The sequence below is a fragment of the Bradyrhizobium sp. Cp5.3 genome, from assembly GCF_000426265.1.
Lineage (GTDB): Bacteria > Pseudomonadota > Alphaproteobacteria > Rhizobiales > Xanthobacteraceae > Bradyrhizobium > Bradyrhizobium neotropicale.
Genome location: NZ_AUFA01000010.1, coordinates 55,390 through 109,979, shown reverse-complemented (window position 1 = coordinate 109,979; position 54,590 = coordinate 55,390). Strand labels below are relative to the sequence as shown.

At 64.9% G+C, this 54,590-nt stretch carries 56 protein-coding genes and 1 pseudogene (2 of these 57 only partly in view); 28 read left to right on the top strand and 29 right to left on the bottom strand.

Annotation, left to right across the window (positions count from 1 at the left end; genetic code table 11):
• A protein-coding gene (locus K289_RS0116320) for an SRPBCC domain-containing protein (RefSeq protein ID WP_027552511.1) crosses the window boundary here: on the bottom strand, positions 1–346 show its 5' portion. 116 nt of this gene lie to the left of the window's left edge; 346 of the gene's 462 nt are visible here — the first part of the coding sequence; its start codon is at positions 344–346; its stop codon lies off the left edge, out of view.
• Positions 343–678: a helix-turn-helix transcriptional regulator gene (locus tag K289_RS0116315; protein ID WP_027552510.1), complete on the bottom strand. Its 336-nt coding sequence runs from the start codon at positions 676–678 to the stop codon at positions 343–345. The genes K289_RS0116320 and K289_RS0116315 overlap by 4 nt, the downstream gene beginning before the upstream one ends.
• A 110-nt stretch (positions 679–788) precedes the next feature.
• On the opposite strand from K289_RS0116315, the gene K289_RS44510 reads away from it, so the two are divergent.
• The 10 genes from K289_RS44510 (at position 789) to K289_RS0116265 (ending at position 10,138) form a co-directional block, all read left to right on the top strand.
• Complete coding sequence (locus tag K289_RS44510; protein ID WP_027552509.1) at positions 789–1,490, top strand: TetR/AcrR family transcriptional regulator; 702 nt, start codon at positions 789–791, stop codon at positions 1,488–1,490.
• Positions 1,487–2,275 (top strand): HlyD family secretion protein, encoded by a 789-nt coding sequence (locus K289_RS0116305; protein ID WP_035684888.1) that lies wholly within the window; start codon positions 1,487–1,489, stop codon positions 2,273–2,275. The genes K289_RS44510 and K289_RS0116305 overlap by 4 nt, the downstream gene beginning before the upstream one ends.
• Positions 2,272–3,210, top strand: a complete 939-nt coding sequence (locus tag K289_RS0116300; RefSeq protein ID WP_027552507.1) for an ABC transporter ATP-binding protein — start codon at positions 2,272–2,274, stop codon at positions 3,208–3,210. The genes K289_RS0116305 and K289_RS0116300 overlap by 4 nt, the downstream gene beginning before the upstream one ends.
• Positions 3,207–4,370, top strand: coding sequence for an ABC transporter permease (locus K289_RS0116295; RefSeq protein ID WP_027552506.1), 1,164 nt, complete (start codon positions 3,207–3,209; stop codon positions 4,368–4,370). The genes K289_RS0116300 and K289_RS0116295 overlap by 4 nt, the downstream gene beginning before the upstream one ends.
• A 29-nt stretch (positions 4,371–4,399) precedes the next feature.
• Positions 4,400–5,707 carry an adenylate/guanylate cyclase domain-containing protein gene (locus K289_RS0116290; RefSeq protein ID WP_027552505.1) on the top strand — a complete coding sequence of 436 codons (1,308 nt, stop codon included), beginning with the start codon at positions 4,400–4,402 and terminating at the stop codon, positions 5,705–5,707.
• Positions 5,708–5,838: 131 nt separating this feature from the next.
• A complete protein-coding gene (locus K289_RS0116285) occupies positions 5,839–6,036 on the top strand; it encodes a hypothetical protein (RefSeq protein ID WP_027552504.1) in 198 nt (65 codons plus the stop codon).
• A gap of 127 nt (positions 6,037–6,163) precedes the next feature.
• Positions 6,164–6,895: a GntR family transcriptional regulator gene (locus K289_RS0116280; RefSeq protein ID WP_027552503.1), complete on the top strand. Its 732-nt coding sequence runs from the start codon at positions 6,164–6,166 to the stop codon at positions 6,893–6,895.
• A gap of 49 nt (positions 6,896–6,944) precedes the next feature.
• Positions 6,945–8,186 (top strand): MFS transporter, encoded by a 1,242-nt coding sequence (locus tag K289_RS0116275; RefSeq protein WP_027552502.1) that lies wholly within the window; start codon positions 6,945–6,947, stop codon positions 8,184–8,186.
• 16 nt (positions 8,187–8,202) lie between these two features.
• Positions 8,203–9,102: an amidohydrolase gene (locus tag K289_RS0116270; RefSeq protein WP_027552501.1), complete on the top strand. Its 900-nt coding sequence runs from the start codon at positions 8,203–8,205 to the stop codon at positions 9,100–9,102.
• A gap of 121 nt (positions 9,103–9,223) precedes the next feature.
• A complete protein-coding gene (locus K289_RS0116265; RefSeq protein ID WP_027552500.1) occupies positions 9,224–10,138 on the top strand; it encodes a PhzF family phenazine biosynthesis protein in 915 nt (304 codons plus the stop codon).
• A gap of 113 nt (positions 10,139–10,251) precedes the next feature.
• Here the strand turns inward: K289_RS0116265 and K289_RS0116260 are convergent, their stop codons facing one another.
• Positions 10,252–10,713 carry a DUF488 family protein gene (locus tag K289_RS0116260; RefSeq protein WP_027552499.1) on the bottom strand — a complete coding sequence of 154 codons (462 nt, stop codon included), beginning with the start codon at positions 10,711–10,713 and terminating at the stop codon, positions 10,252–10,254.
• Positions 10,714–10,722: 9 nt separating this feature from the next.
• Positions 10,723–11,559 carry a DUF72 domain-containing protein gene (locus K289_RS0116255; RefSeq protein ID WP_145927748.1) on the bottom strand — a complete coding sequence of 279 codons (837 nt, stop codon included), beginning with the start codon at positions 11,557–11,559 and terminating at the stop codon, positions 10,723–10,725.
• A gap of 103 nt (positions 11,560–11,662) precedes the next feature.
• On the opposite strand from K289_RS0116255, the gene K289_RS0116250 reads away from it, so the two are divergent.
• From K289_RS0116250 to K289_RS0116235, 4 genes are all read left to right on the top strand, one after another.
• A complete protein-coding gene (locus K289_RS0116250) occupies positions 11,663–12,040 on the top strand; it encodes a hypothetical protein (protein ID WP_027552497.1) in 378 nt (125 codons plus the stop codon).
• Positions 12,041–12,129: 89 nt separating this feature from the next.
• Positions 12,130–12,333, top strand: coding sequence for a hypothetical protein (locus tag K289_RS0116245; protein ID WP_027552496.1), 204 nt, complete (start codon positions 12,130–12,132; stop codon positions 12,331–12,333).
• A 240-nt stretch (positions 12,334–12,573) separates the two neighbouring features.
• A complete protein-coding gene (locus K289_RS0116240; RefSeq protein WP_027552495.1) occupies positions 12,574–13,719 on the top strand; it encodes a glycosyltransferase family 2 protein in 1,146 nt (381 codons plus the stop codon).
• 17 nt (positions 13,720–13,736) lie between these two features.
• Positions 13,737–15,239, top strand: a complete 1,503-nt coding sequence (locus tag K289_RS0116235) for a glycosyltransferase family 39 protein (protein ID WP_027552494.1) — start codon at positions 13,737–13,739, stop codon at positions 15,237–15,239.
• A gap of 12 nt (positions 15,240–15,251) precedes the next feature.
• Here K289_RS0116235 and K289_RS0116230 read toward each other — a convergent pair whose 3' ends face one another.
• The gene (locus K289_RS0116230; RefSeq protein ID WP_027552493.1) at positions 15,252–17,141 is read right to left on the bottom strand and encodes a CHASE2 domain-containing protein; all 1,890 of its coding nucleotides are present in this window, start codon (positions 17,139–17,141) and stop codon (positions 15,252–15,254) included.
• 63 nt (positions 17,142–17,204) lie between these two features.
• Positions 17,205–17,741 (bottom strand): FecR domain-containing protein, encoded by a 537-nt coding sequence (locus K289_RS0116225; protein WP_027552492.1) that lies wholly within the window; start codon positions 17,739–17,741, stop codon positions 17,205–17,207.
• A gap of 645 nt (positions 17,742–18,386) precedes the next feature.
• Here K289_RS0116225 and K289_RS0116220 point away from each other — a divergent pair.
• Entirely contained in the window at positions 18,387–19,472 is a 1,086-nt protein-coding gene (locus K289_RS0116220; protein WP_027552491.1) for a DUF2778 domain-containing protein, read from the top strand.
• Positions 19,473–19,479: 7 nt separating this feature from the next.
• On the opposite strand, the gene K289_RS0116215 is transcribed toward K289_RS0116220, so the two are convergent.
• Both K289_RS0116215 and K289_RS0116210 read right to left on the bottom strand, forming a co-directional pair.
• Positions 19,480–20,109: a glutathione binding-like protein gene (locus tag K289_RS0116215; RefSeq protein ID WP_027552490.1), complete on the bottom strand. Its 630-nt coding sequence runs from the start codon at positions 20,107–20,109 to the stop codon at positions 19,480–19,482.
• Between the two features lie 11 nt (positions 20,110–20,120).
• The gene (locus K289_RS0116210) at positions 20,121–20,714 is read right to left on the bottom strand and encodes a cysteine hydrolase family protein (RefSeq protein WP_027552489.1); all 594 of its coding nucleotides are present in this window, start codon (positions 20,712–20,714) and stop codon (positions 20,121–20,123) included.
• A gap of 125 nt (positions 20,715–20,839) precedes the next feature.
• Between K289_RS0116210 and K289_RS0116205 the strand changes: the two genes are divergently transcribed.
• Together K289_RS0116205 and lepB are read left to right on the top strand one after the other, a co-directional pair.
• Entirely contained in the window at positions 20,840–21,682 is an 843-nt protein-coding gene (locus tag K289_RS0116205) for a LysR family transcriptional regulator (RefSeq protein WP_027552488.1), read from the top strand.
• 103 nt (positions 21,683–21,785) lie between these two features.
• The gene (gene lepB / locus K289_RS0116200) at positions 21,786–22,532 is read left to right on the top strand and encodes a signal peptidase I (protein WP_027552487.1); all 747 of its coding nucleotides are present in this window, start codon (positions 21,786–21,788) and stop codon (positions 22,530–22,532) included.
• A 72-nt stretch (positions 22,533–22,604) separates the two neighbouring features.
• Here the strand turns inward: lepB and K289_RS0116195 are convergent, their stop codons facing one another.
• The 3 genes from K289_RS0116195 to K289_RS0116185 form a co-directional block, all read right to left on the bottom strand.
• Positions 22,605–22,892: a GIY-YIG nuclease family protein gene (locus K289_RS0116195; protein ID WP_027552486.1), complete on the bottom strand. Its 288-nt coding sequence runs from the start codon at positions 22,890–22,892 to the stop codon at positions 22,605–22,607.
• Between the two features lie 152 nt (positions 22,893–23,044).
• Positions 23,045–24,685, bottom strand: a complete 1,641-nt coding sequence (gene groL / locus K289_RS0116190; protein ID WP_027552485.1) for a chaperonin GroEL — start codon at positions 24,683–24,685, stop codon at positions 23,045–23,047.
• A 45-nt stretch (positions 24,686–24,730) separates the two neighbouring features.
• Entirely contained in the window at positions 24,731–25,045 is a 315-nt protein-coding gene (locus K289_RS0116185) for a co-chaperone GroES (RefSeq protein ID WP_027552484.1), read from the bottom strand.
• 365 nt (positions 25,046–25,410) lie between these two features.
• On the opposite strand from K289_RS0116185, the gene K289_RS0116180 reads away from it, so the two are divergent.
• A complete protein-coding gene (locus K289_RS0116180; RefSeq protein WP_027552483.1) occupies positions 25,411–25,698 on the top strand; it encodes an usg protein in 288 nt (95 codons plus the stop codon).
• Between the two features lie 173 nt (positions 25,699–25,871).
• The gene (locus K289_RS0116175; protein WP_027552482.1) at positions 25,872–26,420 is read left to right on the top strand and encodes a cupin domain-containing protein; all 549 of its coding nucleotides are present in this window, start codon (positions 25,872–25,874) and stop codon (positions 26,418–26,420) included.
• Positions 26,421–26,632: 212 nt separating this feature from the next.
• On the opposite strand, the pseudogene K289_RS53080 reads toward K289_RS0116175, so the two are convergent.
• Positions 26,633–26,734, bottom strand: a pseudogene (locus tag K289_RS53080) (nucleoside transporter C-terminal domain-containing protein); the annotation flags it as partial.
• A 167-nt stretch (positions 26,735–26,901) separates the two neighbouring features.
• On the opposite strand from K289_RS53080, the gene K289_RS0116170 reads away from it, so the two are divergent.
• Positions 26,902–28,119 carry a rhomboid family intramembrane serine protease gene (locus K289_RS0116170; protein WP_027552481.1) on the top strand — a complete coding sequence of 406 codons (1,218 nt, stop codon included), beginning with the start codon at positions 26,902–26,904 and terminating at the stop codon, positions 28,117–28,119.
• 194 nt (positions 28,120–28,313) lie between these two features.
• Here the strand turns inward: K289_RS0116170 and K289_RS0116165 are convergent, their stop codons facing one another.
• A complete protein-coding gene (locus K289_RS0116165; RefSeq protein WP_027552480.1) occupies positions 28,314–29,564 on the bottom strand; it encodes a NupC/NupG family nucleoside CNT transporter in 1,251 nt (416 codons plus the stop codon).
• Between the two features lie 175 nt (positions 29,565–29,739).
• Here K289_RS0116165 and K289_RS0116160 point away from each other — a divergent pair, with 175 nt between their 5' ends.
• Entirely contained in the window at positions 29,740–30,960 is a 1,221-nt protein-coding gene (locus K289_RS0116160) for an MFS transporter (protein ID WP_027552479.1), read from the top strand.
• A 261-nt stretch (positions 30,961–31,221) separates the two neighbouring features.
• On the opposite strand, the gene K289_RS0116155 is transcribed toward K289_RS0116160, so the two are convergent.
• From K289_RS0116155 to K289_RS0116135, 5 genes are all read right to left on the bottom strand, one after another.
• Positions 31,222–31,980, bottom strand: coding sequence for an SDR family oxidoreductase (locus tag K289_RS0116155; protein ID WP_027552478.1), 759 nt, complete (start codon positions 31,978–31,980; stop codon positions 31,222–31,224).
• Between the two features lie 26 nt (positions 31,981–32,006).
• Positions 32,007–32,765, bottom strand: coding sequence for a proteasome-type protease (locus K289_RS0116150; protein WP_027552477.1), 759 nt, complete (start codon positions 32,763–32,765; stop codon positions 32,007–32,009).
• Positions 32,766–32,970: 205 nt separating this feature from the next.
• The gene (locus tag K289_RS0116145) at positions 32,971–33,813 is read right to left on the bottom strand and encodes a transglutaminase family protein (protein ID WP_027552476.1); all 843 of its coding nucleotides are present in this window, start codon (positions 33,811–33,813) and stop codon (positions 32,971–32,973) included.
• A gap of 70 nt (positions 33,814–33,883) precedes the next feature.
• Positions 33,884–34,828 (bottom strand): alpha-E domain-containing protein, encoded by a 945-nt coding sequence (locus K289_RS0116140; protein ID WP_027552475.1) that lies wholly within the window; start codon positions 34,826–34,828, stop codon positions 33,884–33,886.
• Positions 34,829–34,832: 4 nt separating this feature from the next.
• Positions 34,833–36,251: a circularly permuted type 2 ATP-grasp protein gene (locus tag K289_RS0116135; RefSeq protein WP_027552474.1), complete on the bottom strand. Its 1,419-nt coding sequence runs from the start codon at positions 36,249–36,251 to the stop codon at positions 34,833–34,835.
• A 225-nt stretch (positions 36,252–36,476) separates the two neighbouring features.
• On the opposite strand from K289_RS0116135, the gene K289_RS0116130 reads away from it, so the two are divergent.
• From K289_RS0116130 to K289_RS44500, 3 genes are all read left to right on the top strand, one after another.
• Positions 36,477–37,214: a molybdopterin-binding protein gene (locus K289_RS0116130; protein ID WP_027552473.1), complete on the top strand. Its 738-nt coding sequence runs from the start codon at positions 36,477–36,479 to the stop codon at positions 37,212–37,214.
• 124 nt (positions 37,215–37,338) lie between these two features.
• Complete coding sequence (gene gpt, locus K289_RS0116125) at positions 37,339–37,854, top strand: xanthine phosphoribosyltransferase (protein ID WP_027552472.1); 516 nt, start codon at positions 37,339–37,341, stop codon at positions 37,852–37,854.
• A gap of 165 nt (positions 37,855–38,019) precedes the next feature.
• Positions 38,020–38,676, top strand: a complete 657-nt coding sequence (locus tag K289_RS44500) for a hypothetical protein (RefSeq protein ID WP_051310601.1) — start codon at positions 38,020–38,022, stop codon at positions 38,674–38,676.
• Between the two features lie 130 nt (positions 38,677–38,806).
• Here the strand turns inward: K289_RS44500 and K289_RS0116115 are convergent, their stop codons facing one another.
• Positions 38,807–39,040: a hypothetical protein gene (locus K289_RS0116115; protein WP_035684879.1), complete on the bottom strand. Its 234-nt coding sequence runs from the start codon at positions 39,038–39,040 to the stop codon at positions 38,807–38,809.
• On the bottom strand, positions 39,040–40,062 hold the full coding sequence (locus K289_RS0116110; protein WP_035684876.1) for a methionine synthase: 1,023 nt from the start codon (positions 40,060–40,062) through the stop codon (positions 39,040–39,042). Before K289_RS0116110 ends, K289_RS0116115 begins: the two co-directional genes overlap by 1 nt.
• 107 nt (positions 40,063–40,169) lie before the next feature.
• On the opposite strand from K289_RS0116110, the gene K289_RS0116105 reads away from it, so the two are divergent.
• The 3 genes from K289_RS0116105 (at position 40,170) to K289_RS0116095 (ending at position 42,596) form a co-directional block, all read left to right on the top strand.
• On the top strand, positions 40,170–40,871 hold the full coding sequence (locus K289_RS0116105) for a glutathione S-transferase N-terminal domain-containing protein (RefSeq protein ID WP_027552469.1): 702 nt from the start codon (positions 40,170–40,172) through the stop codon (positions 40,869–40,871).
• 139 nt (positions 40,872–41,010) lie between these two features.
• On the top strand, positions 41,011–41,619 hold the full coding sequence (locus tag K289_RS0116100) for a 2-hydroxychromene-2-carboxylate isomerase (protein ID WP_027552468.1): 609 nt from the start codon (positions 41,011–41,013) through the stop codon (positions 41,617–41,619).
• Positions 41,619–42,596 carry an NADPH:quinone oxidoreductase family protein gene (locus K289_RS0116095; protein WP_027552467.1) on the top strand — a complete coding sequence of 326 codons (978 nt, stop codon included), beginning with the start codon at positions 41,619–41,621 and terminating at the stop codon, positions 42,594–42,596. The genes K289_RS0116100 and K289_RS0116095 overlap by 1 nt, the downstream gene beginning before the upstream one ends.
• Positions 42,597–42,701: 105 nt before the next feature.
• Here K289_RS0116095 and K289_RS0116090 read toward each other — a convergent pair whose 3' ends face one another.
• The 9 genes from K289_RS0116090 to K289_RS0116050 form a co-directional block, all read right to left on the bottom strand.
• A complete protein-coding gene (locus K289_RS0116090) occupies positions 42,702–43,388 on the bottom strand; it encodes an alpha/beta fold hydrolase (protein WP_027552466.1) in 687 nt (228 codons plus the stop codon).
• Complete coding sequence (locus K289_RS0116085) at positions 43,385–44,275, bottom strand: crotonase/enoyl-CoA hydratase family protein (RefSeq protein ID WP_027552465.1); 891 nt, start codon at positions 44,273–44,275, stop codon at positions 43,385–43,387. Before K289_RS0116085 ends, K289_RS0116090 begins: the two co-directional genes overlap by 4 nt.
• 177 nt (positions 44,276–44,452) lie before the next feature.
• Complete coding sequence (locus K289_RS0116080; RefSeq protein ID WP_027552464.1) at positions 44,453–45,874, bottom strand: amidase; 1,422 nt, start codon at positions 45,872–45,874, stop codon at positions 44,453–44,455.
• Positions 45,867–47,039, bottom strand: coding sequence for a M20 aminoacylase family protein (locus K289_RS0116075; protein WP_027552463.1), 1,173 nt, complete (start codon positions 47,037–47,039; stop codon positions 45,867–45,869). The genes K289_RS0116080 and K289_RS0116075 overlap by 8 nt, the downstream gene beginning before the upstream one ends.
• A gap of 13 nt (positions 47,040–47,052) precedes the next feature.
• The gene (locus K289_RS0116070) at positions 47,053–48,558 is read right to left on the bottom strand and encodes a M81 family metallopeptidase (protein WP_027552462.1); all 1,506 of its coding nucleotides are present in this window, start codon (positions 48,556–48,558) and stop codon (positions 47,053–47,055) included.
• 292 nt (positions 48,559–48,850) lie between these two features.
• Complete coding sequence (locus K289_RS0116065; RefSeq protein WP_027552461.1) at positions 48,851–50,500, bottom strand: ABC transporter ATP-binding protein; 1,650 nt, start codon at positions 50,498–50,500, stop codon at positions 48,851–48,853.
• Positions 50,501–50,629: 129 nt separating this feature from the next.
• Positions 50,630–51,517 carry an ABC transporter permease gene (locus K289_RS0116060; protein ID WP_027552460.1) on the bottom strand — a complete coding sequence of 296 codons (888 nt, stop codon included), beginning with the start codon at positions 51,515–51,517 and terminating at the stop codon, positions 50,630–50,632.
• Between the two features lie 16 nt (positions 51,518–51,533).
• Positions 51,534–52,475 carry an ABC transporter permease gene (locus tag K289_RS0116055; protein ID WP_027552459.1) on the bottom strand — a complete coding sequence of 314 codons (942 nt, stop codon included), beginning with the start codon at positions 52,473–52,475 and terminating at the stop codon, positions 51,534–51,536.
• Between the two features lie 170 nt (positions 52,476–52,645).
• Positions 52,646–53,776 carry a M20/M25/M40 family metallo-hydrolase gene (locus K289_RS0116050; protein ID WP_027552458.1) on the bottom strand — a complete coding sequence of 377 codons (1,131 nt, stop codon included), beginning with the start codon at positions 53,774–53,776 and terminating at the stop codon, positions 52,646–52,648.
• A 264-nt stretch (positions 53,777–54,040) separates the two neighbouring features.
• Between K289_RS0116050 and K289_RS0116045 the strand changes: the two genes are divergently transcribed.
• Positions 54,041–54,590 carry the 5' end (the start) of an ABC transporter substrate-binding protein gene (locus K289_RS0116045; protein ID WP_027552457.1) on the top strand. Its footprint extends 1,058 nt past the window's final position, so only the first 550 of its 1,608 coding nucleotides appear in the window; its start codon is at positions 54,041–54,043; the stop codon falls past the right edge of the window.

Below are 54,590 nucleotides of genomic sequence, written 5' to 3'. Positions count from 1 at the left end.
TCCGCGTGCCGGCCTCGACCGGGGTGAGGGACCAGGTCACGACGGTGTCGAGCGGCGCGCCGTAGCCGGTGTTGCGCTCATCGCCGCCCTTCCAGGCGTAGACGAGGCGCCGGTTCCGCACGACCTCCAGAACCCGGCAGTGAATGACGCCGTCCCAGGCGCCACCGGGGGTGGTCTGGAATGTGAAGGTCGTGCCTTCGGTCGCTTCAAAGCCGGTTGGCGGCATCAGCCAGCGCCCGATCAGCTGTGCGCTGGTCAGCGCCTTCCAGACCGTCTCGGTGGCGTGGGGGAAGACCTCGTCGATGACGATGTCCTGTGTATTGGCTTTCAACTCGGCTGCACTCACGGATCGATCTCCTTCAAGAGGTCACGCAGGTTCTGGAAGCGCTCACGCCAGAAGACACCGTAATGATCCATCCAGGTGACCAACGGCTCGAGGCCTTCGGGGGAGGCGCGGTAATAGACGTTGCGGCCCTCGGCGCGCTCGGCGACGAGGCCGGCCTGCTTCAGCGACTTCAGGTGCTGCGAGATCGCGCCCTGGGTCACGCCGCTGCCGCGCGTCAGCTCGGCGACGCTGATCTCCTTGCTCTCGAACACACGCTCGAACACGGCGCGGCGGGTTGGGTCCGCCAGCGCGCGCATGACCGTCGTGATGGGGTTTGGGGCGGCTTCAGTCATGGCCAATAAATTAGTATTTGCTAATGCATTAGTCAATACTAATCCGTTCTGTTCGATCGTGGCTGTGCCTCTTTCTTGACAATGACTGACTGGTCAGTCAAAATATAGCAATGACGAAGAAGCCGATCGACATTTCCGCGCCGCCGGACATCCGCACGACCGCAAAGGGCCAGGCGCCCACAGCAGGCGGAGACGTCGTCGCGTCCGCCTCGAACCGCGCCGTGCGCGCAGCGGAGCGCCGTGCGGCGATCGTGGAGGCGGCGCTGGAGGAATTCATCGCGCGCGGCTTCGCCGCGACCCGGCTCGACGACATCGCGAAGCGCGCGGGCGTCGCCAAGGGCACGATCTACCTGCACTTCAAGGACAAGGAGTCGATGTTCGAGGAGCTGGTCCGCATCGTGATCGTGCCGGTGGTGGAGAAGCTCAACGCCCTGCCGCCGCCGACCGGTTCGGTGCGCGATCTCGTCGAGGCCTTTGCCAGCAACTTCCTCAAGGAGGTCGCCAACACGAGGCGCGGCGATCTCGTGCGCCTGATCGTGGCGGAGGGGCCGCGCTTTCCAGCCGTGGCCGATTTCTACTATCGCGAGGTCGTCTCGCGCGGGATCGCCGGCATGCGCGCGCTGATCGAGCTCGGCATCGCCCGCGGCGAGATCCAGCAGAAGAATCTCGCGCGCTTTCCCCAGATCCTGGTCGCGCCGGCGATGATCGCGGTGATCTGGCAGAGCCTGTTTGCGCGGCACGCGCCGCTCGACGCGCAGGAGATGCTGCGCGTCCATCTTGATTTGATTTTTGGCGAACGGAGGACGACATGAGGTCGTCGCAAGCAATTTTGAGAGTCGTATTGACCGTCGCGCTCGCAACCGGCCTCGCCGGCTGCATGGAGAAGCGCGATCCCGGTTTCCAGGGCTGGGTGGAGGCCGACATGATTTTCGTCAGCCCCGACGAGGCCGGTCGCGTGACGAAGCTCAACGTCCGCGAAGGCGACGAGGTCAAGGTCGGCGATCACCTCTATTCCGTCGACGACGATCTGCAACTCGCCGATCTCAACCAGACCAAGGCGACGCTGGCGAATGCGCGGCAGACCCATGATCGCGCGGAGTCGCTGAGAAAGACCGGCTCCGGCACGCAGGCGACGCTCGATTCCGCCGTCTCTGACCTGCGGGTCGCGGAGGCGCGAGTGGTGACGTCGGAGACTCGGCTGGCGCGGCGCAAGGGCTTCGCGCCGGTCGCCGGCACCATCCAGCAGATCTATTTCCGCGAAGGCGAGATGGTCGCGGCGCAGCGGCCGGTGCTCTCGATCATGCCGCCCGGCAACATGAAGCTGCGCTTCTTCGTGCCGGAGAGTGAGCTGCCGAAGCTCACGATCGGCGACCAGGTCCGCGTGTCCTGCGACAATTGCGCGGCCGATCTCACCGCAAAGATCTACTTCATCGCGACCTCGGCCGAATACACTCCGCCGGTGATCTACAGCCTCGATGAGCGCAACAAGCTCGTCTATTTGATCCAGGCGCGGCCCTCGCGGCCGGACGCCTTGCGCGTCGGACAGCCGATCAGCGTCTATCTCGATCCAAAAACTCCGGTGGCGGACAAGCGATGAACGGAACACCCGGCAACGGCATCGCGATCGACGTCAAGGGCCTGACGAAGTCGTTCGGCGGCCGCGAGGTCGTGCACGATCTGTCGATGCAGGTGAAGCGCGGCTCGATCTACGGCTTCCTCGGGCCGAACGGCTCGGGCAAGACCACGACCATCCGTATCCTCTGCGGCCTGCTCACGCCGGACAGCGGCGAGGGCACCTGCCTCGGCTACGACATCCGCCGCGATGCCGAGCGCATCAAGCGCCAGGTCGGCTACATGACCCAGCGCTTCAGCCTGTATCAGGATCTCTCGGTGCGCGAGAACCTGGAGTTCGTGGCGCGGCTCTACGGCCTGCGCGATGCCCGCGTCGCCGCGCGCGACATGATCAAGCGGCTCGGGCTTTCGGGCCGCGAGGAACAGCTCGCGGGCGAATTGTCCGGCGGCTGGAAGCAGCGGCTGGCGCTCGGCGCCTGCACCTTGCCCAATCCGCAGCTCCTGCTGCTGGACGAGCCGACCGCGGGCGTCGATCCCAAGGCGCGGCGCGACTTCTGGAACGAGATCCATGCGCTCGCCGCCGACGGTCTCACCGTGCTGGTCTCCACCCACTACATGGACGAGGCCGAACGCTGTCACGAGATCGCCTATATCGCCTACGGCCACCTGCTGGCGCACGGCACGGTCGACGAGGTGATCGCGAAATCTGCGCTGACCACCTACACCGTGACAGGCGAAGATCTGAACGGGCTTGCGGCCGAGCTCACCGGCAAGCCCGGCGTCGACATGGTGGCGCCGTTCGGCACCTCGCTGCACGTCTCGGGGCGCGATGTCGCGGCGCTGGAGGCGAGCATCGCGCCATGGCGCGACCGAAGCGGCCTGCATTGGCAGAAATCGTCGCCTTCGCTGGAGGACGTGTTCATCGAACTGATGGGCCGCTCAAAGGACAACTTCCAATGACCGCCATCGATCAGCCTTTCCCAACGCACGAGATCCGCGAGCGCTTCGGCTTCTGGAAGCGTTCCTATGCGATGCTGGTGAAGGAGTTCATCCAGCTCAGACGCGATCGCGTGTCCTTTGCGATGATCGTGATGCTGCCGGTGATGCAGCTCCTGCTGTTCGGCTACGCCATCAACACCACGCCGCACAATCTGCCGAGCGCAGTGCTGCTCCAGGAGGACAGCGATCTCGCCCGCTCGGTGCTGAAGGCGCTGGAGAACACGGCCTATTTCCGCTTCCTCTACGAAGTGCACGATGTCGATGATTTCGACAATCTCCTGAAATCCGGCAAGGTGCTGTTTGGCATCGAGATCCCGCGCGGCTTCGAGCGCGCGGTGCGGCGCGGCGACAAGCCGGCGCTGCTGGTCGCAGCCGACGCGACCGATCCGGTCGCGGCCAGCGCCGCGCTCGGCTCGCTCGGCATGGTGGTGCAGACCGCGCTCAAGCACGATCTCTATATCGGCGATCCCCCGGAGATGCCATTCGAGATCCGGGCGCACGCCCGCTACAATCCGGCGGCGTCCTCGAGCCTCAACATCGTGCCGGGTCTCGTCGGCACCATCCTGACCATGACGATGCTGATCTTCACCGCGCTCTCGGTCACCCGCGAGGTCGAGCGGGGCACGATGGAGAGCCTGCTCTCGATGCCGATCAGGCCGGTCGAGGTGATGTTCGGCAAGATCATTCCTTATGTGCTGGTCGGTTTCGTCCAGGCCTTCCTCATCATCGGCATCGGCGTCGGCCTGTTCGGCGTGCCCGTGCTCGGCAATCTGGTCCTGCTGGCGCTCTTGTCGACATTGTTCATCACCACCAACCTGTCGATCGGCTACACGATCTCGACGGTCGTGCAGAACCAGCTCCAGGCCATGCAGATGTCGATGATGTTCTTCCTGCCGAGCATCCTTTTGTCCGGCTTCATGTTCCCGTTCGCGGGCATGCCGGCCTGGGCGCAATATCTCGGCGAGGGCCTGCCGCTCACGCACTACCTGCGCATCGTCCGCGCCATCATGCTGAAGGGCGCGACCATGCAGAACCTGCGCTATGACGCGCTGGCGCTGGCCGTCCTGATGCTGGTCGCCATGACCATCGCCGTGACGCGCTTCCGCCGCACGCTGGATTGAGGCACAATACCCCGGAATCGAGGGGAGTGATGGTCAGCTTTGCCAGCAGAAAAAAGCGGCAGCACGCCGTTTTGTCTGAGGATGTCGAGCGCGAGTTGACGCGGGAAGTGCTGCGCACCGAGCTGTTGCGGGTGAGGGCGCTGATCATGACCGGATGCGTCATGATGGTCTTCCTCACCGCAATCTACCTGATCGACCCTGCCGTCGTGAACCGGGTCTGGCGCGGCACGGGCGGGCTGGTCGTGGAGTACGGCCTTGTGACCGGCTTCATCCTGCTCGAGATCTGGATCTATTCCCAGATCAGGCGGAACCTCAGGCTTAATCGCGATCTGCCGGTGGTCCGGCGCTACATCAGTGCGCTGATCGAGACGTCGCTGCCCACGGTCATCCTCATCCTGCAGATACGGACCATGGGTGCGAGCCAGGCGCTCGGCTTCGCCGTGCCGCTGATCTACTTCATCTTCGTCATCCTCTCGACCTTGCGGCTCGATTTCTGGCTGTCGACCTTCACCGGCTTCGTCGCCGCGGCGCAGCTGTTCGCCGTTGCGCTGATCTACGATCCTTCGAGCGGCATCGGCGAGCCGCAGACCTATTTTCACGCGGTGCGCAGCGTCATCATCCTGGTCTGCGGCGTGCTCGCAGGCTCCGTCGGCGCGCAGCTGAGGCGGCAATTTGCCGCGAGCATCGCGGCGGCCACCGCGCGCGACCGCGTGACCAACCTGTTCGGCCAGCACGTCTCGCCGCAGGTGGTGGAACGGCTGATGACGGTGGGGACGAGCGCGGCCGGCGACGTCCGCCGCGTCGCGGTGATGTTCGTCGACTTCCGCGGCTTCACCGCTGGCGCGCAGACGCGGACTCCGCAGGAGGTCGTCGACCGCCTCGACGGCGCCTTCGCCGTGCTGGTCGACATCCTTGACCGCAATGGCGGCATCGTGAACAAGTTTCTGGGCGACGGTTTTCTGGCGCTGTTCGGCGCGCCTCTGGAAGCCTCCGACGCCGCGCATCGCGCGGTCGCCGCAGGCCGCGAGATGCTGACCGCGATGGGCCACATCAACGCGGAAACGAGCTGGCCGCTCCGGATCGGCATCGGCATCCATTTCGGCGAGGTCGTCGCCGGCAATATCGGCTCGCCCCGGCGCAAGGAGTACACGGTGATCGGCGACACCGTGAATTTCGCCTCGCGGCTCGAGGCCTTGAACAAGGAGTTCGGCTCCCAGCTCCTGATCTCCGCGTCCGTGCGCGAGGCGCTTGGCGACGACGGCGAGGATGCGGTTGCGCTCGGCGAGGTCAATGTGCGCGGCTATGACCAACCGGTGGCGGTGTTTCAGCTCGGCTAGGGCTTTCGACCGCTTCAGACGCAGCTCGCGTTTCGTTGATGGCGCGTGATGAAATTTCTCGCGGTGCTTTCCGCTCCTGCACTCAGGAAGTCGAAACGTCTCGGCTTCCGTTTGTCACGCGGAGAAAACCAATGACCCGATTGACCTTTGTTTCGGCCGCCCTGATCGCCGCAGCCGTCTATCAAATTCAGACTGCAGCCGCCCGCGATGTCGCCACGCGGCGCAACGCACCCCAGGCCGCGGCGGATTGCGTGAGGGCTCCGGCAGTGGGCGCGTTTGCCTCTGCGCCATACAAGGAGCCGCCCTGCATGCCGAAGACGACGAACTGACGAGCAGACGGAGTCGGGTTGGAGAAGCCTCCGACCCGACCTCGCGGCTCGTGGTGGTCCAGCTCCTCCGTCTACGGTATTTTAGTAGTGCTTGACTCAGATTTCATCTAGTCATCTATATGACTATATGAATTCAGCGCCGCTCGACGACCGCTTGCCACGTTACCAGCGCCTGCGCGACGATCTCGCCGCGCGGATCAACCGCAATGAATGGCGGCCGGGCGAGCCGATTCCGTCGGAGGCCGAGCTTAGCGCGCATTACGGCGTCGCGATCGGCACCGTGCGCAAGGCGATCGACCAGCTTGTCAGCGACGGCGTGCTGGAGCGGCAGCAGGGCCGCGGCACCTTCGTGCGCCGCGCGCGCTTCAACTCCTCGCTGTTCCGCTTCTTCCGCTTCCAGTCCGAGAGTGGCGAGCGGCGCGTGCCGAAGAGCCGAATTCTCCGCCGCAAGAGCGTGCCGGCGACCTCGGCGGTCGCATCCGCGCTGCGCATTCCCGTCGGGGAGCCCGTGATCAGCCTGTCGCGCCTGCGGCTCATCGACGACGTGCCGCTGCTCGCCGAAGAGATCTGGCTGCCGCAATCGCGCTTCGCGCCAATCCTCAAGATCGACACCTCCGAGTTCGGCGACCTGCTTTACCCGCTCTATGAGGAGCGCTGCGGCGAGGTGGTGGTCTCGGCCGAGGAAGTCCTGACCGTCGAGACGGCCAACGAGATGCAGGCGCGGCTGTTGCGCCTTGAGCCTCACGCACCGCTGATCGTGATCGAGCGTCTCGCGCTCGACCTGGAACGGCGGCCGATCGAATGGCGCCGTTCGCGCGGGCCGGCCGACCGCTTCCGCTATCACGCAGAGATCCGGTGAGCGCGGCTTTCAACGACATCAAGCAATAACGAATACAGGGGCAGGAACAATGTCGAACTGGTACAGCGAATGCTCGCCGCTTGAGAAGCGGACCTTCTGGGCAAGTTTTGGCGGCTGGGCGCTGGACGCACTCGACGTCCAGATGTTCGGCCTTGCCATCCCCGCGCTGATCGCGGCTTTCGGCATCAGCAAGGCCGATGCCGGCCTGCTCGGCTCGATCACGCTGTTCTTCGGCGCGTTCGGCGGCTGGCTTGGCGGCGCGCTCGGCGATCGTTTCGGCCGCGTCAAGGCGCTTCAGATCACGGTCGCGACCTTTGCGCTGGCGACCTTCGCCTGCGCATTCGCGATGACTTACACCCAGCTTCTGGTGCTCAAGGCGATCCAGGGCCTCGGCTTCGGCGCCGAATGGGCCTGCGGCGCGGTGCTGATGGCCGAGATCATCCGTCCCGAACATCGCGGCAAGGCGCTTGGCTCGGTGCAGAGCGCCTGGGCGGTGGGCTGGGGCGCGGCCGTGCTGCTATCGGCGCTGGTCTTCACCTATGCGCCCGCCGATATCGCCTGGCGGCTCCTGTTCGCGCTGGGGCTGTTTCCCGCGCTCCTGATCATCTTCATCCGCCGCGGACTGAAGGAGCCGCCGCGCGCAGCCGCGAGCGAGAAGACGCCGTTCTTCGCGACGCTCTCCGGCATCTTCCATCGCGATGTGCTGCGCTCGACCCTGATCGGCGGTCTCTTCGGCATCGGCGCCCATGGCGGCTACGCGGCGCTGACCACCTTCCTGCCAACCTATCTGCGCGAAGTGCGGCACCTCTCGGTGCTGGGCTCCAGCGGCTATCTCGCCGTGATCATCATCGCCTTCTTCTGTGGCTGCCTGGCGAGCGGTATCGTCAGCGACCGCATCGGCCGCAGGGCCAATGTCGCGTTCTTCGCCAGCGCCTGCATCGCCACCGTGCTGGTGTATATCTTCGCGCCGCTGACCAATGGCCAGATGCTGGTGCTCGGATTTCCGCTCGGCTTCTTCTCCGCGGGAATCCCCGCGAGCATGGCGGCGCTGTTCAGCGAGCTCTATCCCGCAGGCGTGCGCGGCACCGGTGTCGGCTTCTGCTACAATTTCGGCCGCATCGTCTCCGCGGCATTTCCCTTCCTGGTCGGCTTCCTCAGCGATCACATCGGGCTCGGGCCGGCAATCGGCATCGACGCGGCGTTCGCCTATTCGCTGGTGCTGATCGCGGTGCTGCTGCTGCCCGAGACCCGCGGCAAGGTCTTTGAGCAGGCCGCCGCGACGCGCGCCTGAGGCAGGATGAGACGCGATGACCACGACATCTTGTCCGAGCGGCCTCACGCGCCGCCAGTTTGCTGCGGGCCTCGCATCGCTCGTCATGGCGAGCGCGACCAAAGCCAGGAGTGAGACGGCCTTGCCTGCGATCGATACTCACGCGCATGTCTTCCATCGCGGTCTCAAGCTCGCGCCGGGCCGGCGCTATGCGCCCGACTACGATGCGCCGCTGGCGCTCTATCTGGAGCAACTCGACCGCAACTGCATGACCAATGGCGTACTGGTGCAGCCGAGCTTTCTCGGCACCGACAATTCCTACCTGGTCGAGAGCCTGAAGGCGGCGACCGGCCGCCTGCGCGGCATCGCCGTCGTCGATACCAGAGCGTCCGCCGAGGAGCTCCGCGCGCTCGACCGTGCCGGAGTGGTCGGCATCCGCCTCAATCTCGTCGGTCAGCCCTTGCCCGATCTTGGCGCCGCTGATTGGAAGGCGCTGCTGGCAGAGGTGAAAGCCATGGGCTGGCAGGTCGAGGTCCAGCGCAACGCGTCCGACCTCGCGCGGCTCGCGCCGCAGCTTCTCGATCACGGCGTCAGCGTCGTGCTCGATCACTACGCGCTGCCAGATCCGAAGCTCGGCATTGCCGACCCCGGCTTTCAGTCGGTGCTGAAGTTCGGCGCGGCGCGCAACGTCTGGGTCAAGGTCTCGGCGCCGTATCGCAACGGCGCGGCGGGCGAGAGCTTTGCCAAGGCAGCCTATCCGCTGCTGCGCGAGGCCTATGGTGTCGATCGGCTGCTGTGGGGCAGCGACTGGCCGCACACGCAGTTCGAGGCGACGCAGACTTACGAGAGGAACCGGCGCTTTCTCGACGAGCTGATCCCTGACCGAAGCGAGCGCGTGCAGCTGCTCGCATCGCCCCAGCCGCTCTTTCGCTTCTGACGCGCTCAAATGGTGATTGCTCCGAATGCTCCGAGTTTTGGGGCATGACGGACGATGTCGCCGGCTTATACAATGCCCGCGATGCGGCAAGGCCGCCATGTGCGTGAAGAGGAAACGTAAGATGCAGCGGCGCTACATCACCGTCGACGTGTTCACCGACCGCGCCTTCGGCGGCAACCAGCTTGCCGTCGTGCTCGATGCCGGCGGGCTTTCGACCGCGCAGATGCAGGCGATCGCGACCGAGTTCAATTATTCCGAGACGACGTTCGTGCTGCCGCCGCGCGACAGCGCCAACGATGCCGAGGTGCGCATCTTCACGCCGGTCAGGGAGCTTCCGTTCGCAGGGCATCCGAATGTCGGCACGGCCTTCGTGCTGGCCACGATCGCAAAGGAACCGAAGCCGCGTCTCCTGTTCGAGGAGAAGGCAGGGCTTGTGCCGGTCGACATCCGGAGAGAGCAGGGCCGGGTGGTCAACGCTGAGCTCACCGCGCCGCAGCCGCTCTCGCGCCTTGCGCAACTGTCCGCCGCCGAGGTTGCACCCTGCCTGTCGCTCACTGCCGATGATATCAGGACCGATCGTCACGCGCCGCAGGTCGTCGGTGTCGGAACGCCGTTCGTGGTGGCCGAAGTGCGGTCGCGCCACGCCGTGCGCCGGGCCAAGCCCGACGCCGGGGCATTCGGCCGGGTGCTGCCGCGCGACGGCGCTTTCGCGATCTATTTCTACACGCGTGATGTCCCCGCGCCCGAGTCGCCGTGCGAATTGCAGGCGCGAATGTTCTTCCCGGGCGCGAGCGGCCTGATCGAGGATCCCGCCACCGGCAGCGCGACGGTCGCGGCGGCCGCGTTGTTCGCCGATCTCGATTCCCTGCTCGAGGGCGAATTGAGGCATACGATCGGCCAGGGTTTTGACATGGGCCGCCCGAGCATCCTGCTGACGCGCGTGCGCAAGCAGAATGGCAAGATCGTCTCCGCCCATGTCGGCGGCAGTTGCGTGCAGATGATGGAGGGGACGTTCCGGCTGGCGGGGGAGGGATGAGCCGTCATTCCGGCGCGCGCGACGTAGTCGCGAGCCCGGAATCCATCGGGCCGCAGACCCGGTGGATGAATGGATTCCGGGCTCGCGCTACGCGCGCCCCGGAATGACGCAGGTTACACCTGCCGCCCCGTCAGATTCTTCACCGCCACGCCATCGCGCTCCTCGATGATCTCCGCGATCATCTGGCGGTGGCAGTGGGTGTGGTCGCGTTCGTAGCAGAGCAGGCAGACGGGACCTGCTTTCTTCACGAGCGCGGAGAGCTCGTCGAGCTCCTCCTTGGCCTGCGGCGTCTTCAGGTGTTTTGAGTACACCCTTTCCAGCACGTCGTATTGCCCACTGCGCGCGGCGAGGCGGCCTTCCTTGGGTGTGCCGAGCGCGGCGAGGTGGACATAGGCGATGCCGCGCTCATCCAAGCCCGCGGCGAGCTGCTTCTTGGAGAAGCCCGGCCGGCGCGAAGACGTCACCGCGCGCACGTCGACCACGAGCTTGACTCCCGCCTGTTCCAGCTCGTCGAGCACGGCCTTCGGGGGCGTCTGCTCATAACCGATGGTGAAGAGCTTCTTCGCCTTTGCCATCAGGCAACCTCACGCCACCCGCGCGATCAGTTCCATGGCGCCGGCCGGCGCGCGCACCTTGCCTTCATGGATGACGTAGGCGAACACGTCGCGGGGCTCCTTCTTGGGCTTTGCCTTGTCAACCTTCGGCAAATCGTCGGGTTCAGTCCCTTCGGCCCAGGCTTGAAACCGCTTGCTCCAGGCATCGAGCTCCTTGGGTGGATAGCAGGTCTTGATCTCGTCATTGCCCTTCTGCAGCCGGGCATAGACGAAATCACCGGCGACGTCGGCGATCGCCGGATATTTGCCGTGCTCGGCAAACACCACCGGCGTCTCGAATTCGCGGATCAGCGCGACGAAATCCGGCGTGCAGAAACTGTCGTGGCGGACCTCCACCACATGGCGCAGCGCGCGGCCGTCGAGCTTGCGCGGCAACAGTTCGAGGAACTTGCCGAAATCGGCGCCGTCGAACTTCTTCGTCGGTGCGAATTGCCAGAGCACCGGTCCGAGATGGTCGCCGAGTTCCAGCACGCCGGAATCATAGAACCGCTTGATGGAATCGCCGGCCTCCGCCAGCACGCGGCGGTTGGTGGCGAAGCGCGGGCCCTTCACCGAGAACACAAAGCCTTCCGGTACCTCGCTCGCCCATTTGCGAAAGCTCTCCGGCTTCTGCGAGCCGTAATAGGTGCCGTTGATCTCGATCGAGGTCAGCTTCGAGGCGGCGTAGGACAGCTCCTTCGCCTGCGCGAGCTTCTCCGGGTAGAACACACCGCGCCATGGCTCGAAGGTCCAGCCGCCGATGCCGATGAAGATGTTGCCGGATTTTTTTGACGCGGTTTTTGCTTTGGCCACGGGGGAATCTCGCATCGACGAGGAGGGGAGGCCATCATCCTAGTCAAACGAGTTGTGATTGGCCAGTTCTCGCGTCCCGTCTAAGCTTTGCGCCGGATCTGCGAAAAAGGAGAACAAGATGCGGATGCTGATGGTGGGAGCGGCGCTCGTGATGATGACATCTGCTGCCATATCTACTGTTCTGGCGGATGACGATGATGCGCGCGGCGCGCAGAAGCTCGCCATTCAGGGCCGTGACGACTACTGGCATTGCCTGGCACGGGAATATTCGCGCGACAGCAATCAGGGACTGTCGGAGCAGGATTTCAGCCGCTCGGTCGCGGGCGCCTGTCCCTCGGAGCGGCAGTATTATCGTGTGGCGTTGCTCGATTTTTTGACCACGCAATATCCGAACATCGATTCCGGGGCCCATCTCGCCACTGCGAATAAGGCGGTCGAATCCGCGCAGAAGGACATCGTTACCGCCTTCGTCAAGCGCCGGCCGCCGCAGAAGTAGCTGCATGAACCATTGCGGTCCGGAGCCCTTCCGGCATCGCATTCATCCATGATATCACTGGGAACATTCTGGAGCGGGGATAGGGTCGCATGTCGTCTGAGTCGGTGGGTGGCATTTGTGGCGCGATCGTCGCGGCGATCGTGCTGGCGGGCGCCGTCGTCTTCGGGCCGATCGGCCAGTTCGGCAAGCCGCCCAAGCCCGCGAAGGCCGAGCCCGCTCCTGCGGCGGCGCCCGCGGTACCGGCCGCGCCTGCGCCGCGCGGCCCCGTGATCCGGGAAGTGCCCAACCAATAGTGGCATGAAAAGGGGATTCTAACCCCTTGCGAAGCCGCTTTGCCGTGCCCATTTACCGCATAACGGCGACGTTGAGCGAAGAGCTCCGGAGCTGGGACGACCTTGGAATAGCTTGGGCCTGCGCCGGATGTACGCGCGGTCCGCCGTTCCGGGGTCGTTGGCATTTTAGGGCCCCTTTTCGGCCGTTCCCCCGAGAACCCCGGCTTGGCAGCGCAGGACGTGGCGGATATACGCTCCGTCATGAATGAAGCGATCAGACCGGGCCCCGAAAGCCCGCCGCAGGGCCAACAGATGGGTTCGCGGTCGCCAGAGCTTTCGGTCGTCGTCCCGACTTTCAACGAACGCGCTAACGTCACGGTGCTGTACCGGCGGCTGGAGGCGACGCTTGCCGGCATCGCCTGGGAAGTCGTGTTCGTCGATGACAATTCTCCGGATGGCACCTGGGACGTCGTGCGCGCGCTGGCCCGGCGCGACAGCCGGGTGCGCTGCATCCGCCGCATCGGCCGCCGTGGCCTGTCCGGCGCCTGCATAGAGGGCATCCTGGCCTCCAGCGCGCCTTACGCGGCCGTGATCGACGCCGATCTCCAGCATGATGAGACGCAACTGCCGCGGATGCTGTCGCTGTTGATGAGCGGGCAAGCCGAGCTCGTCGTCGGCAGCCGCTACATCGAGGGCTACAAGAGCGAGGGTTTCAACAACCAGCGCGCCGGCGCCAGCGCGCTCGCCACCGAGGTGGCAAAGCAGGTGCTGCGGGTCGAGATCGCCGATCCCATGAGCGGCTTTTTCATGATTCGCCGTGACCGTTTCGAGGAACTGGCGCCAAAGCTTTCCGTGCACGGCTTCAAGATCCTGCTCGACGTCGTCGCGAGCGCGCACGGTACGTTGCGCGCGGTCGAAGTTCCCTACACGTTCGGCGCGCGGCAGCACGGCGAGAGCAAGCTTGATTCCATGGTCGCGCTGGACTTTATCGGCCTCGTGCTGGCAAAGCTGACCAACGACATCGTCTCGCTGCGCTTCATCCTGTTCGCGATGGTGGGCGGCATCGGCCTCGTCGTGCACCTCAGCACGCTGTTCCTCGCGCTCGAGCTGTTCAATGTTCCGTTCGCGGAGGCGCAGGCGGCAGGCGCGCTGGTCGCCATGACCAGCAATTTCATCCTCAACAACTTCCTCACCTATCGCGATCAGCGACTCAAAGGCTTTGCGATCGTGCGCGGCCTGATCGCCTTCTACATCGTCTGCAGCGTCGGCCTGCTCGCCAATGTCGGCGTCGCCTTCTCGGTCTACGACCAGGAGCCGATCTGGTGGCTGGCGGGCCTCGCCGGCGCGCTGATGGGCGTGGTGTGGAACTATGCGATGTCCGGACTGTTCGTCTGGCGCAAGAAGTAGCGCGCCAAGGATCTGGCATGGGCGGGGCTGACGCGCGGATCGTCCGTAACACGGCGTTGGTGATCGTCGCGCTGGTCGCGCTGCGGCTGGTGGCCGCCGCCTTCACACCGATCACCTTCGACGAAGCCTATTACTGGATGTGGTCGAAGAACCTTGCGGGAGGCTACTACGACCACCCGCCGATGGTCGCGTTCGTGATCCGCGCCGGCACCATGATCGCCGGCGATACCGAGCTCGGCGTGCGCTTGGTCTCGATCCTGCTCGCACTGCCGATGAGCTATGCAATCTACCGCTCGGCCGCGATCCTGTTCGGCGGGGCGCGTGTTGCCGCGACCAGCGTCATCCTGCTCAATGTGACCCTGATGGCCGCGGTCGGCACGATGATCGTCACGCCGGATGCGCCGCTGCTGGTTGCCTCGAGCTTCGTCCTGTTCTTCCTCGCAAAGGTGCTGGAGACCGGGCGCGGCGCCTGGTGGCTCGCGGTCGGCGCCGCCGTCGGCGCGGCGCTGCTGTCGAAATACACCGCGATGTTCTTCGGTCCGGCGATCCTGATCTGGCTTGCCGTCGTGCCGAAGCTCAGGCGCTGGTTTCTCTCGCCCTGGCCCTATCTCGGCGGTCTCGTCGCGTTCGCGCTGTTCCTGCCGGTGATCCTCTGGAATGCCGACCATCAATGGGTTTCGTTCGCAAAGCAGCTCGGCCGCGCCAGGATCGAGGACTTCCGCCCCGTCTTCATCGCCGAGCTGATCCCGACCCAGATCGCCTTCGCGACGCCGCTCGTCTTCATCCTCGGCGCGATGGGGCTGCACGCGCTGACCTGGCGCAGGGCCGGCGCGCTCGCCTCGCGCGTGCTGATCGAGACGATGTTCTGGACCATCGTCGCCTATTTCGTCTGGCATTCGCTGCATGCCCGCGTCGAGGCCAACTGGTTCGCGCCGGTCTATCCGCCCTTCGTGGTCGCGGCTGCGGCCGCGGCCAATCTCTCGCAGTGGAAACCGCGCGAGCGGCGGTTGGTGGATTTCTGCCTGCGTTGGGCCGCGCCCGTCGGCGTCGTGATGTTCGCCGCGCTCATCGTGCAGGCCAATACCGGTGTGCTGTCCGGCTACCGTCGCGATGCGACGGTGCGCAGCGTCGGCGTCGGCTGGCCCGAGCTTGCGGCGGAGATCGAAGCCGAGCGTGTCCGCAGTGGTGCGAGCTGCGTTCTCGCGCCGGACTACGGCACGACCGGCTGGCTCGCCTTCTATTTGCCGCCCGGCACCTGCGTGGTGCAGCAGAACCAGCGCATCCGCTGGATCAATATGCCCGAGCCTGATCCAAGGCTGCTCGCGGGCAAGCTGATCTATGTCGACGAGCTCCGCCCCTCCGGCCATCCCTTCCTCAACGACCTCTTTGCGCAGGTGACGCGCGTTGCGGAATTGCAGCGCAAGCGGGGGCCGCTTGTCATTGAGACCTACGGCATCGATTTGCTGGAAGGCGCCAAGGGCGATGTGCTGGACCGCTCGCCGCCGCCGGAAGCGCAGTAGCGATCCGCGGCCTCATCCCGCCGCGTCGGCCTTCGCCGCCGCCTGTCCCGGTTGTCTCTCATCGCGCCAGAACCAGACCGTGACCGTGCCGGAGCGGCCGCGAACCTGAGTGCGCAGCGGGCCTCTCAGCGTGCTGTCGGGATCGCCGAGGAAGTCGGCCGCATCCAGCAGCGTATCGCTGAGCGCGAGCCTTGCATCGTGCTGGGCGGCGACCTCCATCAGCCGGCTCGCGATGTTGACGGTGTCGCCGGTCGCGGTGATGTGCTGGTGGCTTCCGCCGAGGCGCGAGGCGACGATGGGGCCGAAATGCGCGCCGATCTTGAAGTCGAGCTGATCCCGGATCGAAGGCTGCAGCGATGCAATCCAGCCCTGAACGGCGCGATGCAGCTCGACTGCGCATTTCATCGCGCGCGCGGCATCATCCGGCATCGCGCGCGGCAGGCCGAACAGGATCATGGCGCCGTCGCCGAGAAAGCCGGTGATCATTCCGCCGGAGGAGACCGCGGATTTGTCGATCAGCGCGTGAAAGGCTTTGAGCAAGTCGCGAAGCGTATCCGGATCGATCCATTCGCTGAGCGAGGTGAAGCCGGAAAGATCAATGAAGACGACCGCGGCGTTCTGCCGGACCGGTTTTGCCAGGAAATCGGGATCGCGCGCCAGCCACTCCTGCACTGCCGGCGCCTGGAATTGCGCCAGTGATCGGCTCTTGGCGGCGAGATATTGCGTCCGGCGGCCTCCCGCCCACAATTGCACGCCGGCGAAGACCGCGACGGGCGGCACCGCTGCGGCAAGCGTGGTTGCGGCGTTGAGCCAGATGCCGTGCGTGAACGCGAACAGGTTCAGCGCCGCCCAGGCCATCATCACCGCGGCGGCTGCGACGAGCCCGAGCGCGCTTCGCCGCCAGGCGAGCAGGCCCACCAGCAGCATCGGCAGCAGGATCGCGGTGAGCGCGTCGGCGATATGAACCCTGCGATCGCGCACGATGCCGTCGCCGGCAACGAGATGGGTGATGGCGGTCGAGACCACTTCGACACCGGGCATCAGGGTATCGAACGGCGTCGGGAAGAAATCGCCGCCGCCGGCGACGGAGGCGCCGATCACGACGATCCGGTTCTCGATCGCTGCGCGGTCGAGCGTTCCGTCGAACACGGTCTGCGCGCTGACCGTGCGGATCGTACGGCGCGGACCGTAATAGGTGATCGGCAGCGCGAAGTCGGTGTCGGTCGGTACCGCGCGATCGCCGAGCATGAGATGGTCCGGTGCGATCGTCAGCGGCTTGTCGAGCGCCCGGCTCGCGACCCGCAGGGGAAACGACAATTCAACCTTGTCGTTCGTCTTGAACAGCATCGGGACCGAGAGCGGGGAGCCCGACTGTCCCGTCGCGACGTTCACGACGCCGACCTCGGCGCGATCGGCGAAGGCCGGTAGCGGCAGCAGGAAGCGTTCGGCCTGGGGCAGGGTGGCGAGCGGCCCGTCGCCGGTCGCCGCCACGGTGTCGATGGCGGCCGGAAAGATCGCCGCAGCGGCGAGGATCGCGGGACTGCTGGCGAGCGAATGCGCGAGCGTGGCATCGCCGAGTCCACCGCTGCGATCGACCAGCAGGAGGTCGACGGCAATGACCTTCGGCTTGAATTGCGCGACGGTGTCGACCACGCGCGCGAGATCGGCACGCGGCAGCGGGTAGCGGCCGCCGCGCTTCACGACGGCGTCGTCGATCGCAACGATGGTGACGAGATCGGGTGGACGCTGCACGCCGCGCGCCAGCGTGCGCAAATCCGTCAGCGTTGCCTCGAGACGATCCAGAAACCGCAGATGGCCGTTGGCATGAGCCGCATAGATGCTGGCGCCCCACAACGCGGTGAGGACGAGCGCAACCAGGATCTGAACGCGTCGGCTACTCATACGGCCGTTTGCAATCCGCTCTCTTGTCCAAAACTTATTGTCCGAGCCTTATTGTCCGAGCCTCTATTGTCCGAGCCTTGCCATCAAGGCGTCGATGCGCGGCTGGCCCCAGCGCTTGACCTCCAGCGTGCCGGCCGCTTCGACGTCGACGCCGTCACCCGGTCCGAGCACGACGGCGCGTCCGCGAGTCCTGCGGCCGACGCCGACACGTCCGTCGGCGACGAAGACGGACGTCTTGCCGTCGGCGGCATCGACGGCCCATCTGGTGCCGCGCACCGCCGCGATCGCCTGCGGTGTCAGCACCTTGAAGGGATTGCCGCCGGGCTTCTTGGGAACCTCGATGAGCAGGGCCTTGCTGCTCAATTCCACGGAATCAATATGTCCGTCGCGGTTGGCGTCCTTAAGTTCAAATCTGGCGCCGTTTTCAGCAATGATCGTGATGCCGTTGTCGCAGCGCCAGGTCTGCGCATGAGCGGCCTGGGTGCCGGCGGCGGATGGCGACGACGTGCAACCTGCGTTGGCGGGCTGCGCAGCGGCCTGTCCCATCAACAGAAACGACCACGCCAGAGCCAGGCATCCGGCGCGTATGCCCCTTTTCATGTCAGCCTCCATTCGCGTGGTCGGCACATTTCAAGGCGATGTTGATACGGTACCGTATCACGCGCTGAGGCTGCTGAAAAGTGCCGTGCTCGCAGCTATTTTGTCGCTGGGCACATTTCCAGATTGAGCGCGATCAACTTTCGGTCACGCCGCCGTGTCGCGGAAGACCGCAACAGCGGCGCTGCGTGCCCGCATCATCTCGCGCGCGTCGAATGGAAGGACTCACCAGCCTCGCGCAACGCTTCGTCGCTATGCTCGGACGGCATTTTGAGATCACGAAAATGGCGTAGTTGGATGCGTCATACAGCGTGCTGCAGAGCCCAGATGATCGCGCCGAGAGGCGTGAGAATTATGGTTAACAGCCCCGCCTAAGTCCGTAGTTCTTCGGGCTTTTTTCCCTAAATGGGACAGCATTAACGAGTTGCCCCATATCTGCCCGAACTTAATCCGCATTTAACTAAAAGTGGCCTTAATGACGCTCCGACCTCCTGCGAGATGCTGCAGTCGGAACGTGACCAGCAGCGGCACTTCGAAGGGGGACTGAGTGACACCGTCCTGGACGCAAGGCGAATGAGTACGAGTATCGCTGCGCAGAGTTACGCGGCACGGAAGTCCAAAGATTCTTTTCGGAAGTCTTCCCGGAACATGACCACCCAAAAGGTGCTTGGCGCCGCTGCGATCGGCTGCCTCGTGCTGGGAGCCGGCTGGACCGTCTACAGCAACATCTTTGCCGCGAGCGTCTATCCGACGGTCGGCAGCACCGGCTACGACGAGCCGGTGATCAAGCGCGCGCCGAAGGTGGCGCTGCGCGAGGCGGGCGAGGCGGTGAGGGAAGCTTTCTCGCTGCTGCCCGACCGGGTGCAGGTCGCCGCGCCGATCACGCAGGAGATGTTCAACGAGCGCTTTGCGGCCGCTGCGACCCGGGGCGTGGAGTCGAACGCGGCGAGCGCCGCGCTGCAGGCTCCTGCGACGAAGATGGCGGATGCCAAGGACGCGGCGAAGCCCGCCGCGCCCGTGAAGGTTGCGGAAGCGCCGAAGTCGCAGGGCCCGGCCAAGATCGCTGACGCCGCGAAGGCCAAGCGCGGCGCTGAGGCGCCAGTGCAGCTTGCCTCTGCCGAGCCGGCCGAGACCGCGCACCTGCCCGAGGCGAAGCCGAAATCGTTCGCCGATCGCGCCAAGGCGGCGGTGATGTCGATCACCGGCCCGCGCCAGTCGATGGTCGAAAAACTCTGGGGCAAGCGCGAGCCCTCCGGCGGGCTGCTCGCCTATGCGTCGGCCGATGCCAGCGTGACCGCGAGCATCGCGCCGAAGGAGCAGAATCCCATGCTCGGCGGTGCGCCGCCCTACGAGCGCGACACGGCGGTCTACGACATCACCGCCAAGACGGTCTACCTGCCCGACGGCACCAAGCTCGAGGCGCATTCCGGCCTCGGCTCCAACCTCGACGATCCGCGTTCCTCGCGCGTCCGCATGCGCGGCGTGACGCCGCCGCACATCTACACGCTGAAGCCGCGCGAGGCGCTGTTCCACGGCGTGCCCGCGCTGCGCCTGACCCCGATCGGCGGCGAGAACGCGATCTATGGCCGCGACGGCCTGCTCGCCCACACCTTCATGCTCGGGCCGAACGGCGATTCCAACGGCTGCGTGTCGTTCAAGGACTACTACGCCTTCCTCGACGCCTATCGCAACAAGGGCATCCGCAAGCTCGCGGTGCTGTCGCGGGTGGAGTGATCCGCGCTTAAGACGCAACCGTCTTTCGCAGCGCCATCTCGGTCGCAATCGCTTCCCTCACGGCGCGCCGCGCCTGCATGCGGCCGAGATAGGCTGACAACGACGGCCATTGCGCGATGTCCACGCCTGCGGGACGGAGCAGCAGCAAGGCCCAGGTGAGATGCGCATCCGCAACGGTGAAGCGGTCGCCGACGAGGAATTCGTGGGTTTCGAGATGCGTGGCCGGCACCGACAGCGTCTGGCCGATCCTTGCACGCGGCTTGGCGAGCGACGCGTCGTCCTTGTACCAGAAGGTCGGAAACAGGAACGCCTTGTGGATCTCGGCGCCGATGAAGCTTAGCCACTCCTGCAGGCGATAGCGATTGGGATCGCCGGGCCGCGCTGCGAGGCCGAGCTCAGGCTTCAAATCGGCGATATATTGCAGCACCGCTGCGCTCTCGGTCAGCCGTTCGCCGTTCTCCAGGATCAGGACCGGCACGGCGCCTTTCGGCGAAACGCCGCGGAAGTCGCTGCCGTCGTCCACGACCTTCTTGGTCCAGATATGGGCGAGGTGATAGCGCGCCTCGATGCCGGCCTCCATCAGCGCGATGCGGCTCGCAAGCGAGCAGGCCATGGGAAAGAAATAGAGCTGCAGCATCGCGTGCTCCGTCACGTCAGCGCGTCGCCGCGCGCGATGAGCGCGAAGCGATCCGACAGCTCGGCCAGCGCGACCTCGTGAATGGTGGCGGCGGCGATCGTCCCGCCGCGGCCGTCGGGCAGGTCGCGGGTGGCGCAGGCGTCCGCCGCGATCGTGGTGCGCAAACCGAGATCCAGCGCTGCGCGCGCGGTCGAGCTCACGCACATATGGGTCATGAAGCCGGCCAGCACGATGTTGTTGCGTCCGGTCGCGGCAAGGCGGGCTTGCAGATCGGTGCCGGCAAAGGCGTTCGGCAAGGCTTTCTCGATCACCGGCTCCCTCGCAAGCGGAGACAGGCTCTCCACGATCGCCCCGCGCTCGGCCTCGCGGTCGAACAGGCTTCCGGCGCGGCCGTTGTGCGCGATGTGGAAGATCGCGGCGCCGCTCTGCCGAGCGCGTGCGAGCAGGCGAGCCGCGCTCGCGATCGCGGCCTCGGCGCCGGGCAGCGCGAGCGGGCCGGCACGGTATTCGTTCTGGATGTCGATCAGGACGAGACAGGCTTCGCTGAGCTGCGGCGGGTTCAGGTCGGCGCCGGCGAGTTCAAGCAGGGTCTTTGGGGAGGTCATGAGAGCCTTTCCATGAAGTCGGACCGCCGCAGGCTAGCGCGGCCGCGGCCAGCATTCGTGCAGGACTATTGCAGCAGGTGGCTGCATATTTGCAGGCAGGGCAGCCGGTATGCTAACCGATGCGGATGAACTGGGACGACCTGCGCATCATCGCGGCCGTGCGGGACGAGGGCACCTATGCCGGTGCCAGCGCGCGGCTGCGCATCGACGAGACCACGGTCGGGCGGCGTCTTGCCCGCATCCAGCGCGACCTTGGCGTGCCGCTGTTCGAGGCCGTGGACGGCGTGCGCCGGCCGACAGGGCATTGCGAGAAGGTGCTCGCGCATATCGGTGCGATTGCCGGACACGTCGCCGAGATCGGGCGGATCAGGGAAAGCGAGCCGGGCCCGGTCGGGCGGCTGCGCATCGCCTCCACCAATTCGGTCGCGGAGGAGCTGCTCGCGCCGCGCGCCGAGCCATTCTTGCGCGAGAACCCGGGCCTGACCCTGCAATTCCTCACCTCGAGCGAGAACGTCAAGTTCTCGCGCTGGCAGGCCGATCTCGCCATCCGGCTGCGCAAGCCGGAGAAGGGCGACTTCACCATCTCCAAGCTTGCCGAGGTGAAGCTGTATTTCTTCGAGCCGGCGGAGGCAGTCGATGCCGCGCCGGTGGTCTGTGCCTATCCGGACGAGCTCGATGCAATTCCGGAGTCGCAGTACTTGCGTGCAAGGCGCCTCGGTGCTGCGCGCTGCATCACCGACAATGTCCGCGTCATCCAGACGTTGATCAGGTCGCATCGCGCCGTCGGTGTCTTGCCGGAGCACAATTGCGCGACGCTGCTGGCCGATCGCAGCCTGCGCGCAACGCTCCTCGGCAAGCGTCGCGACGTCTGGCTGCTGGTGCAGAACCATCTGAGGCGCGATCCGGCGACGCGTTTGACCATCGAGTGGCTGCGACTCTGTTTCAGGGACCTCGCGCACCCGCGTTGAACGCAGGTAAGGCGCCGTGCGACCAAGCTGGGGATTGCAGGGATTGCGCGCGTCCCTAGGTTGCGTAATCTCGCGGTCACCACAATCTCGATCGGGCAGGTGCATGACCACGCTTCAGGAAACCATCCGGCCGTCGGCGCAGTCCAGGGAATGGAAGGCGATCGTCATCCTGATCCTGCTGATCCCGCTGCTGTGGTCGCCGCCGTTCTTGATCCGCTTCTTTCTGTTCCAACCGTTCAACATACCTTCCAGCTCGATGGCTCCGACGCTGGTCGTCGGCGATTACGTGTTCGCCGCAAAATATGCCTATGGCTACAGCCGCTATTCGTTTCCCTATTCGCCGTCGTGGCTCTCGGTCCGCGTGTTTGTCGCCGAGCCCGGGTACGGCGACCTCGTCGTGTTTCGCTCGCCGAAGGATACCTCGGTCGATTACATCAAGCGCGTGGTCGGGCTTCCCGGCGACCGCATCCAGATGCAGCTGGGGCAGCTCATCCTCAACGACCGCGCGGTGACCCGTGTCCCGCTCAAGGACACGCCCGGCGGCTCCGTCTGCGGGGGCGATGCCGGCGCGAAGGTCAAGCGCTGGCGCGAGACGCTGCCGAACGGCACGAGCTACGTGACCTACGACTGCATCGACAACGGTTTCTACGACAACACCAACGTCTACACGGTGCCGCCAGGCCATCTCTTCGTGCTCGGCGACAACCGCGACAACTCGAGCGACAGCCGCGCGATGAAGGCGATGGGCTTTGTGCCGATGGACAATCTCGTCGGCCGGGTGACACGGATCTTCTGGTCGCTCAACGCCGACGGCGAGCCGCGGTTCGAGCGGCTGGGGAAGGTGCAATGAGGGGGCGATGTCTCATCCCGTCATTCCGGGGCGGCGCGAAGCGCCGAGCCCGGAATCCATTGCCCCACAAGCTCAGCTCGCAATTTGCGGATACAAGTCGATCCACTGGGGATTCCGTTCTTCAATGAGCCGGATCTTCCATTCCCTCCGCCACTTCTTCAATTCCTTCTCACGCTCTATGGCGGTGACGGGATCGTCGTAGATCTCGAACCATACCAGCCTGTCGACTGCGTATCGTTTGCTGAAACCAGCGACAACTTTGCTCTTATGCTCATGAATCCGGCGGACGATGTCGTTCGTCACGCCGAGATAGAGCGTGCCGTATTTCTTGCTGGCGAGGAGGTAGACGTAATAGGCCATGGGCGAGCTGTGAAATGGATTCCGGGCTCGGCGCTTCGCGCCGCCCCGGAATGACGAAGCATGATACGACCTCTGCGTGTATCATCAAGCAACAAAAACCCCGGCATCGCTGCCGGGGTTTCGCATTCTTGTCGTTCGCCAGAACGGCTGGATTAGAAGTCCATGCCGCCCATGCCGCCACCCGGGGGCATCGCCGGACCGGCGCCGCCCTTCTTGGGCAGCTCGGCGACCATGGCTTCGGTGGTGATCAGGAGAGCCGCAACCGAGGCTGCGTTCTGGATCGCGGTGCGCACGACCTTGGTCGGGTCGATGATGCCCTTGCTGACCAGGTTGACGTATTCGCCGGTCTGGGAGTCGAAGCCGTAATTGTAGGTCTTGTTCTCCAGGATCTTGCCGACGATCACCGAGCCGTCTTCGCCGGCGTTGATCGCGATCTGGCGGGCCGGCGCGGACAGCGCCTTGCGCACGATCTCGACGCCGGTCTTCTGGTCGTCGTTCTTGGTGCGCAGGCCCTTGAGCTGCTCGGAAGCACGGAGCAGGGCGACGCCGCCGCCCGGGACGATGCCTTCCTCGACAGCCGCGCGGGTCGCATGCATCGCGTCATCAACGCGATCCTTGCGCTCCTTCACCTCGACCTCGGTCGCGCCGCCGACGCGGATCACCGCGACGCCGCCCGCGAGCTTGGCGAGACGCTCCTGGAGCTTCTCACGGTCGTAGTCCGAGGTGGTCTCCTCGATCTGCGCCTTGATCTGGGCCACGCGCGCCTCGATGTCGGCCTTCTTGCCGGCGCCGTTGACGATCGTGGTGTTCTCCTTGTCGATCATCACCTTCTTGGCGCGACCGAGCATGTTGAGCGTGACGTTCTCGAGCTTGATGCCGAGATCTTCCGAGATCGCCTGGCCGCCGGTCAGGATCGCGATGTCCTGCAGCATGGCCTTGCGGCGATCGCCGAAGCCCGGAGCCTTGACGGCCGCGACCTTCAGGCCGCCACGGAGGCGGTTCACGACGAGGGTGGCGAGAGCTTCACCTTCGACGTCCTCGGCGACGATGACCAGCGGCTTGCCGGTCTGCACCACGGCCTCGAGCAGCGGGAGCAGCTCGTTCAGCGAGGAGAGCTTCTTCTCGTTGATGAGGATGTAGGCGTCGTCCATCTCAACGCGCATCTTGTCGGCGTTGGTGACGAAGTAGGGCGAGATGTAGCCACGGTCGAACTGCATGCCCTCGACGACGTCGAGCTCGGTCTCGAGCGACTTGGCTTCCTCGACGGTGATGACACCCTCGTTGCCGACCTTCTTCATGGCGTCGGAGAGGAACTTGCCGATCTCCGCGTCGCCGTTGGCGGAGATGGTGCCGACCTGGGCGATCTCGTCGTTCGAGGTGACCTTCTTCGAGTTCTTCTCGAGGTCGGCCACGACGGCTTCGACCGCGAGGTCGATACCGCGCTTCAGGTCCATCGGGTTCATGCCGGCGGCGACCGACTTGGCGCCTTCCTTCACGATCGCAGCCGCGAGCACGGTCGCGGTGGTGGTGCCGTCGCCGGCCGCGTCAGCGGACTTGGAGGCGACTTCGCGCACCATCTGCGCGCCCATGTTCTCGAACTTGTCCTCGAGCTCGATCTCCTTGGCGACGGTGACGCCGTCCTTGGTGATGCGCGGAGCGCCGAACGACTTGTCGAGCACGACGTTGCGGCCCTTCGGGCCGAGGGTGACCTTCACCGCATTGGCGAGGATATCGACGCCGCGCAGCATCTTGTCGCGGGCTTCAACCGAGAATTTGACTTCTTTGGCTGCCATCTGGATTTTTCCTTGAGGTGTTTGACTTGAGGGAGAGGGGGGCTGTTAGGCCGCCTTCTTCTTGGAATCGCTGACTTCGAGAACGCCCATCACGTCGCTCTCCTTCATGATCAGCAGGTCCTGGCCGTCGATCTTGACTTCGGTGCCGGACCACTTGCCGAACAGCACGCGGTCGCCGACCTTCAGGTCGATCGGGATCAGCTTGCCAGCCTCGTCGCGGCCACCGGGGCCAACGGCGACGACTTCGCCCTGGGAGGGCTTTTCCTTGGCAGTGTCGGGAATGATGATGCCGCCAGCGGTCTTCTCTTCTGCGTCGATGCGCTTGACCACGACGCGGTCGTGAAGCGGACGGAATTTCATGCAGTCCTCCTAAGTAGTTGCACGAGTTGGAGATTTTCAGGTGTTAGCAATCGCTGCCCGCGAGTGCTAGCACGAGCGAGGCTGAAATAGGACAGGAATTTTGCGGGGGCAAGGGCTTGTAGCAGAAAAATCAGCAGTCCCAAGCGCGCTCTGCCAATTTCTCTTTACCATCGTTAACCCGTATTAGCACGGGCATGCATCTGCTGCTAACGCATTGAATTTCAACAGCTTGTTAAACCTTTGGGCTTGAGATGGATTGTCAGTTTGCGTCACATTTCTCTCATGTGAGCGCATCTCCGCCGGGTGGCTCCCGGGGCACGGATCAAGCCACCCGCTGAATATGCGCTCCTGCAAAGGAGGTTGGCATGGGCTTACGGGTTGGGGGCGTTTCCGAGGACTTCCGGAAACAGATGCTGGGTTACGGGCTGACGACGGCGCAAATTCTCTATCGGATGCCGGATCACCCCTCGCTGCTGCAGACCTACGTCTGGCAGAACTACGATGTCTTCCCGAAATTCCCGGCGCTGACCGACTTCCTGGCATTCTGGGAGGAGAAGCTCGACGGCCCGCTATTCTCGGTGACCGTAGCGCACTCCAAGCTGATCAAGCCCGCCGAGCTGCGCGCCGTGGACGGGGTGTTCAGGTTGCATTGACGCCGGACGCGGCGCCGTAGCACTGGTAGGGTGGGCAAAGGCGCGCTCGTGCGCGCCGTGCCCACCATCTCTCCACGATCGCATTTGCATGGTGGGCACGCTCCGCTTTGCCCACCCTACGATTTCTCATTTCTGTGCTAGCCTCTTGTCTATAACAACAACGGGAGGCAGCCATGGCCAAGTCCAAGAAGCCGGCATCGCGCAGCGCCGCGCAGTCCGCGGTTCGGAAGAAGTGGAGCGGCAACAAGACCGCGGCGCGGTCCACCGCACGCAAGACGGTGAAGGCGAAGGCCCGCACGACAGCGGCCAAGTCAACTGCCAGGAAACCTGCACGGCCCAAGCAGCGCATTGCCGTCAGCCATCACCGCGAAGAAGATTTCAAGGCCGACGGCCTGCGCGCCTACGCCCAGTATCGCGACCTCGGCATTTCCGCCGCAACCCACGGTCTCGCGCAAGCGCATGTCATTCGCCTGCTGCCGCCGTGCAATCCGGCCGAGGTCTCGAAGCTTCACTATCACGACGTCGAATTCCAGATGGTCTATGTGCTCAAGGGCTGGGTGAAGACCTACATGGACGGGCAGGGCGAGACCATGATGATGCAAGGCAGCGCCTGGACCCAGCCGCCGAAGATCAAGCACATGATCCTCGACTATTCGGACGACGTCGAACTGCTGGAGGTGATCCTGCCGGCGGAGTTCAAGACGGTGGAGTTGAAGGCGTAGGCCGCTTCAGGAAGGGCGCACACGTCTCTCCGCTCGTCATTCCGGGGCGCGCGTAGCGCGAGCTCTGATGCGCAATTGCGCATCAGAGAATCCATCGGGCCGCATCACACGCGGCAAAATGGATTCCGGGCTCGCCGCTTCGCGGTACCCGGAATGACGGGTGGAGAGAGACTACGCCAGCCCCGCGCGATCGCCCCCATCAAACACGTCGTCAGCGGCGTCGGCGACAGCTTTGAGAAGTCGACATAGGCGACCAGTTCGTTGAGCACGGTCTTGGTGCCCATCAGGCTGCCAGCGGTCACGGCCTGATCCCAGATACTGCGGTCATGTGGCAGTACAGGCGATCGCTAGAATGCGCCCGATCCGCGAAACCGGGCAGTTACCTATCGGATGATTTCAGCCGCCGCGCAGGGCGGCCGCTAACCTGTTGAAAATACCCCTCGCGTCAACTCAAGGCTGTGAAAATGCGGGAAATGCTTTCATGGCGACCAACACTTTTGGCCGACGCGGCGCGGTGGCGCCACCCCCAAGAGCATCGTTTCAACCCGTCGCCGCGCCGATTGCTTCAGCGGTCGTGCGCGACCGCGCTCGGTCCTTGTCCAGTGAGGGGACGCTTTTTGGCGACAACAAGCTTCTGGCCGATATCCCTTTCCTCACCATTGGCCTGATTTTCGGTCTGCTCCTGATCTTCGCTCTGCAACGCAGTCTGGCCATCGACATTGCGCCGGACGGCTCACTCGATGTCCACTCGCTGATCGCTCAGGGCGCGTCCGGCTATGATCTGGTTGTCGGAAGGGGAGAGTGGTGGCGGATTGGCCTTGCGCCGCTTCTGCATGGCAGCGATTGGCACCTCATAGGCAACGCCATTGCGCTGTTCATCGTCGGCGTCAGGCTGGAGCCTCTGATCGGCCGTGGCTGGTTTTCGCTGATCTTTGTTGCCAGTGCGCTGGTCGGCGAGGCCGGCTCGCTCCTGGGCAATGCGCCCGGCGTGCCAGGCGTCGGTGCGTCCGGCGCCATTACCGGGCTCATCGCCGCGCTGTTTGTCGCGAGCTTCGATCCCGAAGCGGACGCCGATCAAACAATGTCGAGACTGAAGACGTCGCTCTTCTTCGGTGTTCCCGCACTGCTGCCGCTTGCCTTTGGAGCCTCCGGCAATGTTGACTATTTTGCCCATGCAGGTGGTGCGCTGGCCGGCGGCGCGCTTGCCATCATGCCGTGGCTCGTCTTCTGGTCCTATGACAGCCTGCCGCGGAGCGCCAGTATGACGCTGCTCGCAGGATGCGTCGGATCTCTGATCTGCGCCGGCTTCGCCGCTGCTCATTATTCGTCCTACATGGCCGACGCCGCGCACTATATCCCCGCGTCGGAAATGCCGGCGAATGGTGACGAGCGCGTCAGCCGGTCTTTCGATCTCGTCACCCGCTACCCGAAAGACCCGCGGGCTCATCTGTTCCATGCGATCTTCCTCATGGGACAAAAGAGCTTCGCTGCCGCCGAGGCGGAAGTGCGAACCGCCATGTCGCTCGCCGCATCAGATGTGGCGGGCGGGCCGGTGCGCTCCGCGGCGCCGGCCGTGATGGCGGTGGTGCTGTACGCGCAGGGACGGGACAGTGAGGCGAAGGCCATGGCGGCCGAGCCGTGCCGTGCCAAGCAGGGTGAGGTGCGTCGTATCTTGGAGAAGACGAAGTTGTGCGGTTGACCGGAAGGTGGAGCTGAAGGCGTAGGCACTGTTAGGAGGGCGTCCACTTCTCTCCGTTGTCATTCCGGGGCGCGTGCAGCGCGAGCCCGGAATCCATTTCACCGCAAGCGCTGACGCTCGATGGATTCTCTGATGCGCAATTGCGCATCATAGCTCGCGACTTCGTCGCGCCCCGGAATGACAGGCGGAGAGAGCTAACTCAACACCCCCACGATCGCGCCCATCAGGCAGGTCGTCAGTGTCCCCGATACGATCGACTTCAGTCCGAGCGCGTTGATCTCGTCGCGCCGCTCGGGCGCCATCACCCCTAAGCCGCCGATCATGATGCCGAGGCTGGCGAAATTGGCGAAGCCGCACATCGCATAGAGCATGATCAGGCGCGAGCGTGCATCGAGCGCGTCCGGCGACAGCTTCGACAGATCGACATAGGCGATCAATTCGTTGAGCACGGTTTTCGTGCCCATGAGACTGCCGGCCGTGACGGCCTGATCCCAGGGCAGGCCCATCAGCCAGCACACCGGCGCCATCACCAGCCCGAGCAGCCGTTGCAGCGAGATCGCGGCGCCGCCAATGTTGGGCAGCAGGCCGAGGATGGCGTTGACGAGATAGACCAGCGCCACCAGCACCAGCAGCATCGCGACGATGTTGAGCAGCAGCTCGAGGCCTGCGCTCGTGCCTTTCACGATGGCATCCATCGTGCTGGAGACCTCCATCTCGGGATCCTCCAGCGCGCCGCCGGTGCGCTTGTCGCTGGTCTCGGGCACCATGATCAGGCTGACGAGGATCGCAGCCGGCGCGCCGAGCACGGATGCGATGACGAAATGCGCGGCCGCATCGGGGATCAGCGGCGCCAGCAGCGTCGCATAGAGCACGAGCACCGTGCCGGCGATGCCGGCCATGCCGCCGGTCATCACCAGGAACAATTCGCTGCGGGTCATCTGCGCCAGATACGGCCGCACGAACAGCGGCGCCTCGACCATGCCGAGGAAGATGTTGGCGGCGGTCGACAGCCCGACCGCGCCGCCGACGCCGAGCGTACGTTCGAGCAGCCAGGCCATGCCGCGCACGATCGGCGGCAGTACGCGCCAATAGAACAGCAGCGTCGTCAGCACGCTCATGACCAGGACGATCGGCAGGGCCTGGAACGCCAGGATGAAGTCGGCTCCGGGCACCTTGACGTCGAAGGGCGGGGGGCCGCCCCCGATATAGCCGAACACGAAGGACGAGCCGGCGCGCGAAGCCGACGAGATCGCGCCGACTGCGTCGTTGATGGCGCCGAAGGCGTGCGCGACGACCGGCAGCTTCAACAGGACGACCGCGGTGACAAGAGTGACGACGAGCCCGATCGCCGCCTGGCGCAGCGAGACCGCGCGGCGGTTTTCGCCGAGCGCCCAGGCGATCAGCAGCAATGCGAAAATGCCGAGTGCCGATTGCAACCGCAGCATGATGTCCCCAAACCCCCAATGATTATGGCAGCTCGTGCATTGCAAACGCAATGCCGGGAGCTGACCAAAGCCTCCCGCTGTTGACAAGCAAGCCGGTGTCAGCCACGCGGGGCTACGTCAAGATCCGGCGCGGATGGTCGAACAGGTGAGTCAAGAGCTAAGTGAAGGGCAGGCGATGCCGGCGAATCCGCCGGTCAGTGTCCGCGCGCTCCTCTCCCATCGCGCCTTCCTGTTCTTCCTGCTCTCGCGCAGCCTGTCGCGCTTTTCCAGCCAGATCGCGGCGGTCGCGATCGGTTGGCAGATCTACGATCTCACCGGCTCGGCCTTCGACCTCGGCATGGTCGGGCTCGTGCAGTTCCTTCCCACGGCGCTGCTGGTGTTCGTCGCCGGCCATGCCGCCGACCGCTTCGAACGCAAGCGCGTCGTGCAGCTCTGCCAGCTCGTGGAAGCGGCGACCGCGCTCTATCTCGCCGTCATCACCTATCTCGGCGCGGTCGGCGAGGTGCAAATTTTGGTCGCGACCTTCGTGCTCGGCATCGCCGGAGCCTTCGAGAGCCCGACGACCGCGGCGATGCTGCCGCTGATCGCACCGCAGGGATCGCTCCAGCGCGCGACCGCGATCTCGAGCGGCGCGGCGCAGGTCGCGACCATCACCGGGCCCGCGCTCGGCGGCTTCGCCTATGCGATCGCACCGCATCTCGCTTACGCCGTGATGGTGCTGTTCTGGCTTCTCGGCATGATCCTGACCGGCTTCATCCGGCCGCGCCCGCAGGCGATCGCCAAGGATGCGAGCGGGGACAACATCTTTGCCGGCGTCCGCTTCATCCGCGGCAATCCGGCGATCCTCGGTACCATCTCGCTCGACTTGTTCGCCGTGCTGTTCGGCGGCGTCACTGCGCTCTTGCCGATCTATGCCCGCGACATCCTGCAGACCGGCCCGGTCGGGCTCGGCGTGCTGCGCGCCGCGCCCGCGGTTGGCGCGCTGCTGATGACCATGGTGCTGGCGCGACACGCCATCTCGCGGCATGTCGGCCTGCGCATGTTCCAGGCCGTGATCGTGTTCGGGGTTGCCACCGTCGTCTTCGCGCTCTCGTCCTGGATGTGGCTCTCGGTGCTGTCGCTCGCAATTCTCGGTGCGGCCGACACGATCAGCGTCGTGATCCGCTTCTCGCTGGTGCAGTTGGCTACGCCCGACGAAATGCGCGGCCGCGTCGGTGCGGTGAACTTCCTCTTCATCAACGCCTCGAACCAGCTCGGCCAGTTCGAGAGCGGCCTGACAGCCGCACTGTTCGGCGCCATGCCCGCTGCCGTGCTCGGTGGTGTCTGTACCGTCGCGGTGGCGCTATTGTGGATGAAGCTGTTTCCGAGCCTGCGGCAGGTGGAGAGTCTGGAGTAGGGGTCTGAGCCCCCTCCGCCGTCATTGCGAGCGCAGCGAAGCAATCCAGAATTTTTCCGCGGGCGCAGTCTGGATTACTTCGCTGCGCTCGCAATGACAATTGTAGAGGCAGTGCACGGTTTTACGTCGTCTCACCCCGCCAGCCGAGCAGCAGTCGGCGCCCCTTGACGCCTACTGTGCATGGGGTTGTTTTTCAGTTTTTGAATAAGGCGCAGGGCGCCAGCCCTCTTCCCGCAAGCGGGAGAGGGCTGAGGAAAGACCTTAGCCGCGTCCGACGAACGGCATCTTGGTGGCCATGACCGTCATGGTCAGCACGTTGGCATCGAGCGGCAGGCCGGCCATGTAGGCGACGGCATCGCCGACTGCTTTCGCGTCCATGCGCGGCTCGTGCTTGGTCGTGCCGTCGGGCTGCAGCACGCCGGGGCCGTTGACCATGCGGTCGGTCATCGGCGTTGCCGCGTTGCCGATGTCGACCTGGCCGACCGCGATGTCGTACATGCGGCCGTCGAGGTTGCTGGCCTTGGTCAGGCCCGTGATGGCGTGCTTGGTCGAGGTGTAGGCGGCCGAGAACGGCCGCGGCGCATGGGCCGAGATCGAGCCGTTGTTGATGATGCGGCCGCCGCGCGGGGTCTGGTCCTTCATGATGCGGAAGGCGTGCTGGGTGCACAGGAACGGGCCGGTGAGATTGGTGTTCACCACCGCCTGCCACTGTTCGAGGCTGAGGTCCTCGAAGTTGACGGGCGGCGCGCCCATGCCGGCATTGTTGAAGAGCACGTCGAGACGGCCATAGGTCTCCTTCACCTTGGCGAACAGCGCGGCGATCGAGTCCGGTTTGGTCATGTCGGCGGTGACGCAGAGGCTCTTGCCGGCTGGACCGAGCTTTGCCGTCTCCTCGAGCATGTCGAGCCGACGACCGGTGAGCACCACGGTGAAGCCGGTGTTCATCAGCGCCAGCGCTGCCGCGCGTCCGACGCCGGTGCCGGCGCCCGTCACCACTGCGATCTTCTTTGCTTCACTCATTGTTTCCTGCCTTTTCTCTGGAGCTGTCAGGTTTTGGGTTCTTTTTCATTCTTGTAGGGCGGCCGCGGGATGTTCTGATGCGCGGCGCGCAAGGCCGCCGACCAGCGCGAGCGCAGATCGTGGAAATAGGGCTCGCCGGCCTCGATGCGGTGATTGAGATCGGCATCGCAGGCATCCGCGCGCACCACCAGCACGTCGATGGGAAGGCCGACGCCGAGATTGGAGCGCATCGTCGAGTCCATCGAGATCAGGCCGGTCTTCAGCGCCTCGTAGAGTTCGACGTCGTAATGCATGGCGCGGTCGAGCACCGGCTTGCCGTATTTGTGTTCGCCGATCTGCAGGTACGGCGTGTCGGTGGTGCATTCGATGAAATTGCCGGCGGTGTAGACCATGAACAGGCGCATGCGCGCACCCTTGATCTGGCCGCCGAACAGGAAGGACACGTCGAACGAGACGTCTTCGGATTTCAGCGCCGGTCCTTCGGTGGCGTGCACCGCCCGGATCGCGCGGCCGATGCGCTGTGCCGCCTGGAACATGGTCGGCGCGTTCATCAACGTCTCGATCTCGCCCGTGTCGGGGTCTTCCAGGCCCTCGGTCAGGGTCGACAGCACCGACTGGCTGATGGCGAGATTGCCCGCGCTCGCAATCGCCATGATGCGCTCGCCGGGCTTGGAGAAGATGTGGAGCTTGCGGAAGGTCGAGACGTTGTCGAGGCCGGCATTGGTGCGGGTGTCGGCGATCATGACGAGCCCGTCCCGAACCAGGATTCCGCAACAATAGGTCATTTCCAGTCCCCGAACGCGTTTGCGCGGAATTACTAGCCAATTTCAAAGGCCGGTCCAACCCCAATTCCCGTGAGGCGGCTGGGTGAGTTCGTCATGCCGGGGCGCGACGAAGGCGCGAGCCCGGAATCCATTTCATCCCAAGCGCTGTGGCCTGATGGATTCCGGGTTCGCGCTGGCGCGCGCCCCGGAATGACGAGCTAGACAACTACCCCTGCCACTGCGATTGCGACTGGCCGCCGCGGCCGGCCTGCTCGACCTTCACCGCCACCGTCAGCGTCTCCAGGCCGCCGCCATAGCGGGTGCCGCGCACCGGGGCTGCGCCGAGATAGTCGAGCCCGATCGCGACGCGGACATGGGCATCGGTCGAGCAGATGCAGTTGGCCGGATCGAAGCCGATCCAGCCGAGATCCGGCACGAAGGCCTCCGCCCAGGCGTGGCCGGCATTCTGGTGGATGGTGCCGTCGGAGCGCAGGAAGTGGCCGGAGACGAAGCGCGCCGGCACGCCGCCGGTACGGGCGCAGGCAATGAAGATATGCGCATAGTCCTGGCAGACGCCGCGCTTGAGCGTGAACGCCTCTGCCGCCGAGGTGCCGCTGTTGGTCGGGTCCTCGTCGAAGGTCATGTGCTCGCTGATCTGCGTCATCAAGGTGTGGAGGAAGCCGAGCGTGTCGCTCTCGGCTTCCGCGCGCAACTGACGCGCAACCGCGGACATCGCCGGATTGACTTCGGTCAGCTCGGTCGTACGCAGGAACATGCCCGGTGGAAAGCGTTCATCGGTGCCGCGCAGCACGCCACCGGTGTCGTGCGTCTCGATCAGGCCCTCGGCAAAGATCTTGATGTCGCCGACAGACCCGCAGGACAGGACATGGGTGACGTTGCCGAAGGCGTCTTCATGGGTGTCGAGCTTGGTGTCGGTCGAGACGTCGATCTGCCATTCCGCCACATATTGCCCGTCATGGCTGCCGGGCGTCATGCGCAGGATCTGGATCACGCTCGTCGCCGGAGGTTCGTAGCGATAGGTCGTGGTGTGCTGGATTCGCAGGCGCATGGTGGACCGGTTGTTCTAGCGTCGTCATTCCGGGGCGCCCGAAGCGCGCCCCCGGGAATGACAGCTTGTATCAGATCAAATACTGCCTCGTGATGATTTCGCCCAGCCTGGAATTGTCGGCAATGAATTCCTGAATGAATTCATGCACGCCGTGCTGGAAAATGTCGTTCATGTTGGAGTGCTCCAGCCGGTTGCGGATGCCGCGAGCGTGGCGCTGGGCCGGGCCTTGGCGGCCATAGGCGACGCCGATCTGGTCGAGGTTGCGCACGAGATTGCCGTAGCAGCTCGCGAGTGACCGCGGCAACGTGTCGTTGAGGATCAAGAGATCCGCGATCAGCCACGGTTTCAGCGTCTCGCGATAGACCCAGTGATAGGCGGTGAGCGCCGACACCGAGCGCAGGATCGAGCTCCACTGATAGAAGTCGAGCGGGCCGCCGACATGCTCCTCCTCGGGCAGCAGCACGTGGTACTTCACGTCGAGGATGCGCGCGGTGTTGTCGGCGCGTTCGAGATGCACGCCCATCCGCGAGAACCAGTAGGCGTCGTTGCGCAGCATGGTGCGGTAGGCCGAGCCGTCGAAGCGTAGCGAGGTCTCCTGCACGAAGCGCAGGAACTTTGCCAGATCCTCGCGCGTCGAGGTGCCCTTGCTCCAGACCGCCTGGAGCTCGATCCAGGCCGAGTTGATGGTGTCCCACATCTCGCTGGTCAGCGCCGTGCGCACCGAGCGCGAGTTCAGCCGCGCCGCCTCTATGCAATTCCGGATCGACGACGGATTGTCCGCCGAGAAGGAGAGATAATCGACGACGTTGGTTTCGTTGGCTTCCTGGTACTGCTGATAGAAGCTTGCGGCGACGCCGGCGGTGAGAAGCGCCGAGTCCCATTCATTGGTCTTGCCGATATAGGCGGCCGGAAGTGCGGTGACGCGCAGCGTCGCATCGATGGTGCGCGCGAGATATTCGGCCCGTTCGACGTAGCGGGCGAGCCAGTAGAGGTTTTCGGCGGTACGCGACAGCATCTCTCTACTCGTCCAGAATCCAGGTGTCTTTGGTGCCGCCGCCCTGGCTCGAATTCACCACCAGCGAGCCCTCCTTCAGAGCGACGCGGGTGAGCCCGCCGGGCACGATCGTGGTGCGCCTGCTGCCGGTCAGCACGAAGGGCCGCAGGTCGACATGGCGCGGGGCAAGGCCCGACGCCGTGCAGGTCGGACAGGTCGAGAGCGCCAGCGTCGGCTGGGCGATGAAGCCTTCCGGCTCGCGCTTGAGCTTCTCGCGGAAGGCTTCGATCGTCGCCTTCGTTGCCGCGGGGCCGATCAACATGCCGTAGCCGCCGGAGCCGTGGACTTCTTTCACGACCAGCTCATTGAGGTTGTCGAGAACGTAGGCGAGATCCTTCGGCTCCCGGCAGCGCCAGGTCGGCACGTTCTTCAGGATCGGCTCCTCGCCGAGATAGAATTTCACGATATCCGGCATGTAGGAGTAGATCGCCTTGTCGTCGGCGATCCCGGTGCCGACGGCGTTGGCCAGCGTGATGTTGCCGGCCGCATAGGCCGACATCAGCCCGGGCACGCCGAGCACTGAGTCGGGACGGAAGGTGAGGGGATCGAGGAAATCGTCATCGACGCGGCGATAGATCACGTCGACCCGCTTCAGCCCCTCCGTCGTCCGCATGAACACTTCGTTGTTCTTGACGATGAGGTCGCGGCCCTCGACGAGCTCGATGCCGAGCTTGTCGGCGAGGAAGGAGTGCTCGTAATAGGCCGAGTTGTAGACGCCGGGGGTGAGAAGAGCGACCGTCGGCTCGCCGGAGGCGCTTTGCGGCGCGACCGAGCGCAAGGCTGCGAGCAACTCGTCCGGATAGCGCTCGACCGGCGCCACCCGGTGCCGGGCGAACAGGTCCGGAAACAGCCGCATCATGATCTCGCGGTTTTCCAGCATGTACGACACGCCCGACGGCGTGCGGGCGTTGTCCTCCAGCACGATGAAGTCGTTGGCGTCGACCCGGACGATGTCGATGCCGGCGATGTGCACATAGACGTCGTGCGGCACCTGCTGGCCGTTCATCTCGGGGCGGAAGACCGGGTTCTGGAAGATCAGATCGTCGGGCACGACCTCGGCGCGCAGGATGTCGCGGCCGTGATAGATGTCGCGCAGGAACATGTTGAGCGCGCGCACGCGCTGCTTCAGGCCCTTTTCCAGCAGCGCCCATTCCTTGCCCGACATGATCCGCGGGATCACGTCGAAGGGGATCAGGCGTTCGGTGGACTCGGCCTCGCCATAGACCGCGAAGGTGATGCCGATGCGGCGGAACAGCAGCTCGGCCTCCTGGCGGCGATATTCGAGCGCCTCGGGAGGCGTCTCCTTGAGCCAGCGCGCCAGCTCCTGATAGGCGGGGCGAAGGTCCCCGCCGGGAATATTCATTTCATCAAACGCGACTGCCATAGATCCCGACTGTTCTCCGTGGCCATGCTTGGGAGAGTGCATGACTTCCCGGGGTGGTAGCAAGGCCCGGGCCAGCGCGATAAGCATCGACTGTGGGCATTTGCCGGGGATAGTCGGCAGGCTGCCTGAAAAAATGGCTGAGGACTGCTTATTTCGGCAGCAAAACCGCGTGACTTCAACGCGTTACCTCGGCAAAGTCGGCGCGACAGGTGAGGGACTTGATTTATGAGCGAGATCGTCACGGCGGGCATTCTGGTCATCGGGGATGAAATCCTGTCCGGCCGGACCAAGGACAAGAATATCGGTTTCATCGCCGAATACCTGACGAACATCGGCATCGACCTGAAGGAGGTCCGGGTCGTCTCCGACGACGAGGACGACATCATCGCCGCGTTGAATGCACTGCGGCAACGCTACACCTACGTCTTCACCACCGGCGGGATCGGGCCGACCCATGATGACATCACCGCCGACAGCGTGGCCAAGGCGTTCGGCGTCGGCATTGATCATCATCCGGAGGTGGTCGCCCGCTTCCGCGAGCGCTGGAGCGGGCAGGATCTCAACGAGGCCCGCTTGCGCATGGCCCGCATTCCCGACGGCGCCGAACTGATCCAGAGCGCGACCATCCTCGCCCCCGGCTTCAAGATCGGCAATGTCGTCGTGATGGCCGGCGTGCCGTCGATCATGCAGGCGATGATGGACATCGTCTCGCCCAAGCTGAAATCGGGCGTCCGCATGCTCTCCGAATCGGTCCGCGCCAATGCGCGGGAGGGCGACATCGGCAGCCCGCTGCGGGCGATCGCCGCCGCTCATCCCGACACCATCATCGGCAGCTATCCCTTCATGGATGAGGAGCAGAAGCCGAACACCAATCTGGTGGTACGCTCGCGCGATCCTGAGAAGCTCGCGGGCGCGATGGCCGCGGTGAAGGAAATGCTGGCAGGATTGAACATCACCCGCTAAAGCGCTTGCCTTGCACGCGCTTTAGCTTCTTCTTTGAGCATGATCTTGTCGGAAAACTGCTGCACACTCTTCCGGATCATGCTTGAGCACGGAGCTGCCGGACGACGATTGGCAGGAGACGACAATGGCTGGTGAAGCACCGGAACTGAGCGCGCAGAAGGCTTTCCCGGTCTCGTGGGATCAGTTCCACCGGGATTGCCGGGCACTGACCTGGCGGCTCAACGAGGTCGGTCCGTTTCACGCGGTGATCGCGATCACGCGCGGCGGCCTGGTGCCGGCCGCAATCGTCGCGCGTGAGCTCGGGGTGCGCGTGATCGATACGGTCTGCATTGCCAGCTACGACCACACCAAGCAGGGCGACCTGCAGGTGCTCAAGGGCGTTTCCGAAGCGGCGATGAAGCTCGGCGGCGGCACCGGCAAGGGATTATTGATCGTCGACGACCTCGTCGACACCGGCAAGACCGGCAAGCTGGTGCGCGAGATGCTGCCCGATGCGCACTTCGCCACCGTCTACGCCAAGCCCAAGGGGCGCCCGCTGGTCGACACCTTCATCACGGAAGTGTCGCAGGATACGTGGATATTCTTCCCCTGGGACACCGCGCTCTCCTACCACCCGCCGCTCCGCGACGGCGCGGCTTGATCTTTTGCCTCTCCCCGCGTGCGGGGAGAGGCCGGACTGCATCGAAGATGCAGTGGGGGTGGGGGGGAGCTCCCGCGAGTCCGTCTCTCACGATATTTGTGGATGCAGCCCCTCACCCCGACCCTCTCCCCGCGAAGGGCGGGGAGAGGGAGGAGAGCCGCGCTCATGCCCCTGCAAAATCGCGTTACGCCGACCGGCGACATCATCGCCACCCCGCACCGGGGCATGTTTACCGGCAACCGCGGCATCATCCATGATCCCGCAACGAAGACGCTGCTGAAGAAGCGCTGGTCGACGCCGGCCTGGCTGACCTGTACTTGCGAATTCCGTGGCCGCCGCCGCGAGGTGATGGCGACGCAAAGCTGGACCGAGCTGTTCTTCCTGGACGAGGCCACCGCGCTCGCCGCTGGCCATCGTCCCTGCTTCTATTGCCGCCGCGACGATGCCAATCGCTTCCGGGCCGCGTGGGAGAAAGGCAATCGCGTGCACGATGTCCGCATGCACGACATCGACACGGTGCTGCACCACGAGCGGCTGGAGCACGGCAAGAAGCGGCTGCACGCACTCGTGATGCCGCTCGACCAGCTCCCTGACGGCGCGATGGTGAGCCAAGGCGAGGAGAGCTTTCTGGTGACGCAGGGCAGGGCGCTGTTGTGGTCGCCGGCGGGTTATGTCGCGGTGGAGCGTCAGCCGGACGAAGCAACACTGCTGACGCCACCGTCGACGCTACGCGCTTTGCATGCCGGCTATGAGGTTACGCTGCATCCCAGCGTACAGTCAGTTCCCTCTCCGGTTGGGGGGGAGGGCCAGGGAGGGGGGTAGCCCCAAGCGAGAGCGGAGTTCGTGGCTACCCCCTCTCCAGCTCTCCCCCGCAAGGGCAGGGCTATTGCATATGCCCTTGTGGCGCGCGCTCGGCCTTCATGGTTCGAGACGCGCCGTAAGGCGGCGCTCCCTACCTCAGCGGCCGCCCCTGCTCATCTACCGTCATCCGCGCGTCGCGCAACGCCCATTCGCGGATGACCTGGCGGCAGCGGGTGAGCTCGGCCTCGCTGGCGGTGCCCGCATCTTTCGACGCGCGCTCCACCATTGCCTTGCAATTGAGAAGCACGGAGCGGTCCTCAGCCCGTGCCGGCAAGCTGATCGCCGCAATCGCAGCGACGACGAGTGCCAGACGGACCAAAGCCATCACCCCAGCTTCTCGCGCGCCAGCGCGGCGCCGGCGCCGAGCGCCATCAGCTTGGCTTCCGCGATCTCCCGCCGCATCGGCGCCATGCCGCAATTGGTGGTCGCGATGATGTTGCTCTTGGGCACGAATTTCGACACCGCATCGATCACCTGCACGACGTCGTCGGCGGTCTCGACCGTATCGCTGGCGACATCGATCACGCCGGCCTGCACGATCTTGTTCTTGAGCAGCGCGAGCAGATCCAGCGGCACCTTGGAATTGCGGCACTCGATCGCGACCTGCTGGATCGAGCTCGCATCGATCGCCGGAAAGATCTGCTCATACTGCCGCCACTGGCTGCCGAGCGTTTCCTTCCAGTCGGTGTTGGCCTTGATGCCGTAGCCGTAGCAGATGTGAACGGCGGTCGCGCAGGTGAGGCCCTCGGCGGCGCGCTCCAGCGCCCTGATGCCCCAGTCGTTGACCTCGTCCATGTAGACGTTGAAGGCGGGCTCGTCGAACTGCACGATATCGACGCCGTCGGCCTGCAGCGCCTTGGCTTCCTGGTTCAGCAGCTCGGCAAAGGCAAAGGCCATCTTCACCCGGTCGCCATAATAGCGATCGGCGACGGTGTCGATGATGGTCATCGGGCCGGGCAGGGTGAATTTCAGCTTCTTCATCGTATGCGTGCGTGCCACGCGCGCTTCATCAGCGTGGACGCGCCCCTTGAGCTGGAGCGGCGCGACCACCTGCGGCACCATTGCCTTGTAGCGGTCTTTGCGGATGCCCATCTCGACCTTGTGGGCGAAATCGATGCCGTCGATCTTCTCCAGAAAGCCGTGCACGAAATGCTGCCGGGCCTGCTCGCCCTCGGTAACGATATCGATGCCGGCGTCTTCCTGGACCTTGACCGCAAGCATCGTCGCGTCGCGCTTGGCGCGAGCAAGCTCATCGCCTTTCGACTTCCAGGGCGCCCAGAGCATGTTGGGCTCGGCGAGCCATTCCGGCTTCGGCAAGGAGCCGGCGATCGTGGTTGGAAACAGCATGGCGGCCCTCCGCATCGGTTGTGATTGCGCCCCTTCCTGCCATGTCTTAACGTCGAGGTACAGAACAACAAAAGTCGCTGAAGCCGGCGATATCGACAGGGAAGGCGATGATCGATCTCTACTACGCGCCGACACCGAACGGCTGGAAAATCTCGATCATGCTGGAGGAACTCGGGCTTTCCTATAACGTGATCCCCGTCAACATCCGCGCCGGCGAGCAGTTCAGCCCCGAGTTTCTGGCGATCTCCCCGAACAACCGGATTCCCGCAATCGTCGATCGTGCACCCGCCGATGGCGGCGCGCCGTTCTCGGCCTTCGAGACCGGTGCGATCCTGGTTTATCTGGCGGAGAAGACCGGCCGTTTCCTGCCGTCCGATCTGCGCGGCCGGTCCACCACCATCCAGTGGGTGATGTGGCAGATGGCCGGGCTGGGGCCGATGCTCGGCCAGCACGGCCATTTCGCGCTCTATGCGGCGGAGAAGATTCCTTATGCGATCTCGCGCTACCGCGATGAGGCGGCGCGGCTCTATGGCGTGCTCGACCGGCAGCTCGGCAAAACCGGTGCCTATGTCGCCGACGACTATTCCATCGCCGACATCGCCTGCTTCCCCTGGGCCATGACCCACAAGGCGCAGGGCTTTACGCTCGACGACTATCCGAACGTGAAGCGCTGGTACGCCGAGGTGCGGGCGAGGCCGCAGGTGCAGGCGGGACTTGCGATCGGCAAGTTCGTGAAGGAGCCGTTCGACGAGGAATCACGCAAGATTATGTTCGGCGAGCGTGCCAAGGAGCTGTTGGGAAAGAAGTAGTGCCTGGTCCTCATGGTGAGGAGGCGCGTAGCGCCGTCTCGAACCATGAAGGCCCGACTGTCACCCGCGGCCATCCTTAAAGACGACCGCTGCGCGGTCTCCTCAGGATGAGGACCGCGAAATAGAAAAAGGAAACGCCATGATCGAGTTCTTCTTCGACTGTTCCAGCCCCTGGACCTATCTCGCCTTCCACAATATCCAGCCGCTGGCAAAAGAGCTTGGCGCCGAGATCTCCTGGCGGCCGATTCTGGTCGGCGGGATCTTCAACACGGTCAATCCCAGCGTCTACGCGCAGCGCGAAAAGCCGGTGCCGCTGAAGGCGCGCTACATGAAGAAGGACCTCGAGGACTGGGCACGTTCAGCCGGTCTGGCGATCAAGATGCCGCCGACGGTGTTTCCGGTCAACAGCGTGAAAGCGATGCGCGGCTGCATCTGGCTCGGTAACGACATGGTGCCGTTCGCGACCGCATTGTTCGAGGCCTATTGGGGCGAGGACAAGGACATCTCGCAGGACGCGGTGCTCGCCGAGATCTGCAGGAAGGTCGGCGTCGACGAGCAGAAATTCTTTGCCGGCATTTCCGATCAGGGCATCAAGGACCAGCTCAAGACCAACACCGAGGAGGTCGTGGCCCGCGGCGGCTTCGGTTCGCCGACGATCTTTGTCGGCAAGACCGACATGTATTTCGGCAATGACCGGCTGCCTTTGATCCGCGAGGCGCTGCTGCGCCGCAGGGCGAGCGCAGCCTGATGGTGCGGGCTGTCGTCTGCCGCGCGCTCGGTGCGCCCGAGACTTTGCGGCTGGAGGAGTTTCCCTCCCGGCCGCTCGGGCCGGGCGAGGTGCGTGTCGCAATCCGCGCTGCCGGGCTCAATTTTCCCGACGTGCTGATGGCCGCGGGCGAATATCAGCTCAAGCCGGAGCTGCCCTTCACGCCGGGGATGGAGGCCGCCGGCGATGTGAGCGAGGTCGGGTCGGAAGCGAGCGGCTTCGCTGTTGGCGACAGGGTCATCGTCAAGATGCGCCACGGCGCATTCACCGATGAAGCGGTGGTGACGACGTCGCAGCTCACCCCGATGCCATCAACCTTCGACTATGCGGAAGCGGCGACCTATCTCGCCGGCCACGGCACCGCCTATCATGCGCTGATCGATCGCGGCAGGGTCGAGCCGCGCGAGGTCCTGCTGGTTCACGGCGCCGGTGGCGGCGTGGGTCTTGCCGCCGTCGAGATCGGCAAGCTGTTGGGGGCTACAGTGATCGCGACGGCCTCCAGCGACGAGAAGCTGGCGATCGCCAAGGCGCGCGGGGCGGATCATCTCATCCGCTACGACCGCGAGCCGTTCCGCGATGCAGTCAAGCGCATCACCGACGGCCGCGGGGCTGACGTCGTGTTCGATCCCGTCGGCGGCGAAGTGTTCGAGAACTCGATGCGCTGCATCGCCTGGGGCGCGCGGCTCTTGGTGATCGGCTTCACCGGCGGTATCGGCTCGGCGAAGACCAATCTGCTGCTGATCAAGGGCGCCAGCGTGCTCGGCGTGCGCGCCGGCGAAGCGGTACGAAAAAATCCGGCGCTCGGCGAGGTGCGCTTGAAGGCGCTGCTGAAATGGGCGGAGGAGGGCAAGCTCCGCCCCAACGTCTCGCACCGCCTGCCGCTGGAGGATTTTGCGATCGCGATGCGGCTATTGCTCGACCGCAAGGCCATCGGCCGCGTGGCGCTTGTGATGGAGTAAGAAAGTAGGGTGGGTTAGCGAAGCGTAACCCACCGCCTCTCTCAATGCGCGGAAAGTAAAGAGGTGGGTTACGCCAAGCGGACTGCGCTTTGCGCAGCCGCAGGGCTAACCCACCCTACGAGCTGATCCCGGCGTAAATCGTCCATCCTGCAAGAATGCAAGGGTCGCGGCGATCGCCGCGTCATTGCGCACCAGCCATGGATGCGAGGCGTGCACCACCATGTGATCCGCCATGCCGTCGACGCCGGTGTTTGCAACCGATACCCGGCCGTCATGGGGTCGCGGCAGCAGGGCGCCAGCCACAGGATAGATCGAGCGGTCGCCCGCAATGATCCCGACGGGATAGTCGACCGGCGGCAGGAGTGCCGCTGTCGTGGTGTCACGACGTGTGCCGAGCTGTTGTCCGGCGGGACCGAAGAAGGTGCGATACAGGGGAAACCTCTTCAATCGATCGGCGATCTCGCTGCCGCCGTTCGGCGTACCCAGCATCACGACGCGGCCGAGATTCCGCGGACGATGCCGAGCGAGATAGGCGCGAGCAACGAGCCCTCCCATGGAGTGACAGACAAAGTGCACGGAACCATCGAGGGCGCCCGCAAACAATTCAATTGCAGGATCGATATCCTCGACGAGCTCCTGGAGCGCCTTGCGGCGGCTCGCATAGTCGACATTGAGCGTTGCGTAGCCGGCGCGCTCGATCGCAATTTCCATCTTGCGAAACGAGCGCGCCGTCCGGCTGATCCCGTGCAGGAGGACGACGCCGTCTTGCGGCTTCGTCGGCTCCAGGGTCACTTGTACTCGCGCTCCGTCCACCACGGGAAATAGTCCGGCATGTCCGTCGAGACCTTGTTCTTGAACTCCGCGGGGCGCTTCTCCAGGAACGAGACAACGCCTTCCTTCACGTCGTCGGAGCGGCCGCGGGCGTAGATGCCGCGGCTGTCGACCTTGTGGGCCTCCATCGGATCGTCGGCGCCCATCATGCGCCACATCATCTGACGGATCAGCGCCACCGACACTGGCGCGGTCTTGGCGGCGAACTCCCTGGCGAGTGCGCGCGCGGTCGGCAAGAGGTCATCCGGCGGCACGACCTTGCTGACGAGGCGGCCGGCGAGCGCTTCCTGCGCCGGGAAGACGCGGCCCGAATAGCACCATTCCAAGGCCTGCGAGATGCCGACGATGCGCGGCAGGAACCAGCTCGAGGCCGCCTCCGGCACGATGCCGCGCTGGGAGAATACGAAGCCGAACCGCGCGGCGTCGGAGGCGATGCGGATGTCCATCGCGAGCTGCATGGTGACGCCGATGCCGACCGCGGGCCCGTTGACCGCGGCGATCACCGGCTTCAGGCACTTGAAGATGCGCAAGGTCACCTGACCGCCGCCGTCGCGCACCTGTGGATCGCTGTAGTCGACCTTGCCGTCGGCAAACCGTTTCACCGGCCCGCGCCGCGCGTCGCGATCGAAGGTGTCCGCGCCGGAGGAGAGGTCGGCGCCCGCGCAAAAGCCGCGGCCGGCGCCGGTGACGATGATGGCGCGGACATTGTCGTCCTTGTCGGCGGCGTCGAACGCGTCGATCAGCTCGGCTTGCATCTGCGCGTTGAAGGCGTTGAGCTTGTCGGGCCGGTTCAGCGTGATGGTGAGGATCTGCTCGGCGACCTCGTATTTGATCGTCTCATACGCCATGGGGTGTTTCCTTCCTTGTTTCTTATCGTGCTCTCTAGCACGTCATTCCGGGGCGCGCGAAGCGCGAGCTACGGTGCGCAATTGCACCGGAGAATCCATCTCTCCGCACCAGTTGTGCCGATGAATGGATTCCGGGCTTGCGCCAAGAGGGCGCAACCCGCAATGACTGAACTGCAGTTATTTCGCCGGAGGGCTGGGCCAGGGCCGCTGCGCGCCACGCAGGCCTTCGAAGGCCTTGGCCAAGCCGAGCACGCCGATATCATCGAAGCGGCGGCCGACGATCTGCACGCCAATGGGAAAACCCTTGGCATCGAACCCGCCGTTGATGGAAACGGCCGGGTTCTCCGACATATTCCACGGCACGGTATAGCAGATGTGCTCGAACGGCTTCATCGGATCGTTGGTGGGGGAGGCGAGCTCCGCCGGATAGTTCACGTTCGGCGCGGTCGGCGAGATCAAATAGTCGAGCTCGCAGAACAGCTTTGCCGCGGCGGCGCGGATCGCCATGGTCTGGTTGAAGCCGCGGATCACCTCGACGCCCGACAGCTTTGCGCCCGACTCGCCCCATTTGAAGATATAGGGCAGCACCTTGGCCTGTTCGGCTGGTGAGAGCTTCGACAGATCGTCCCACATCCGCGCGCGCCAGAAATTGTCGAGACCGTCGAGCATCTCGCGCGTGAGGATGCCGTCGACTTCGGTGATGACGGCACCTGCGGATTCGAACGCCTTGGCGGCCTTGACCGCGACCTCGCGCACCGGCTTCTCCAGCGGCAGCCCGACGCCGAGGTCGAGCATCAGGCCGATGCGGAGCTTGCGCGGCGACTTGTCCAGCGTCTTCCAGTTGAGGGGCTCGGCGGGCAGGCTCATGCCGTCGCGCCGGTCGGGCTTTGCGATCACGCTCATCATCAGCGCGCAATCGTCGACCGTGCGGGTCATAGGACCGGCAACGCGGCCGACATAGGTTGGATCGATCGGCACGCGGCCAAAGCTCGGCTTCAAGCCGACGAGGCCGCACCAGCCCGCCGGCAGGCGCACCGAGCCGCCGATATCGGTGCCGAGATGCAGCGGACCGTAGCCTGCGGCAGCGGCGGCGCCGGCGCCCGCGCTGGAGCCGCCGGGGTTCTTGGAGAGGTCCCAGGGATTGCGCGCGAGCGCATGGAAGCCGGAGAGCCCGGAGGACAGCATGCCATAATCGGGCATGGTGGTCTTGGCGAAGATGATCGCGCCGGCCTCGCGCAGCCGCGCGGCGGGCGGCGCATCTTTCTCGGCCGGCACGAGCTTGACGCTCGCCGCGCCCAGCGGCACCGGCACGCCCTTGGTCGCGATGTTGTCCTTGATCGTCACCGGCACGCCATCGAGCGGGCCGGACGGCTCGCCGCCAGCCCAGCGCGCGGTCGAGGCCTTGGCGACCTCGCGCGCGCCGTCGGGGTCGAACGCATAGAGCGCCTTGAGGTGCGGCTCCCACGCAGCGACGTGCTCGAGCACGTCCTCCAGCACCTCGCTCGGCGAGAACTGTTTCGCGCGATAGCCTGCGATCAGGTCGACCGCGGCGAGATCGTGCAGCGAGGTGACCGCCTCGTCGGCGCCGTGCTTATGCATTGCTACCTGCCGGCATGCGCGTTTCGATGATGCGGGCGAACATGCTGGCACCGATCGGCAGGATCTTGTCGTCGAGCACGTAGCCGGGATTGTGCACGGGCACCGAGCCGTCATGGCCGACCCAGAAATAGGCGCCGGGAATGGTCTGCAGCATGTCGGCGAAATCCTCGCTGCCCATCTTCGGCTGGGTGCGGGTGATCACGTTGGCGGGATCGACGACGGTGCGCGCGACTTCCTCGACCACCTTGGACTGCTCGACCTGGTTGACGAGCACGCCAAAGGCATCGCGGATGTCGGCCACGATCTCGCACTGGAAGGCGCTCGCGACGCCGGCGCAAATGGTGCGCATGCGCTCGCGGATCAGCGCGCGGACTTCATCCGAGAAGGCGCGCACGGTGCCGCAGAGATGGGCTTCGCCGGGGATGACGTTGTAGGCAGAACCGGCATGGATCTGGGTGATCGACACCACGGCCGACTGAAGCGGCTCGACATTGCGGCTGACGATGGTCTGAATGGCCTGTGCCAGCGTGGTCGCGATCACCACCGCGTCCTTGGAGCGCTCCGGCATTGCGCCATGCGCGCCATAGCCGTTGATCCGAAGGTCGAAGAAGTCGGCGCCGGCCATCGCCGGTCCCGGCAGGATCGCGATCTCGCCGTGATTGAGATCGGGCGCGTTGTGCAGGCCGTAGAGCTCGTCGCAGGGAAATTTCTCGAACAGCCCGTCCTTGATCATCGCGCGGGCGCCGCCGAGGCCTTCCTCGGCCGGCTGGAAGATCAGATGCACGGTGCCGTCAAAGTTCCTGGTCTCGGCGAGATAGCGCGCGGTGCCGAGCAGCATGGTGGTATGGCCGTCATGGCCGCAGCCGTGGAAGCGGCCGGGAATGGTCGAGCGCCATTTCAGGTTGGTATTCTCTTCCATCGGCAGCGCGTCCATGTCGGCGCGAAGGCCGATGCGCTTGCCGCTCGTGCCTTTGCCCTTGATGACGCCGATCACGCCGGTGCCGCCGAGACCACGATGCACCTCGATGCCCCAGCTCTTCAGCTTGTCGGCGACGATGCCGGAGGTGCGCACTTCCTCGAAGCCGATCTCGGGATGGGCGTGCAGGTCGCGGCGGATGGCGGTAAGTTCGTCGGCATAGCCGTCGATGCGGTCGATCGTGGGCATGTGTCCTGTCCAGTTAGCGTGAAAGGGGCGTGAAAACGGGGCCGTTCGGCTTGATGCGGATGCCTGGGCGCAGTTTGGTCCAGGGCAGGGAGGCCGTGTCCGCCGGCATCGCGCCCGGTGCGGCGCAGATCAAAAGCTTTGCCGCGATCGGCTCGAAATCGGCGCGGAAGTGCACCGAGCTCTTGTTGACGAGAATGGCCTGCTTGGTCGGTTCGATGCCGACATAGCGATACATCGCCTGGTCGGCGAGCTGCGCCTTGTGCGAGCTCACGACCACGCGGACGTCGCCGATGCGAAGGCACGCGGATGGACCCATCTCCATCTCGCGGCCGCCATAGTAGGGGCCGGGCGCGATGAAGCGGCCGTCGGACAGCTTTTCGACGACGAAGGTCTCGCGATAGGGCTCGTCGCCGGGAATGCCGGACTTGCCGCCGAGCGACAGCGTCACGGTCGCGCCGGTTCCGGCCGCATGCGCGGCCTTCGCCGAGTCCGGATCGTAGATCACGCCGGTCGCGGCACTCGCCTTGTTGCGCACCAGCGCGCGCAGCATGCCGGTGGTGTCGGAATCGCCGCCGGCGCCGGGATTGTCCTGAGTGTCGGCGATGATGATCGGCTTGCTCGCGCTCCTGGCGAGTTCCATGGCATGGCGCACGCCTTCATCCGGTGCGTAGATCTTGCCGTCGAAATCGTCCTCGTGGCTTTCGATCAGCTTCACGATCGCGTCCGCGGCGCGATCAGCGTCAGCTTGCGTCTTGCCATAGGCGAACACGCTCGGTCCGCAGTCGCGGAAATCGGCCGCCGGAAAACCCGGCGCGAAGGACAGCGTCGGCACGGCGTCGCTCTCGAGCGCGGCGAGCTTTTCGTAGATGCCCTTGGTGGGCTGGTCGTTGGTGCACTGCCAGCTGATCGGAATCAGGAACGGCAATTGCCGGAACGCTTTTGCGAAGCGCTGCTTCGTCTTCAGCAGCAGTGCAAGATGCCTCGCGGAAGCGCGGCCCGTGTCGGCCATGTCGACGTGGGGATAGGTGCGGTAGGCGATCAGCGCGTCGGCATGCGCGATCATCTCGGGCGTGACATTGGCGTGCAGGTCGAGGCTCGCAACGAGGGGAACATCGTTGCCGATGATGCGGCGCACGCGCGCCAGAATCTCGCCTTCGCCGTCGTCGAGATGCTCGGTCACCATCGCGCCGTGCAGGTCGAGATAGACCGCATCGAGGGGACCTGCCGATTTGATGCCGTCGACCATGACCTTCACGATGCGCTCGTAGGCATCCTTGGTGACATGCGCCGACGGGCTTGCGCCGCAGGCGATCGTCGGAACGAGTTCCCAGCCATTGGCCTCGGCGCTCTCGGCGAAACCGGCGAGCCCGACATTGATGCGGCGCATCACCTTCAGCACGTCGGCGCCTTCGGTCATCGCCGGCCAGCCGCCGCCATGCTGGAAGTCCTCAAACGTCGCCTTCGTCGGAGCGAAGGTGTTGGTCTCGTGCAGGAAGCCGCCGACGGCGATACGGGTCATTCAGTTCAGTCCAACGCGATTGAAAGTGCGCGACGTTAGCCTTGGCCTTGCGGCCAGAGCAAGGTGGGAAGCAATTCGAAAGCGCATGGGGTCAAGCCGTTTTGGGAATGCTGCGGATGCGGTGGGTTTGAGCGAAGCCAACTCCTTCCGCCGTCATTCCGGGGCGCGCCCACTTGGGCGCGAGCTATGATGCGCAATTGCGCATCTGAGAATCCATTGTGCAACAGTGTCCGCGGCCCGATGGATTCCGGGCTCATCGCGTCGCGATGCCCCGGAATGACAGCGGCGAAAGCTACACGCTCGCTGCCACACCCTCCGCCACCGGCCGGAAGTTCGCGAAATCCCAGCCGCGGCCGGGCGCCGCATCCAGCAGCGACTTGGTGTAGGCCTCCTTCGGGTGCATCAGCACTTCGCCCGCCGGGCCCTGTTCGACGACGCGGCCGTGCTGCATCACCACGACCTCGTCGCAGATTTGGGCTGCGACGCGCAGATCGTGGGTGATGAACAGGATCGCAATACCGAGGCGCTTCTGGATCTCGTCGAGCAGTTCCAGCACCTGCGCCTGCACGGAGACGTCGAGCGCGGAGACCGCTTCATCGGCGACCAGCACGTCGGGATCGAGCGCGAGCGCGCGGGCAATGGCGATGCGCTGGCGCTGGCCGCCGGAGAACTGGTGCGGATAGCGCGCCACCGCGTCGGCCGGCAGGCCGACGAGCTCGAGCAGCTCGCGGGCGCGCTTCATCGCATCGGCGTGCGCGACGCCGTAGTTGATCGGGCCTTCCGCGATGCTCTCGCCGACGGTGACGCGCGGGTTGAGCGAGCGGTAGGGATCCTGGAACACGATCTGGATCTTCTGCCGGTGCGGCTGCAGCAGCCGCCGCGACAGGTCGGAGATCTCGCGGCCGGCGAGGCGCACGCCGCCGGAGGTCGGGTCGATCAGTCGGACGATGCAGCGCGCCACCGTCGATTTGCCCGAGCCGCTTTCGCCGACGATGCCGAGCGTGCGCCCCTTGCGCAGCGTGAGGGTGACCTTGTCGGCGGCGACGACTTCGCGGCCTTTGCCGAAGAACGAGCGCTCGCGATAGACCTTGCCGAGATCGTTGGCTTCCAGCACGATCGGTTCCTTGGTCTCCTCGCGCGCCGGCCGCGGCACCAGGCTCGGCACCGAGGCGAGCAGGTTGCGGGTGTACTCCATGGTCGGATTGCGCAGGATGGAATCGAGCGGGCCGGTCTCGACCAGCCGGCCCTGCCGCATCACCGCGACGCGGTGGGCGATCTCCGCCACCACGCCCATGTCGTGGGTGATGAACAGCACGGCGGTGCCGTGATCGCGCTGGAGATCGCGGATCAGGGTGAGGATCTGCTTCTGCGTGGTGACGTCGAGCGCGGTGGTCGGCTCGTCCGCAATGAGGAGCTTCGGCTCCAGCACCAGCGCCATCGCGATCATGATGCGCTGGCGCTGGCCGCCGGAGAGGCGGTGCGGGTAGGAGGCGAAGATGCGCTCGACCTGCGGCAGGCGGACATGCTCCATCATGTCGAGGATGCGCTTCTTCCGCGCTCTGCCGTCGAGATCGGTATGGGCGCGCAGCACCTCGTCGATCTGGCGGCCGACCGGCACGACCGGATTGAGCGCGGTCATCGGCTCCTGGAAGATCATCGCCATCTGCGTCGCGCGGAGCTGCCGCAGGCGGCGGTCGGTCGCTGTGAGCAGCTCTTCGCCGACCAGCTTGACGCTGCCGCCGGTCGGGTTCAGCGAGCCCTTCTGCAGCAGGCCCATCACGGTCAGTGAAGTCACCGATTTGCCCGAGCCGCTCTCGCCGACGAGGCACAGCGTCTCGCGCTCGCGGACCTGGATCGAGATGCCGTCGATGATCTTCGGCCCGCTCGACTTCTTGCCGACGGTGACGACGAGGTTGTTGATGTCGAGGACGGTGTTGGTCATGCAAGCTCTCTCGTCATTCCGGGGCGCGCGGAGCGCGAGCCCGGAATCCATCGGGCCGCAGTACAGGTGGTGAAATGGATTCCGGGCTCGCGCCAAGGGGCGCGCCCCGGAATGACAGCGTTACTTGCATCACTTCCCCTCCCGCTGCTTCATGCGCGGATCGAGTGCGTCGCGGGCCGCGTCGCCGATCAGGTTGATGCTGAGGATCGCGATCGACAGCAACAGGCCGGGCCAGAAGATCAGCGACGGCTTGAGCTGGAAGTACTGGCGGCCCTCGGCCATGATGTTACCCCAGGTCGGCGTCTCCGGCGAAATGCCGGCGCCGAGGAAGGAGAGAATGGCCTCGGTGAGGATCGCTGACGCGCAGACATAGGTTCCCTGCACGATCAGCGGCGCAATCGTGTTCGGCATCAGGTGACGCCACATGATCTTCGGCAGGGACGAGCCGACCGAGATGGCGGCTTCGACATAGGGCTCCTCGCGCGCCGACAGCACGACCGAGCGTACAAGGCGTGCCACGCGCGGAATCTCGGGGATGGTGATCGCCACCAGCACGGTCCAGATGCTGGCGCCCGACAACGACACCACCGCGATTGCGAGCAGGATGCTCGGCATCGCCATCAGGCCGTCCATGATGCGCATCATCACGGAATCGACCAGCTTGAAGAAGCCGGAGACGAGGCCGATCGCAAGGCCAATGGCGACGGACAGGACGGCCGAGCCGATGCCGATCAGCAGCGAGATACGGCCGCCATAGATGACGCGCGACAGCAGGTCGCGGCCATAGGCGTCGGTGCCGAGCAGGAATTGCGCGGAGGCCGGCTTCAGCCGCTGCGAGGGCGCGAGCTGGATCGGGTCATGCGGCGCGATCAGTGGCGCGAGGATCGAGATCAGTATGATCAGCACGAGGCAGACTGTCGCCGCCGCGATGATCGGCGTCGACGTGAGGAATCCGAAGCGCGGCCGCAGCGGCGACGTGATCGGAATGGACGACTGGGGAAGGGTATCGACCGACATGCTGGATATCCTTGCCTCAGTAACGGATCCGCGGATCGAGCAGGGTGTAGGCGACGTCGATCAAGAGATTGACGACGACGTAGATCAGCGACGTCAGCAGGATCATCGCCTGGATCACCGGATAGTCGCGCGCCAGCACCGCATCGACGGTGAGGCGGCCGATGCCGGGGATGTTGAACACGCTCTCGGTGACGACGACGCCGGAGATCAGAAGCGCAAAGCCGGTGCCGATCACGGTGATGACAGGCACCGCGGCGTTGCGCAGTGCATGCCGCATCATCACCGCGACCTCGCTGATGCCCTTTGCGCGCGCGGTCCGCACGTAATCCTCGCCGAGCACGTCCAGCATCGCCGCGCGCGTCATGCGCGCGATCAGGGCGATATAGATGAAGGACAGCGCACAGGTCGGCAGGATGATGCGTTCGAAGAACGGTCCGAAGCCGGCGCTGATGCTCTTGAAGCCCTGCACCGGCACCCAGCGCAGGTCGATGGCGAAGATCTCGATCAGGATATAGCCGACCACGAACACCGGCACCGAGAAGCCGAGTACCGACAGCCCCATCACGAAGCGGTCGATCCAGGTGCCGTGCTTCCAGGCCGCGATCACCCCCAGAGGAACGGCGACGATGACGGCAAGGATGATGGTCGATAATGCGATCGAGATCGACGGCTCGACACGCTGGCTGATCATCTTCAGCACCGGCAGGTTGGAGATCAGCGATGTCCCGAGATCGCCATGCAGCAGCTTGTTCACCCAGGTGATGAACTGCACGATCAGGGGCTCGTTGAGGCCGAGCGAAGTGCGGATGCGTTCCAGCCGTTCCGGCGTGGCGTTGTCGCCGGCGAGGATCGCGGCGGGATCACCGGGGGTGAGCCGGAGCAGGAGGAAGACAAACAGCGCCACCACGCCCATCACGGGCACGGCGGCGAAAATTCTGCGAACGAGATATCCGAGCAAGTTGGATCCGTCAGATTGGAGTCAAACCGTGGCACCGCTCTTGGCAGGTTGCCACCAGCGTAACATTTGAGCAATTCCCGTGCCATCAGGGCCACAGTTTTTGCAGTGCGGCCAAAGCGTTTTGAGGGTGCGAGTTCTGTTCCGCGCCCCGGAATGACGGAGTCGAGAAATCAATCCAGCGTCGCCAGCAGCCCCGCCATCAGGCGGCCGCGTTCGACCAGGCTGTCGACCTCGATGTACTCTTCCAGCGTGTGCCCGTTGCCACCACGCACGCCCAGGCCGTCGAGCGTGGGGATCCCCATCGCGCCGGTGAAGTTGCCGTCGGAGCCGCCGCCGGCGTTCGCATGCGGCAATTCGGCGCCAAGCGCCTTGGCGATACCGCGCGCCTTCTCGTAGAGCGCCATGGTGCCGGCATCGGGTTCCCACACCGGCCGCGTCACGCCGCGCGTCACCTTGAAGGTGACATCATTGGTTGTACCTGCCAACGCCAGCATCTTCTCGACGCCGCGGTCGAGATCGGCCTGGCGCTTGGCCATCGAGAGCGCTTCGCCGGTGCAGGTCGTGGCGACGCAGTTGACCCATTGTCCGCCATGCACGACGCCGACCGAGAAGGTGCAGTCGTCGGTCGTCATCGCGTCGATGGCGAGGATCTGCCGCGCCATCTCGCGGATCGCCGAGCGTCCGGCCGACAGTGTTGCGCCGGCATGGCTCGGCCGGCCGGTGGCTTCCAGATTGAAGCGCGCGATCGCATAGCGACCGGTGGTCACGCCGTTGTCGGCGCGGCCGGGCTCCGGCACCAGCACGTATTTGTTGCGCGCAGCCTCGGCCTCAATGATGTCGCGAGTCGAGGGCGTGCCGACTTCCTCGTCAGGCGTGAACAGCACGGTGATCGGCAGCGGGGTTGTGAAGGAGGCGCGCATCAGCTGCCGGATCGCCTCCAGCGAAAGGTAATTGCCGCCCTTCATGTCGTAGATGCCGGGGCCGTAGCACCTGGCGCCCTCGCGCCGCCACTTCAGCTTCTCGATGGTGCCGACGGGATGGACGGTATCCATGTGCCCGGCGATCAGGATGCCCGGCTCGCCCTGCCTGGGATGCGGGAAGCGCGCGCGGATCACGCCGCCAAAGCCCTGCCGGCCGGCGATGCGCTCGATGGTCGCACCCATGATCGCCATATCCCGCGCTGCGATATCGAGCATGCGGTTCACGGCATTCGCATCCCACGTCGGGCTTTCGCATTCCACCCAGCCGCGCAGGCCCTGGAGCATGGCTTCGGAATCGAAGGGAAGATTGGCTGGATTCATCGGGATCTCTCACTTCAAAGATGGAACGCGCATTGCATCAGCGCGGGAGGGATGAGCGAACAGAGTTGTAGAGCCAAACCGAAGCTTGTGGAGCCCGTGCATGCGCCGCCATGGCTTGCAGCGAAACCGGATTGACGCGCTGAAGGCTGTCTGCAAGTCTCGAAAAGATAAAGGCATTGCATGAGGTTAGTTCGCCCAAAGAACGATCCGAATGCTCAACCAATAACCTGCCTTTGAACAGTTTCACGTCAGGAGAAACTTTCCATGTTCCACTTGATGCGCCGGGGGTATCGCGCGTTCACCTCCAAACTTGCGCTGTCGGTCGTCGCGCTTTCGACGGCGCTGGCTTCGCCAGCGCTTGCGGCCGGCAAGACCATCACGGCGGTGATGCATTCCGACCTCCGCATCATCGATCCGATCTTCACGACCGCCTACATCGCGCGCGACCATGGCTACATGGTCTACGACACGCTGATCGCGACGGATTCGAATTTCAAGATCCAGCCGCAGATGGCGGAGTGGAAGATCTCCGACGACAAGCTCACCTACACCTTCACGCTGCGCGACGGCCTGAAGTGGCATGACGGCGCGCCGGTGACGGCGGAAGATTGCGTCGCCTCGCTGAAACGCTGGGCTGCGGTCGACGGCATGGGCCAGAAGCTCTGGGACTTCACCGCGAGCCTGGAGGCAACCGATGCCAAGACCATTACGCTGAAGCTCAAGGAGCCCTACGGCCTCGTGCTCGAGTCGATCGGCAAGCCGTCCTCGCGGGTGGCCTTCATGATGCCGAAGCGTCTCGCCGAGACGCCGCCGG

Bases quoted from the DNA above. Each gene is read 5' to 3' on its own strand.
- K289_RS44500 (WP_051310601.1), top strand. From the start codon at position 38,020: ATGCCCCTGCAAAATCGCGTTACGCCGACCGGCGACATCATCGCCACC.
- groL (WP_027552485.1), bottom strand. From the start codon at position 24,685: ATGGCAGCCAAAGAAGTCAAATTCTCGGTTGAAGCCCGCGACAAGATG.
- K289_RS0116265 (WP_027552500.1), top strand. From the start codon at position 9,224: ATGCAGCGGCGCTACATCACCGTCGACGTGTTCACCGACCGCGCCTTC.
- K289_RS0116145 (WP_027552476.1), bottom strand. From the start codon at position 33,813: ATGCGCCTGCGAATCCAGCACACCACGACCTATCGCTACGAACCTCCG.
- K289_RS0116285 (WP_027552504.1), top strand. From the start codon at position 5,839: ATGACCCGATTGACCTTTGTTTCGGCCGCCCTGATCGCCGCAGCCGTC.
- K289_RS0116220 (WP_027552491.1), top strand. From the start codon at position 18,387: ATGACCACCCAAAAGGTGCTTGGCGCCGCTGCGATCGGCTGCCTCGTG.
- K289_RS0116315 (WP_027552510.1), bottom strand. From the start codon at position 678: ATGACTGAAGCCGCCCCAAACCCCATCACGACGGTCATGCGCGCGCTG.
- K289_RS0116165 (WP_027552480.1), bottom strand. From the start codon at position 29,564: ATGCTGCGGTTGCAATCGGCACTCGGCATTTTCGCATTGCTGCTGATC.
- K289_RS0116260 (WP_027552499.1), bottom strand. From the start codon at position 10,713: ATGGCAAAGGCGAAGAAGCTCTTCACCATCGGTTATGAGCAGACGCCC.
- K289_RS0116060 (WP_027552460.1), bottom strand. From the start codon at position 51,517: ATGTCGGTCGATACCCTTCCCCAGTCGTCCATTCCGATCACGTCGCCG.
- gpt (WP_027552472.1), top strand. From the start codon at position 37,339: ATGGCTGGTGAAGCACCGGAACTGAGCGCGCAGAAGGCTTTCCCGGTC.
- K289_RS44510 (WP_027552509.1), top strand. From the start codon at position 789: ATGACGAAGAAGCCGATCGACATTTCCGCGCCGCCGGACATCCGCACG.
- K289_RS0116205 (WP_027552488.1), top strand. From the start codon at position 20,840: ATGAACTGGGACGACCTGCGCATCATCGCGGCCGTGCGGGACGAGGGC.
- K289_RS0116115 (WP_035684879.1), bottom strand. From the start codon at position 39,040: ATGGCTTTGGTCCGTCTGGCACTCGTCGTCGCTGCGATTGCGGCGATC.
- K289_RS0116130 (WP_027552473.1), top strand. From the start codon at position 36,477: ATGAGCGAGATCGTCACGGCGGGCATTCTGGTCATCGGGGATGAAATC.
- K289_RS0116075 (WP_027552463.1), bottom strand. From the start codon at position 47,039: ATGCCCACGATCGACCGCATCGACGGCTATGCCGACGAACTTACCGCC.
- K289_RS0116225 (WP_027552492.1), bottom strand. From the start codon at position 17,741: ATGAAAAGGGGCATACGCGCCGGATGCCTGGCTCTGGCGTGGTCGTTT.
- K289_RS0116135 (WP_027552474.1), bottom strand. From the start codon at position 36,251: ATGGCAGTCGCGTTTGATGAAATGAATATTCCCGGCGGGGACCTTCGC.
- K289_RS0116210 (WP_027552489.1), bottom strand. From the start codon at position 20,714: ATGACCTCCCCAAAGACCCTGCTTGAACTCGCCGGCGCCGACCTGAAC.
- K289_RS0116290 (WP_027552505.1), top strand. From the start codon at position 4,400: ATGGTCAGCTTTGCCAGCAGAAAAAAGCGGCAGCACGCCGTTTTGTCT.
- K289_RS0116150 (WP_027552477.1), bottom strand. From the start codon at position 32,765: ATGACCTATTGTTGCGGAATCCTGGTTCGGGACGGGCTCGTCATGATC.
- K289_RS0116275 (WP_027552502.1), top strand. From the start codon at position 6,945: ATGTCGAACTGGTACAGCGAATGCTCGCCGCTTGAGAAGCGGACCTTC.
- K289_RS0116140 (WP_027552475.1), bottom strand. From the start codon at position 34,828: ATGCTGTCGCGTACCGCCGAAAACCTCTACTGGCTCGCCCGCTACGTC.
- K289_RS0116300 (WP_027552507.1), top strand. From the start codon at position 2,272: ATGAACGGAACACCCGGCAACGGCATCGCGATCGACGTCAAGGGCCTG.
- K289_RS0116230 (WP_027552493.1), bottom strand. From the start codon at position 17,141: ATGAGTAGCCGACGCGTTCAGATCCTGGTTGCGCTCGTCCTCACCGCG.
- K289_RS0116080 (WP_027552464.1), bottom strand. From the start codon at position 45,874: ATGCATAAGCACGGCGCCGACGAGGCGGTCACCTCGCTGCACGATCTC.
- K289_RS0116280 (WP_027552503.1), top strand. From the start codon at position 6,164: ATGAATTCAGCGCCGCTCGACGACCGCTTGCCACGTTACCAGCGCCTG.
- K289_RS0116085 (WP_027552465.1), bottom strand. From the start codon at position 44,275: ATGGCGTATGAGACGATCAAATACGAGGTCGCCGAGCAGATCCTCACC.
- K289_RS0116070 (WP_027552462.1), bottom strand. From the start codon at position 48,558: ATGACCCGTATCGCCGTCGGCGGCTTCCTGCACGAGACCAACACCTTC.
- K289_RS0116270 (WP_027552501.1), top strand. From the start codon at position 8,203: ATGACCACGACATCTTGTCCGAGCGGCCTCACGCGCCGCCAGTTTGCT.
- K289_RS0116050 (WP_027552458.1), bottom strand. From the start codon at position 53,776: ATGAATCCAGCCAATCTTCCCTTCGATTCCGAAGCCATGCTCCAGGGC.
- K289_RS0116295 (WP_027552506.1), top strand. From the start codon at position 3,207: ATGACCGCCATCGATCAGCCTTTCCCAACGCACGAGATCCGCGAGCGC.
- K289_RS0116095 (WP_027552467.1), top strand. From the start codon at position 41,619: ATGGTGCGGGCTGTCGTCTGCCGCGCGCTCGGTGCGCCCGAGACTTTG.
- K289_RS0116240 (WP_027552495.1), top strand. From the start codon at position 12,574: ATGAATGAAGCGATCAGACCGGGCCCCGAAAGCCCGCCGCAGGGCCAA.
- K289_RS0116305 (WP_035684888.1), top strand. From the start codon at position 1,487: ATGAGGTCGTCGCAAGCAATTTTGAGAGTCGTATTGACCGTCGCGCTC.
- K289_RS0116155 (WP_027552478.1), bottom strand. From the start codon at position 31,980: ATGAGTGAAGCAAAGAAGATCGCAGTGGTGACGGGCGCCGGCACCGGC.
- K289_RS0116065 (WP_027552461.1), bottom strand. From the start codon at position 50,500: ATGACCAACACCGTCCTCGACATCAACAACCTCGTCGTCACCGTCGGC.
- K289_RS0116110 (WP_035684876.1), bottom strand. From the start codon at position 40,062: ATGCTGTTTCCAACCACGATCGCCGGCTCCTTGCCGAAGCCGGAATGG.
- K289_RS0116175 (WP_027552482.1), top strand. From the start codon at position 25,872: ATGGCCAAGTCCAAGAAGCCGGCATCGCGCAGCGCCGCGCAGTCCGCG.
- K289_RS0116235 (WP_027552494.1), top strand. From the start codon at position 13,737: ATGGGCGGGGCTGACGCGCGGATCGTCCGTAACACGGCGTTGGTGATC.
- K289_RS0116195 (WP_027552486.1), bottom strand. From the start codon at position 22,892: ATGGCCTATTACGTCTACCTCCTCGCCAGCAAGAAATACGGCACGCTC.
- K289_RS0116180 (WP_027552483.1), top strand. From the start codon at position 25,411: ATGGGCTTACGGGTTGGGGGCGTTTCCGAGGACTTCCGGAAACAGATG.
- K289_RS0116105 (WP_027552469.1), top strand. From the start codon at position 40,170: ATGATCGATCTCTACTACGCGCCGACACCGAACGGCTGGAAAATCTCG.
- K289_RS0116255 (WP_145927748.1), bottom strand. From the start codon at position 11,559: ATGCGAGATTCCCCCGTGGCCAAAGCAAAAACCGCGTCAAAAAAATCC.
- K289_RS0116245 (WP_027552496.1), top strand. From the start codon at position 12,130: ATGTCGTCTGAGTCGGTGGGTGGCATTTGTGGCGCGATCGTCGCGGCG.
- K289_RS0116100 (WP_027552468.1), top strand. From the start codon at position 41,011: ATGATCGAGTTCTTCTTCGACTGTTCCAGCCCCTGGACCTATCTCGCC.
- lepB (WP_027552487.1), top strand. From the start codon at position 21,786: ATGACCACGCTTCAGGAAACCATCCGGCCGTCGGCGCAGTCCAGGGAA.
- K289_RS0116250 (WP_027552497.1), top strand. From the start codon at position 11,663: ATGCGGATGCTGATGGTGGGAGCGGCGCTCGTGATGATGACATCTGCT.
- K289_RS0116185 (WP_027552484.1), bottom strand. From the start codon at position 25,045: ATGAAATTCCGTCCGCTTCACGACCGCGTCGTGGTCAAGCGCATCGAC.
- K289_RS0116215 (WP_027552490.1), bottom strand. From the start codon at position 20,109: ATGCTGCAGCTCTATTTCTTTCCCATGGCCTGCTCGCTTGCGAGCCGC.
- K289_RS0116160 (WP_027552479.1), top strand. From the start codon at position 29,740: ATGCCGGCGAATCCGCCGGTCAGTGTCCGCGCGCTCCTCTCCCATCGC.
- K289_RS0116170 (WP_027552481.1), top strand. From the start codon at position 26,902: ATGGCGACCAACACTTTTGGCCGACGCGGCGCGGTGGCGCCACCCCCA.